The sequence below is a fragment of the Brevibacterium sp. FAM 24630 genome, assembly GCF_049804075.1.
GTDB lineage: Bacteria > Actinomycetota > Actinomycetes > Actinomycetales > Brevibacteriaceae > Brevibacterium.
Genome location: NZ_JBNBZD010000019.1, coordinates 1 through 57,295 on the forward strand (window position 1 = coordinate 1; position 57,295 = coordinate 57,295).

The 57,295-nt window shown below is 65.2% G+C and carries 50 protein-coding genes, 1 tRNA gene and 2 pseudogenes; 22 read left to right on the forward strand and 31 right to left on the reverse strand.

The genetic code is table 11. The annotated features are described in order from the left end of the window. Positions 1-204 precede the first annotated feature (204 nt). Positions 205-918 carry a hypothetical protein gene (locus tag ACPUD7_RS13425; RefSeq protein WP_167854398.1) on the forward strand — a complete coding sequence of 238 codons (714 nt, stop codon included), beginning with the start codon at positions 205-207 and terminating at the stop codon, positions 916-918. Between the two features lie 96 nt (positions 919-1,014). Here the strand turns inward: ACPUD7_RS13425 and ACPUD7_RS13430 are convergent, their stop codons facing one another. Continuing rightward, positions 1,015-1,806 (reverse strand): sulfite exporter TauE/SafE family protein, encoded by a 792-nt coding sequence (locus ACPUD7_RS13430; RefSeq protein WP_135539016.1) that lies wholly within the window; start codon positions 1,804-1,806, stop codon positions 1,015-1,017. Positions 1,807-1,890: 84 nt separating this feature from the next. On the opposite strand from ACPUD7_RS13430, the gene ACPUD7_RS13435 reads away from it, so the two are divergent. From ACPUD7_RS13435 to ACPUD7_RS13455, 5 genes are all read left to right on the forward strand, one after another. Then, positions 1,891-2,646, forward strand: a complete 756-nt coding sequence (locus ACPUD7_RS13435) for an AraC family transcriptional regulator (RefSeq protein WP_135539018.1) — start codon at positions 1,891-1,893, stop codon at positions 2,644-2,646. Between the two features lie 116 nt (positions 2,647-2,762). Further along, the gene (locus tag ACPUD7_RS13440) at positions 2,763-4,028 is read left to right on the forward strand and encodes an MFS transporter (protein ID WP_135808482.1); all 1,266 of its coding nucleotides are present in this window, start codon (positions 2,763-2,765) and stop codon (positions 4,026-4,028) included. A gap of 115 nt (positions 4,029-4,143) precedes the next feature. Beyond that, positions 4,144-5,550, forward strand: a complete 1,407-nt coding sequence (locus tag ACPUD7_RS13445) for an MFS transporter (RefSeq protein WP_135539022.1) — start codon at positions 4,144-4,146, stop codon at positions 5,548-5,550. After that, complete coding sequence (locus ACPUD7_RS13450; protein WP_135539024.1) at positions 5,547-6,206, forward strand: GntR family transcriptional regulator; 660 nt, start codon at positions 5,547-5,549, stop codon at positions 6,204-6,206. Before ACPUD7_RS13445 ends, ACPUD7_RS13450 begins: the two co-directional genes overlap by 4 nt. Positions 6,207-6,505: 299 nt before the next feature. Next, positions 6,506-6,811 (forward strand): helix-turn-helix domain-containing protein, encoded by a 306-nt coding sequence (locus ACPUD7_RS13455; RefSeq protein ID WP_135539025.1) that lies wholly within the window; start codon positions 6,506-6,508, stop codon positions 6,809-6,811. A gap of 42 nt (positions 6,812-6,853) precedes the next feature. Here ACPUD7_RS13455 and ACPUD7_RS13460 read toward each other — a convergent pair whose 3' ends face one another. Beyond that, positions 6,854-7,816: a helix-turn-helix transcriptional regulator gene (locus tag ACPUD7_RS13460; RefSeq protein ID WP_135808656.1), complete on the reverse strand. Its 963-nt coding sequence runs from the start codon at positions 7,814-7,816 to the stop codon at positions 6,854-6,856. A gap of 152 nt (positions 7,817-7,968) precedes the next feature. Between ACPUD7_RS13460 and ACPUD7_RS13465 the strand changes: the two genes are divergently transcribed. Continuing rightward, positions 7,969-8,334, forward strand: a complete 366-nt coding sequence (locus ACPUD7_RS13465; protein WP_135539027.1) for a VOC family protein — start codon at positions 7,969-7,971, stop codon at positions 8,332-8,334. Between the two features lie 54 nt (positions 8,335-8,388). Beyond that, a complete protein-coding gene (locus ACPUD7_RS13470; RefSeq protein WP_135539029.1) occupies positions 8,389-9,399 on the forward strand; it encodes an aldo/keto reductase family protein in 1,011 nt (336 codons plus the stop codon). Positions 9,400-9,476: 77 nt separating this feature from the next. On the opposite strand, the gene ACPUD7_RS13475 is transcribed toward ACPUD7_RS13470, so the two are convergent. Continuing rightward, on the reverse strand, positions 9,477-9,953 hold the full coding sequence (locus ACPUD7_RS13475) for a hypothetical protein (RefSeq protein ID WP_135539031.1): 477 nt from the start codon (positions 9,951-9,953) through the stop codon (positions 9,477-9,479). A 590-nt stretch (positions 9,954-10,543) separates the two neighbouring features. On the opposite strand from ACPUD7_RS13475, the gene ACPUD7_RS13480 reads away from it, so the two are divergent. Then, positions 10,544-12,094 carry an MDR family MFS transporter gene (locus ACPUD7_RS13480; protein WP_425120195.1) on the forward strand — a complete coding sequence of 517 codons (1,551 nt, stop codon included), beginning with the start codon at positions 10,544-10,546 and terminating at the stop codon, positions 12,092-12,094. Positions 12,095-12,096: 2 nt separating this feature from the next. Here the strand turns inward: ACPUD7_RS13480 and ACPUD7_RS13485 are convergent, their stop codons facing one another. From ACPUD7_RS13485 to ACPUD7_RS13500, 4 genes are all read right to left on the reverse strand, one after another. Further along, entirely contained in the window at positions 12,097-12,708 is a 612-nt protein-coding gene (locus ACPUD7_RS13485; RefSeq protein ID WP_135539035.1) for a TetR/AcrR family transcriptional regulator, read from the reverse strand. Between the two features lie 112 nt (positions 12,709-12,820). Next, the gene (locus tag ACPUD7_RS13490; protein ID WP_425120196.1) at positions 12,821-14,050 is read right to left on the reverse strand and encodes an MFS transporter; all 1,230 of its coding nucleotides are present in this window, start codon (positions 14,048-14,050) and stop codon (positions 12,821-12,823) included. Positions 14,051-14,132: 82 nt separating this feature from the next. Further along, positions 14,133-14,576 carry an NUDIX hydrolase gene (locus tag ACPUD7_RS13495; protein ID WP_425120197.1) on the reverse strand — a complete coding sequence of 148 codons (444 nt, stop codon included), beginning with the start codon at positions 14,574-14,576 and terminating at the stop codon, positions 14,133-14,135. After that, positions 14,573-15,193: a DNA-3-methyladenine glycosylase I gene (locus tag ACPUD7_RS13500; protein WP_425120198.1), complete on the reverse strand. Its 621-nt coding sequence runs from the start codon at positions 15,191-15,193 to the stop codon at positions 14,573-14,575. The genes ACPUD7_RS13495 and ACPUD7_RS13500 overlap by 4 nt, the downstream gene beginning before the upstream one ends. 83 nt (positions 15,194-15,276) lie before the next feature. Between ACPUD7_RS13500 and ACPUD7_RS13505 the strand changes: the two genes are divergently transcribed. Then, on the forward strand, positions 15,277-16,233 hold the full coding sequence (locus ACPUD7_RS13505; RefSeq protein WP_425120199.1) for an aspartate dehydrogenase domain-containing protein: 957 nt from the start codon (positions 15,277-15,279) through the stop codon (positions 16,231-16,233). A 168-nt stretch (positions 16,234-16,401) separates the two neighbouring features. Here ACPUD7_RS13505 and betT read toward each other — a convergent pair whose 3' ends face one another. The 4 genes from betT to aztD all read right to left on the reverse strand — a co-directional run bounded on the left by betT (position 16,402) and on the right by aztD (position 23,228). Next, positions 16,402-18,483, reverse strand: a complete 2,082-nt coding sequence (betT, locus tag ACPUD7_RS13510; RefSeq protein WP_425120200.1) for a choline BCCT transporter BetT — start codon at positions 18,481-18,483, stop codon at positions 16,402-16,404. 238 nt (positions 18,484-18,721) lie between these two features. Continuing rightward, positions 18,722-20,101, reverse strand: a complete 1,380-nt coding sequence (locus ACPUD7_RS13515) for a short-chain fatty acid transporter (RefSeq protein WP_425120201.1) — start codon at positions 20,099-20,101, stop codon at positions 18,722-18,724. A 208-nt stretch (positions 20,102-20,309) separates the two neighbouring features. After that, positions 20,310-21,692 (reverse strand): NAD-dependent succinate-semialdehyde dehydrogenase, encoded by a 1,383-nt coding sequence (locus tag ACPUD7_RS13520; protein WP_135539049.1) that lies wholly within the window; start codon positions 21,690-21,692, stop codon positions 20,310-20,312. A gap of 246 nt (positions 21,693-21,938) precedes the next feature. Continuing rightward, on the reverse strand, positions 21,939-23,228 hold the full coding sequence (gene aztD / locus ACPUD7_RS13525) for a zinc metallochaperone AztD (protein WP_425120202.1): 1,290 nt from the start codon (positions 23,226-23,228) through the stop codon (positions 21,939-21,941). A 37-nt stretch (positions 23,229-23,265) separates the two neighbouring features. On the opposite strand from aztD, the gene ACPUD7_RS13530 reads away from it, so the two are divergent. Next, the gene (locus ACPUD7_RS13530; protein ID WP_425120203.1) at positions 23,266-23,727 is read left to right on the forward strand and encodes a nuclear transport factor 2 family protein; all 462 of its coding nucleotides are present in this window, start codon (positions 23,266-23,268) and stop codon (positions 23,725-23,727) included. Positions 23,728-23,836: 109 nt separating this feature from the next. Here the strand turns inward: ACPUD7_RS13530 and ACPUD7_RS13535 are convergent, their stop codons facing one another. Then, entirely contained in the window at positions 23,837-24,751 is a 915-nt protein-coding gene (locus tag ACPUD7_RS13535) for a 3-hydroxyacyl-CoA dehydrogenase NAD-binding domain-containing protein (protein ID WP_425120204.1), read from the reverse strand. Between the two features lie 121 nt (positions 24,752-24,872). Here ACPUD7_RS13535 and ACPUD7_RS13540 point away from each other — a divergent pair, with 121 nt between their 5' ends. Continuing rightward, on the forward strand, positions 24,873-25,736 hold the full coding sequence (locus tag ACPUD7_RS13540; RefSeq protein WP_425120205.1) for a hypothetical protein: 864 nt from the start codon (positions 24,873-24,875) through the stop codon (positions 25,734-25,736). Positions 25,737-25,945: 209 nt separating this feature from the next. Here ACPUD7_RS13540 and ACPUD7_RS13545 read toward each other — a convergent pair whose 3' ends face one another. From ACPUD7_RS13545 to ACPUD7_RS13570, 6 genes are all read right to left on the reverse strand, one after another. Next, positions 25,946-26,920, reverse strand: coding sequence for a hypothetical protein (locus ACPUD7_RS13545; protein WP_425120206.1), 975 nt, complete (start codon positions 26,918-26,920; stop codon positions 25,946-25,948). Between the two features lie 192 nt (positions 26,921-27,112). Then, a complete protein-coding gene (locus ACPUD7_RS13550) occupies positions 27,113-28,744 on the reverse strand; it encodes a long-chain-fatty-acid--CoA ligase (RefSeq protein WP_425120207.1) in 1,632 nt (543 codons plus the stop codon). Positions 28,745-28,966: 222 nt separating this feature from the next. Continuing rightward, positions 28,967-29,728 carry an enoyl-CoA hydratase-related protein gene (locus ACPUD7_RS13555; RefSeq protein WP_425120208.1) on the reverse strand — a complete coding sequence of 254 codons (762 nt, stop codon included), beginning with the start codon at positions 29,726-29,728 and terminating at the stop codon, positions 28,967-28,969. A 182-nt stretch (positions 29,729-29,910) separates the two neighbouring features. Then, positions 29,911-30,483, reverse strand: a complete 573-nt coding sequence (locus ACPUD7_RS13560) for a GNAT family N-acetyltransferase (protein ID WP_135539061.1) — start codon at positions 30,481-30,483, stop codon at positions 29,911-29,913. 75 nt (positions 30,484-30,558) lie between these two features. Next, positions 30,559-31,782 carry a trans-sulfuration enzyme family protein gene (locus ACPUD7_RS13565; protein WP_135539063.1) on the reverse strand — a complete coding sequence of 408 codons (1,224 nt, stop codon included), beginning with the start codon at positions 31,780-31,782 and terminating at the stop codon, positions 30,559-30,561. A 94-nt stretch (positions 31,783-31,876) separates the two neighbouring features. After that, entirely contained in the window at positions 31,877-32,794 is a 918-nt protein-coding gene (locus ACPUD7_RS13570) for a LysR substrate-binding domain-containing protein (protein ID WP_135539065.1), read from the reverse strand. An 86-nt stretch (positions 32,795-32,880) separates the two neighbouring features. Here ACPUD7_RS13570 and ACPUD7_RS13575 point away from each other — a divergent pair, with 86 nt between their 5' ends. Both ACPUD7_RS13575 and ACPUD7_RS13580 read left to right on the forward strand, forming a co-directional pair. Continuing rightward, positions 32,881-33,990 carry a YeiH family protein gene (locus tag ACPUD7_RS13575; protein ID WP_135539067.1) on the forward strand — a complete coding sequence of 370 codons (1,110 nt, stop codon included), beginning with the start codon at positions 32,881-32,883 and terminating at the stop codon, positions 33,988-33,990. Positions 33,991-34,187: 197 nt separating this feature from the next. Further along, the gene (locus ACPUD7_RS13580; protein ID WP_425120210.1) at positions 34,188-35,630 is read left to right on the forward strand and encodes an SLC13 family permease; all 1,443 of its coding nucleotides are present in this window, start codon (positions 34,188-34,190) and stop codon (positions 35,628-35,630) included. A 269-nt stretch (positions 35,631-35,899) separates the two neighbouring features. On the opposite strand, the gene ACPUD7_RS13585 is transcribed toward ACPUD7_RS13580, so the two are convergent. Then, positions 35,900-36,487, reverse strand: coding sequence for a GNAT family N-acetyltransferase (locus tag ACPUD7_RS13585; protein ID WP_425120211.1), 588 nt, complete (start codon positions 36,485-36,487; stop codon positions 35,900-35,902). 166 nt (positions 36,488-36,653) lie between these two features. On the opposite strand from ACPUD7_RS13585, the gene ACPUD7_RS13590 reads away from it, so the two are divergent. Beyond that, the gene (locus tag ACPUD7_RS13590) at positions 36,654-36,980 is read left to right on the forward strand and encodes a GNAT family N-acetyltransferase (RefSeq protein ID WP_425120212.1); all 327 of its coding nucleotides are present in this window, start codon (positions 36,654-36,656) and stop codon (positions 36,978-36,980) included. 151 nt (positions 36,981-37,131) lie between these two features. On the opposite strand, the gene ACPUD7_RS13595 is transcribed toward ACPUD7_RS13590, so the two are convergent. Further along, a complete protein-coding gene (locus ACPUD7_RS13595) occupies positions 37,132-38,163 on the reverse strand; it encodes a zinc-dependent alcohol dehydrogenase (protein WP_425120213.1) in 1,032 nt (343 codons plus the stop codon). Positions 38,164-38,195: 32 nt separating this feature from the next. Next, a complete protein-coding gene (gene shiA / locus ACPUD7_RS13600; protein WP_425120214.1) occupies positions 38,196-39,572 on the reverse strand; it encodes a shikimate transporter in 1,377 nt (458 codons plus the stop codon). Positions 39,573-39,759: 187 nt separating this feature from the next. On the opposite strand from shiA, the gene ACPUD7_RS13605 reads away from it, so the two are divergent. Beyond that, positions 39,760-40,557, forward strand: a complete 798-nt coding sequence (locus ACPUD7_RS13605) for an IclR family transcriptional regulator domain-containing protein (RefSeq protein WP_240689701.1) — start codon at positions 39,760-39,762, stop codon at positions 40,555-40,557. Positions 40,558-40,748: 191 nt separating this feature from the next. On the opposite strand, the gene ACPUD7_RS13610 is transcribed toward ACPUD7_RS13605, so the two are convergent. From ACPUD7_RS13610 to galU, 3 genes are all read right to left on the reverse strand, one after another. Continuing rightward, a complete protein-coding gene (locus ACPUD7_RS13610) occupies positions 40,749-42,770 on the reverse strand; it encodes a hypothetical protein (RefSeq protein WP_135539081.1) in 2,022 nt (673 codons plus the stop codon). 109 nt (positions 42,771-42,879) lie between these two features. After that, positions 42,880-43,485, reverse strand: coding sequence for a GNAT family N-acetyltransferase (locus tag ACPUD7_RS13615; RefSeq protein WP_135539083.1), 606 nt, complete (start codon positions 43,483-43,485; stop codon positions 42,880-42,882). 162 nt (positions 43,486-43,647) lie between these two features. After that, a complete protein-coding gene (gene galU, locus ACPUD7_RS13620; protein WP_135539085.1) occupies positions 43,648-44,550 on the reverse strand; it encodes a UTP--glucose-1-phosphate uridylyltransferase GalU in 903 nt (300 codons plus the stop codon). 45 nt (positions 44,551-44,595) lie between these two features. Between galU and ACPUD7_RS13625 the strand changes: the two genes are divergently transcribed. Both ACPUD7_RS13625 and ACPUD7_RS13630 read left to right on the forward strand, forming a co-directional pair. After that, the gene (locus tag ACPUD7_RS13625) at positions 44,596-45,267 is read left to right on the forward strand and encodes a 5-formyltetrahydrofolate cyclo-ligase (RefSeq protein WP_425120215.1); all 672 of its coding nucleotides are present in this window, start codon (positions 44,596-44,598) and stop codon (positions 45,265-45,267) included. Positions 45,268-45,484: 217 nt separating this feature from the next. Beyond that, a pseudogene (locus tag ACPUD7_RS13630) lies at positions 45,485-45,625 on the forward strand (FmdB family zinc ribbon protein); the annotation flags it as partial. A gap of 14 nt (positions 45,626-45,639) precedes the next feature. Here the strand turns inward: ACPUD7_RS13630 and ACPUD7_RS13635 are convergent. After that, positions 45,640-45,795 carry a hypothetical protein gene (locus ACPUD7_RS13635; RefSeq protein WP_425120227.1) on the reverse strand — a complete coding sequence of 52 codons (156 nt, stop codon included), beginning with the start codon at positions 45,793-45,795 and terminating at the stop codon, positions 45,640-45,642. 163 nt (positions 45,796-45,958) lie between these two features. Between ACPUD7_RS13635 and ACPUD7_RS13640 the strand changes: the two genes are divergently transcribed. Both ACPUD7_RS13640 and mscL read left to right on the forward strand, forming a co-directional pair. Beyond that, positions 45,959-46,588, forward strand: coding sequence for an SAF domain-containing protein (locus ACPUD7_RS13640; RefSeq protein WP_135539088.1), 630 nt, complete (start codon positions 45,959-45,961; stop codon positions 46,586-46,588). A gap of 242 nt (positions 46,589-46,830) precedes the next feature. Continuing rightward, positions 46,831-47,295, forward strand: coding sequence for a large conductance mechanosensitive channel protein MscL (gene mscL / locus ACPUD7_RS13645; RefSeq protein ID WP_135539090.1), 465 nt, complete (start codon positions 46,831-46,833; stop codon positions 47,293-47,295). A 184-nt stretch (positions 47,296-47,479) separates the two neighbouring features. On the opposite strand, the gene ACPUD7_RS13650 is transcribed toward mscL, so the two are convergent. Both ACPUD7_RS13650 and ACPUD7_RS13655 read right to left on the reverse strand, forming a co-directional pair. Continuing rightward, positions 47,480-47,677: a hypothetical protein gene (locus ACPUD7_RS13650; protein WP_135539092.1), complete on the reverse strand. Its 198-nt coding sequence runs from the start codon at positions 47,675-47,677 to the stop codon at positions 47,480-47,482. Continuing rightward, positions 47,670-52,445 (reverse strand): DUF4011 domain-containing protein, encoded by a 4,776-nt coding sequence (locus tag ACPUD7_RS13655; RefSeq protein WP_205683333.1) that lies wholly within the window; start codon positions 52,443-52,445, stop codon positions 47,670-47,672. Before ACPUD7_RS13655 ends, ACPUD7_RS13650 begins: the two co-directional genes overlap by 8 nt. A 107-nt stretch (positions 52,446-52,552) precedes the next feature. Here ACPUD7_RS13655 and ACPUD7_RS13660 point away from each other — a divergent pair. After that, positions 52,553-52,625, forward strand: a tRNA-Arg gene (locus ACPUD7_RS13660). Positions 52,626-52,833: 208 nt separating this feature from the next. Here ACPUD7_RS13660 and ACPUD7_RS13665 read toward each other — a convergent pair. The 3 genes and pseudogenes from ACPUD7_RS13665 to ACPUD7_RS13675 all read right to left on the reverse strand — a co-directional run. Further along, a pseudogene (locus ACPUD7_RS13665) lies at positions 52,834-52,938 on the reverse strand (hypothetical protein); the annotation flags it as partial. A gap of 310 nt (positions 52,939-53,248) precedes the next feature. Continuing rightward, the gene (locus ACPUD7_RS13670; protein ID WP_135539093.1) at positions 53,249-54,595 is read right to left on the reverse strand and encodes a sodium/glutamate symporter; all 1,347 of its coding nucleotides are present in this window, start codon (positions 54,593-54,595) and stop codon (positions 53,249-53,251) included. Between the two features lie 16 nt (positions 54,596-54,611). Then, positions 54,612-55,748, reverse strand: coding sequence for an FAD-dependent oxidoreductase (locus ACPUD7_RS13675; protein WP_167854394.1), 1,137 nt, complete (start codon positions 55,746-55,748; stop codon positions 54,612-54,614). A gap of 195 nt (positions 55,749-55,943) precedes the next feature. On the opposite strand from ACPUD7_RS13675, the gene ACPUD7_RS13680 reads away from it, so the two are divergent. Then, positions 55,944-56,828 (forward strand): MurR/RpiR family transcriptional regulator, encoded by an 885-nt coding sequence (locus ACPUD7_RS13680; protein WP_425120216.1) that lies wholly within the window; start codon positions 55,944-55,946, stop codon positions 56,826-56,828. An 88-nt stretch (positions 56,829-56,916) separates the two neighbouring features. Here the strand turns inward: ACPUD7_RS13680 and ACPUD7_RS13685 are convergent, their stop codons facing one another. Continuing rightward, the gene (locus tag ACPUD7_RS13685; RefSeq protein ID WP_425120217.1) at positions 56,917-57,180 is read right to left on the reverse strand and encodes a hypothetical protein; all 264 of its coding nucleotides are present in this window, start codon (positions 57,178-57,180) and stop codon (positions 56,917-56,919) included. Positions 57,181-57,295 lie beyond the last annotated feature (115 nt).

A 57,295-nucleotide genomic window follows, 5' to 3' on the forward strand; every position in this document is an offset into this window, starting at 1 on the left:
TGGGCTATGAGATCCCTGCCCGGGCGATGGAGTCGTTCTTCGATCGCACCGAGACGGAATCATCGGCAGCCGACCGGGCTGCTTGAGGAAATAGTGTTCTCCTGTCGAAACAACTTGACACAGTCCACACCGCCCCTGACTCCACCGGCGGGTGGGTGCATGATGGAAGGGGACGGTGAGCAGCCTCGGCGAGGAGGATTGTCGATGCGACACGATGAGGAGCGACCGCGCACCAGCGGATTTCTGGCCGACGGGACGGTGCCGGGGCACTGGACGCAGGTGCTCGGGTCGATGCGGGCGAATCCGTTCACCCATCTTTCCCCTGATGAAGTGCGCACCGAGGCGGCCGGCCAGCTCATCGTCGCGCCCTCCCCCGAGGTGGCCTGGGCGTGCTTCGGGGAGTTGCTCGCCTCAGTCGATCCAGGGGCTCGTCCCGGGCCACGCATCACAATCACCGCTCCCGACGACCTCGTTGCCTCCGACGTCCCCGCGGGGATGTGGGTCTACCTGCCGCACCGACAAGACGGGTGGACGGACCTCGAGGACGCTTCGGCGAAGTTGCGGGCGACCCTGGTCAAGGAGAACTCGACGCGAGAAGCAGGCAGCAAGCTGGTTCTCATGGAATACGGGATCAACCTGTGGATGTGGGCCGAGCCGCCGTCAAGCGGAGGCGACCCCGTCTGCCACGCGGGCGAGCTCATCAGCTGGGAGAGCGCGTGGGCCCTGGGCGCCGGCGGTGCCGCCGATGCCGGCAGCGCCGGTGGCTCGACGTCTGCCTCCGGCGATGACGCGGTTGCCACCTCGGCACACGCTGCCGATTCACTGCATGCAGCCGACTCAGTGCCCGGAGCTTCGGCGCGCCCGCCGATCTACTTCGGCCTGCCACCCATCCTGCGCAAGCGCCGCTGGGAGAGCTGAGCACCTTCTTCGAAACCACTGTCTTGCGCCGAGACAACGGTGCACGCACAGTGGTCTCGGCGCTCAGGCGTTGTCTCGACACTGAGCTGCCACCCCTCACGCCACCGCGACGACGACTCCGGCGGCGATGAGCAGGATGAAGTAGCCCCAGGCGTGGAGGATCTCCGGGATCTTCGGGACGCGCCTGCGCAGGAAGACGATGATCGGCATGCCGCCGATGAGCAGCGCCAATGCCGCGTGGAGGTCGAGGGCTCCGACGATGCCGGGGGCGTCGATAGAAGCCGGGGCGAGGATCGTCACGAGCACGGCCGGGCTCATGATCACCAAGGTCAGTGGGTTGGCCAGGGTCGTGGCCACGGTCATCGTCGCCCCCGACCGGCGCATCATCGGCACGGTCATCACCGATCCGCCGACGCCGAGGAACGACGCCAGTCCGCCGATCGGCACACCCCAGATCGCTGCGATTCCGCGCCCGCCCTCGCCGGTCTCCTCCCTGAAGCGGGCGGCGGGGCGGAAGAAGCCCGGACGCAGCAGCAGGTCGACGGCGGTGACGGCGATGTAGATGACGAATCCCCACTGCAGCAGCACATCCGGGGCGAAGCCTGCGCTGAGCGCCCCGAGCCCTCCACCGAAGGCGAGCAGCCCGAGCAGCCACCACCGTCCCTTGAGGTGGGCGAGCGTTTCCCGCTTCGTCGAGACCGTGGCGACGATGGCGTTGACGAGCATGACCAGCGCCGAGGTGGCCGCCGCAACCCGTGCCGTGTCTGATCCGAGATCGGCATCGACGAGCGTGATGATCGGGACGGTGACGAAGCCGCCGCCGAAGCCGAAGAGCACGGTCGTCAGCCCGACGAGGCAGCCGATGAGAATGAGTCCGATGAATTCCACTCACCTATCTCAGCGCACCGCACCCAAGGCAGGCAATCGATAGTCTGCCGCTGATCTGTGAGAATTCGCCACTACACTCGAGTCGTGCCCAACCTCGCCATCGACGACGTCGACTCCCATCCGTGGGACGTGCTGTCCGTCGGCACGCAGTACCCGCCGGACACGGTCCTGCCCTATCACCGCCACCGGCGTGCGCAGCTGCTCTACGGGTCGACCGGGGTTATGCTCGTCGAGACTCAGGACGGTTCGTGGACGGTCCCGACGCATCAGGCCGTGCTCATCCCCGCCGAGGTGGACCACCTTGTCCGCTTCCTCGACGTCACGACGTGGAGCCTCTACATCGAACCGGCCAGCGTGCCGTGGTGGCCGGAGACGTGCACGGTCATCACGGTCACACCCTTACTGCGTGAGCTTTTGAAAACCGCGGATTCGTTCGAGATCGCCGAGGATATGACCGCCTACCAGCATCATGTGTTCGCGCTCATCCTTCTCGAACTCCAGCGAGCCTCGGCGGTTCCGTTCGAAGTGCCGCTCCCCCGTGAGACCCGTCTGCGGCAGGTCTGCATCGACTACCTCGACGGACCCGAGCTCGGGCTGAGCAATCGCGACTGGGCCGGGCAGCTGCAGATGAGCGAACGCAGCCTCGACCGTGTCTTCCGTGCGCAGACTGGGATGAGTCCGGCGGCATGGCGGACCCGCGCACGCATGCTTGTCGGGCTGCGGCTGCTCCGGTCGGAAACGATCACGCAGGTCTCCGAGCGACTCGGCTATTCTTCACCGGCAGCGTTCTCCACGGCCTTCTCCCGCGAGATCGGCCGCGCCCCGTCCTCGTTCCAGTGAGAACTTCTGCGCCTAGGCAGTCCGCGAGCACATCAGCCGCCGCACCTGCCACGGCCGCCGTCTCAAACTGAGGCCGCCCATCGGCCTGGGACCAGCCGCGGCTAAGGTTGGCAGGGATGTCAGACGCACCCGATTCCCCATCGCCGCGGGGTCGACTTCCCCACCCGCTCGCGGCCCTGATCCTGGCCATGGCTGCGATCCTCCTTGTCGGGCTGAGTCTGCGGATCCCGACCATCTCACTGTCTCCACTCGTGCCCGCCATGATGGACGACACCGGACACGGAGAGACCTTCGTTTCCCTGCTGACCAGCGTGCCTCTGGCCCTGACGCTGCTGGCAGCGCCGATCGCTCCGGTGTTGGCGAATCGCCTCGGGCGCAGCCGCACTGTCAGCCTCTCCCTCCTGGCGATCGTGGCCGGAACGGTCATCCGCTCCATCCCCGGAGAGGCCCCGCTGCTCATCGGAACCGGGATGCTCGGCTTTTCGATCGCGATCGTCACAGTGCTCGCCCCTTCGATCATCTCCGCCGAACGCACCACCCTCCGTTCCCGCCTCACCGGGGTCTATTCGATGTCATTGAGCCTGGGCCCGGCACTGGCCCTGGCACTGACCGTCCCTGTCGGAGAGTTCCTCGATCTCGAATGGCGCGGCACACTGCTCATCTGGATCGTGGTCTCCGCCGGTGCGCTCGTGTTGTGGTGGTTCTACTCGCGCACCTACGCCGAAGGCACCGAAGGCACAACTGATGAATCGGTTGACCCCGCAAACGAACCGCGGGGCAGTAATCCACGTGGCGGGCACGATCCGCGCGGCGGACACGGGGCGAAGGCCGTCCTCGGCGATGTCGATGTGTGGATGCTCGCGCTGTTCCTCGGTGTCACCTCTCTGATGTTCTACACCACCTCGGCGTGGCTGCCTACGGTGTTCGTCGGCGACGGGATGTCGGCTCAGGTCGCCGGAGGGTTCGTCTCCCTCATCAATGTCATCGCCATCCCCTTCGGGCTCATCGCACCTGCTCTCCTCGGCAGAGGAGCCTCTCGCATCCTCGCTCCGTTCGCTCCGCTGCTGGCCGTCGGCGGCGTCGTGCTCCTGCTCATCGCAGGCTCTCAGACCGCTCTGATCGTCACGATCCTCCTCGGTGTGGCCCAAGGTCTGTGCCTCGGGGTCTCCTACGACCAGATCATCGGATACGGCCGATCACCGGCTCACACCGCGTCCGTCTCGGCCGTGACCTCGGCAGTCGGCGTGGCACTGGCAGCACTCGGGCCCTTCGCCTTCGGCCTCGGCCTTGAAGTCGCAGGGTCGGCGGCGGTTCCGCTGCTCGGTCTCGCACTTGTCGCTGCTGCCCAGTCGGTCATCGGACTGCGCACCTCGCGGCTCTGAGCTGTCCCTGAGCCACCGTCTCAAACTCCGCACCCACATCTTGTATCCAAGATGGATCCAAGATAGTTTTGGCGGGTAACTCGACAGCACTACTGCGCAGGGAGGCGAGGCATCGATGACGAGTCGCGCTCGCGAACAGGCCAAACTCATCACCGCCCAGCTGCTCTCCGGAGCCGGCATCGCCTCGGGATATGCCGTCGGCGGTCTGCTCGCCGAGGAGATCACCGGCCAGACCTCGATGGCCGGACTCGCACAGATGAGCGTCATCCTCGGTGCCGGTCTCATCGCCTATCCCCTCGCGGTGCTCGCCGGCAGGTCCGGCCGTCGCAAGGCACTGACCCTGGGCTTCGGCATCGGCACGCTCGGCGCGGTAGTCGTGCTCATCGGTGTCGCCCTCCAGCTCCTCCCGGTGTTCATGCTCGGGATGATGATGTGCGGGTCCTCGACCGCCTCGGGGCTGCAGGCCCGTTACGCCGCCGTCGATCTCGCCGATCCTGCAGCCGCGGGCCGTGCGATGTCCCTGGTCGTGTGGGCGACGACAGTCGGGTCCGTACTCGGCCCGAATTTCACCGATCCCGGCGCCCACCTCGGCGAGGCCCTGGGCATGAACGGTCTGGCCGGGCCCTACATCATCTCGATGGCCGCGTTCGCTCTCGCAACCCTGTTCGCCTCGACCCTGTCGCGGTCGATCGCCGCAGGCACGGAGCAGCCGCCCGCGAACGCCGACCTCGACGCCGATCCGGCCATCGAACACGATGCCTCATCCGACGCAAACGCAGCGGCCACCTCGGCGAACGCTGTCGACGGATCCCCCGCCGAGGTGGTCCCCGCCCGATCCGCTCGATCGGAACAGACGGCACCGCCGGCCCAGTTGAGACTCGGCCAGGCGCTGCGGTTCGCGCTCGCACGCCCGGTGCCGCTGTTCGCGATGATCACGATCATCACCGGGCAGATGATGATGACCAACGTCATGGTCATGACCCCGGTGCACATGGATCACCAGGAGTTCAGCCTCGGCGCGATCGGCATCGTCGTGAGTATCCACATCGCCGGCATGTACGCCCTCTCCCCCATCTTCGGATGGATGGCCGACCGGTGGGGTGCGGGCGTGGTCATCGCCGGCGGCACGGTCATCTTCGCCGCCACGATCGCCCTCGGCGTCATGGACGCCCTCGCCCCGGTGTCGTCGATGGTCCTGCTGAGCACTGCGCTGTCGCTGCTCGGAATCGGGTGGTCGATGTTCCTCATCGGCGGTTCGGCGCTGCTGACCGCCTCGGTGCCGGCCCATGCGAAGGTGCCGCTGCAGGGGGCATCGGACTCGGCGATGAACCTCGGCGGGGCGCTCATGGCGGCCATGGCCGGCACCGTGCTCGAGGCCGGTGGATTCCTCTGGATCAATCTCATGGCGACGTTCGTCCTGCTCATCACCCTCGCCTTCGCGATCCGCGCGGTCCCGCTCATGACCTGGCCCGGCCGCCGAGCATCGACCCGCGCCGAGGCGCCCGCCGAGGTGTCCGAATGAGCACGAAGACGGAGTCGAAGAGCGCGGCCGAGCGCGCCTATTCATTCATTCGCGGGCAGATCCTCGATGGCGACCATCCCCCGGGAACGATGCTCGGCGAGGCAGCACTGGCGGCCGAGATCGAAGTCAGTCGCACCCCGGTGCGCGTGGCTCTGGCCAGACTGCAGGACGAGGGATGGATCCACATCTACCCCAAGCGTGGGGCAATCGTGCAAGGCGTCGACGAACGGACGATCGTCGAACTCGCCGATGCTCGCTATGTGCTTGAGACGACCGCAGTCGAGCGCGCTTCTGAACCTCTGAGACAGAGTCTGACCGACACACTCACTGAGCTCATCAGCCAGCAGCGGGCAGCCTTCGCCGAAGCGGACATCGCCCGGTTCATCGAGCTCACCCTGGAGTTCCACCGTGGCTTCGTCGAGGCCGGTGACAATCAGGTGATGCTCGAAATGTATTCGATGCTCTCCGATCGGCACAGGTTCATTCTGTTCATGAACGGCAGGCACCTCCTCAATCGCTGCGATGAGATCATCGCCGAACACGAAGCGCTGGTGAATCATCTCCGGGCAGGCGCTTCCGAGGAATTCGCGGCCACACTGCAGGGGCATATCGAGGAGAACGCCGGCCCGCAATCGGCCGGGTTCGGAGTACGCTGAGAGCCTTCTGCCGGTGACGGCACAATTCGAAACGAGCTGCGCCGGTTTGACCACGCCTGTGGCACCGACGCTGTCCAAGCCGAACGTTCAATAGACGGCCGACCAACTTCGCGGCTCCAGTAAGGCACCACCTCGGCGTTCATCCGTCCCACGCCATCAATCGTAGAACCTATAGTTTCTGCACTTTGTATATGTGGGAGGTGAATGTCCAACTGGACTCCGGTTGGCTCTCGTAACTGCCTCGATACACAGGAGCTGCTTGACCAACACCTGATGAGATTGAGAGGAAAGTGAAAACTATGGTTGAAACACTGAGCGATTTCCTCGACCACAATGCAATCAACCGTGAGAACGTTGACAACCACAGGCAGAGGATGCTCGCGGAAGTCCGCGCCTACCGTCTGAAGGAACTCCGATCAACCGCCGGACTCACTCAGCACGAGCTCGCGGACAGAATCGGCGTTTCACAACGTCAAGTCTCCAAGATTGAACACGGAGACCTAGAGAACACCAAGATCGGCACGGTTCGACGATACCTGGAGGCAGTTGGAGGAAATCTGACGCTCGACGTCGTCTTCGGAGAAACTCGAATCCAAATCGCCTGATCCGTTCTACTGGTTTTCACCGCTTGTCACACCGGCGATACCTCAGTGTCGTGCCGCCATGTCTCCGGCCAGCTTCTTGACCAGCTCCCGTGCCGAAGGAGGATCGATGACTTCGATGTGATCGGTGAACTGCATGAGCTGTCTGACCCCGTCGAGCTGGTCATAGGCGACAGTGATACGCATTTTCAGATCATTGGTCGGTAACGGTTCGACTGACCGCAGTCGACTGCCGAGGATCCTGTGAGCCAAGTCCTCTCTGTCAGCATCGAGATACGCAGTCACGATGACGTCATTCCTGCTCTCGAGCCGATCGACCAGATCACCCGCGACGTCCTGCAACGTCGCTTCCGGCCTGGTCCTCCGGTCGGCGTCAAGTTCAGTCCACCCCCTCAACCGAGACATGGCGAACATGCGTGGACGGCTATCGACATCGCCAACGAGGTACCACCGCCCACCGCGCAGGTAGAGCCCATACGGGTCGACCTCATAGATTCGCGATTCGGCTCTCCCGCTTGATCGGTACTCGACGCGAAGCCGTCGAGTCGACCGGAGAGTCTCGACGAGGTCAGCGAAGTCGACTGCTGCTTCGTCGGCGAACCAGCCCGAACTGTCGATCTCGACGACCTCGCTGAGAGGAACCCAATGCTGATCAGCCCGCCCCAATGGCTTCGAGCGACGTGTGTCCAGCCGCTGAAAGGCGCGAAGCATCCCTTCTTCGAGACCGAGTTGACGTGCGCTCCTGCTATCCAGACCGACCAGCGCCAATGCTTCAGCTTCCGTCTCCGAAAGCCGATTGACATCGATCTGAGTCCCCACTTGCAGGGAGATTCCGCCGTAGCGGCCAGGCTCGGCAGCGACTGGCACATCGGCCTCGATCAATGCTTCTATGTCACGCAGAATCGTTCGCGCCGAGACACCGAACTGTTCGGCGAGGCGGGCCGCCGTCGTCTGCCCCGCGGACTGGAGCGCCACGATGATCGACAACAATCGCTGCGGACGTTTCACTGCAGACTCCCTCCGACCACTTTCTTCCGAACCGCATCGCCAAACACGACATGGACTGTCACCTATTGCTGTCAGTGTAGAACCACGGCCCCGCAAAGAGTGGTTGCCGAGTACAAGAAGCCCCAAGACTGAGCAAAGAAAAGGAGTTGCCCGTGCCCACACCCAACCTGTTCCTCACTTACGTCACCGACACCGCCTCCGCAACGGATTTCTACAGCCGCCTCTTCGAGATGGAGCCCGCCATGATCACACCCCGGTACGTCTCGTTCGAAATCGCACCTGGCGTTCTGTTCTCCCTCTGGAGCGGCGCCAGCGATGCGGTGACGGCAACACCGGTACGCACCTCAGAAGTCGGGCTCATGGTGCCCGGATCCGCCGAGGCAGTCGATGCCGTCTTCGCCGACTGGTCCGCAAAGGGCGTCGATGTCGTCTCAGAACCTCACGACGCGGTCTTCGGCCGAACTTTTGTCGTCGCCGATCCGGATGGGAATTACATCCGCGTCTCACCGGTGGACTGAACCTCGGGCCCAGTGTGCACCTCACCCCTTGACCTGCGGACGTAGGCTGGGGACATGGAGCACAGATATCTGGGAAACAGCGGCCTTAAGATCTCCGAAATCACCTACGGAAACTGGCTCACGCACGGTTCACAGGTCGAGAACGACACGGCGACGAAATGCGTCCATGCCGCACTCGACGTCGGCATCTCGACCTTCGACACCGCCGATGTCTACGCAAACACCGTGGCCGAACAGGTCCTCGGCGATGCCCTGAAAGGTCAGCGACGCGAATCGCTCGAGATCTTCACAAAAGTCTACTTCCCCACCGGCCCGAAGGGTCACAACGACACCGGCCTGTCCCGCAAGCACATAATGGAGTCCATCAACGGGTCGCTGTCTCGACTCGGCACCGACTACGTCGACCTCTATCAGGCGCACCGGTATGACTACGAGACCCCACTGGAAGAGACGATGCAGGCCTTCGCCGACATCGTCCGCGCCGGCAAGGCCCTTTACATCGGGGTCAGCGAGTGGAATGCCGATCAGCTGCGGGCGGCCCATCATATGGCCCGCGAGCTAGGAATCCAGCTGATCTCGAATCAGCCGCAGTACAACATGCTGTGGCGAGTCATCGAGTCGCGAGTGGTGCCGACGTCGAAGGAGCTCGGCATCTCTCAGATCGTCTGGTCCCCGATCGCCCAGGGTGTGCTGACCGGGAAGTACAAAGTCGGGCAGCCGCTGCCCGAAGGCTCCCGCGCCACCGACGAGGAAGGCGGCGGCGCTGACATAATCAAGAGCCGCTACCTCAACGACACCACCTTGTCTGCGGTCGCGAAGCTCGAACCCATCGCCGCTGATCTCGGACTGACGATGGCGCAGCTCGCCGTCGCCTGGGTGCTGGCCAACGACAACGTCGCCACCGCCCTGGTCGGCGCCTCTCGCCCCGAGCAGATCGCCTCGAATGCCGAAGCAGCCGGTGTCACACTCGACGCCGAAGTGCTCACCCGCATCGACGAAGTCCTCGGCGACCTGCCCGAGACGGCCCCGTCGAAGACCCGGTCACCCGAGACCCGCCTGGTCTGAGCTTTCCGCAACGAGCTGACGGTCCGGCGCTGGGCTGAGAGCAAAGCGTCGGACCACGTGCTGCGCGGCCCTGCTCTTCAGCTCGGCAGGAGGGTGCCGTAGTGGGCGGTATCGACGGGGCGCAGGATGATCGGGCCACAGGCCGCCGTGAGCAGTCCCGAAATCACCGGAAGAGCGAAGGCCAAGGGTTCGATTTCTGTGTTGGACACCGTGTACACCATCGGAATATTGCCGTGGAAGAACAGCGCCAAGACCCCTAATGCGACCACCGCCGAGGCGGCACCAAGTCCGAAGAGAAACAACAGCGACGATGCACGGCTGGAGAGGCGACGGACGAACAGACGCAGAATCGCATAAGCCGGGGCGCTTGTCACGAGACCCAACGCGGCTCCGGCAACAGCAAAGAACGGGGCCCACGCGAGATTTCCCGCCAGGTCACCTAGTCCGCTGGATACGCCCATCAGGACGAGACTCCAGATGGCCGCACTGACAGCCCCGATACCGGTGACAACGAGCACAAATCGTCCCAGAGTGCTCCACTTCCCGAGACTCATCTGCCTGACCGCTCCTCATTGACAACGTAACCTGACCTCAACCGTACTGCCTTTCGGCCAAGATCTGGGAGAGCTTCCAGGCGAAGCTCCCCTTCTGGTCCCGGATCACGGGCAATAGTGACTCAGTCGTGCCGTCTGCTGGACCCACCGCGCTTCCCCTGGCAGGTCTCTTCCGCCACTCCCTGACCGGCAGTTTGGTCGTGAGGGGAATTCTCTGGTCGATCCACGGCGCTGTCGACGCCTGAGACCGCGGTGGATCGACCAGAGAATGCCGGTCAGGTGCCGCTGCGAAGACACTTCCGTCGTGCGATGGCGCATAACCCGTTTTTCGATGGCGCCTTCGCCGAGGCGGCCCGCCCTTCGACGGCGCACTCGCCGAGGCGACCCCACCCCCTGAGGCACCCCCGCCGAGGTGCCACCCTCCGTCGTGCGATGGCGCACAACCCGATTTTCGATGGCGCCTTCGCCGAGGCGGTCGGCCTCCTTTCGAACCGAACGACAGATGAACTCGATGAATCTCACACTGCCCCGGGGCCGCCTCGGCGAGGGTGGTGCGCTAAACTGCATGAAGCGGTTATATAACCAAGGAATTGACTTCCGGGCGCGATGAGGGGCCGATTCAGCGCACCGCCTCAGGCGGGCTGGCGCTGAAGGACGAGAAGAGACGCAGACGACGAACAGGTGAGGGGATGCCATTGGCGGACGGAGACAGCAACCAGAAGGACCCGGCAGAAGGCACCCCGATCAACCGGAACCTCGTGCTTGCGGTTCTCGTCTCCGGTGCGTTCGTCATCATCCTCAATCAGACGCTGCTCAACACCGCTCTGCCGGCGTTCATGAACTACTTCCACATCACCTCCGGCGCCGCCCAGTGGGTGACGACGAGCTTCATGCTCGTCAACGGCATCATGATCCCGGTGACCGCGTTCCTCATCGAGAAGTTCACGACGAGGGGCCTGTTCTTCACCGCCATGGGCCTCTTCATCATCGGCACCCTCGTGTGTGCGATCGCTCCGGTCTATCCGGTGATGCTCATCGGCCGTGTCATCCAGGCCTCGGCCGGCGGCATCATCATGCCGCTGATGCAGACGATCCTCTTCGCCATCTTCCCTGTCGAAAAGCGCGGCACGGCCATGGGCACCTTCGGTCTCGTCATCGCCTTCGCCCCCGCGATCGGGCCGAGCCTCTCCGGCTGGATCGTCGACCACCTGCCGTGGCAGGTCCTGTTCTACATGATGCTGCCGATCGCGATCATCGACCTCATCATCGCCTATTTCCTGCTCAAGAACGTCACCGAGCGGACCTTCCCACGCCTCGACGTGCTCTCGATCATCCTCTCCACCCTCGGGTTCGGCGGACTGCTCTTCGGCTTCGGCACCGCCGGTGATGCGGGGTGGATCAGCGCCGAGGTGCTCATCCCGCTGGCCATCGGCGCGGTGACTCTGACGCTGTTCATCCTGCGCCAGTCCAAGCTCGAGCAGCCGATCCTCGAGTTCCGCATTCTCCGCTACCGGATGTTCACCCTCAATACGCTGCTGGGCATGTGCGTGTTCATCGTCATGGTCGGCGGCATGATGGTGCTGCCGCTGTACATGCAGAACATGAACACCTTCTCGGCCATGGAGTCGGGCCTAGCCCTGTTGCCGGGAGCTGCCGTGATGGGGTTGATGTCGCCGGTGACCGGCCGTATCTTCGATGCGATCGGCGCGAAGTGGCTGGCCGTCGCCGGTTTCACTCTGCTCACGGGCACGACGTTCATGTTCGCCCGCCTCGAACCGGACACGTCGTTCGTCTACCTCGCCGTCGTCAACACCGTTCGGATGTTCGGTGTGGCCATGGTGATGATGCCGGTGACCACGGCAGCACTCAATCAGCTGCCCTCACACCTCATCCCGCACGGCACCGCGCTGAACAACACCATGCGTCAGATCGCGGCGTCCGTCGGCACCGCGGCCCTGGTGACGATCATGGTCTCGGCGGCCCGGAACCCGGAGGCCTACGGCGCGGCCGGACTGGTCCACGGCGCGAATGTCGCCTTCTTCGTCGCCGCCTGCGTCGGCGTCCTGGGCATTCTCGGATCGTTCTTCATCAGGAACTCCCACGGGCTCGAACCGGGGCAGAAGAAGACGACGAAGAAATAGCCTCAGACCGTCCCTCCACCATCTGCCACGAGGTGCGCGGCCACGGCGCGGGCCTGCTTGAGCGCATCCTCCGGCTCCACTGCGCCACTGAGGACAAGCGTGGCGTAGCCGTGGACGAGAGACCACGCGGCCACCCCGAAATCAGCGTCCGGACCCGACCGGGTCTCGGCCACGCTGACCGAGAGTGCGGCTCCGGCTCGCTGACGCGCAGCAGCGAGATCCGCATCATCTTCGCGCAGCAGTCGAGGCTGGAACATCACGGTGAAGTGGGACGGGCAGGCCAGCGCAAACTCCACATAGGCGACACCGCGGGCGACGAGCCCGTGTTCGTCGCCGCCGGCATCTGCCGCGCCGTCGCGGCGATCACCGACGGAGTGGGCCCCGCCTCCGTCTCCGAACCCGCTCATCGCCTCCGCGAGCAGGTCGAACCCTTCGGCCGCGAGCGCCGTGAGCAGCCCGGCCTTGTCGCCGAAGTGATAGGTCGGCGCGGCATTCGAGACACCCGCCCGCTTCGCCAGAGCCCGCATGCTGAGTTTGGCGACGCCGTCCTCGGCGATCGCCGAGGCGGTCTGTGCCAGCAGCGTCCGCCTCAGATCCCCATGATGATAAGTCACACTTCGATCGTACCCGAGCAAACTTTCCATTGAAAAGATCTTTTTCGGCGCTGTGCTCCGTCACCGGCCGCGAGGTCGGGCGAACCCGACGCCGGCAGAAGCGGAGGACGCGTCACCATCCTGAGTGCCGTTCCTGCACGGTCCGCGCAATCCATGAAAGAGCCCCGGCGAGCAGCAGGGCCAGAGCACACAACAGGAACGTCGACGACGATCCGAGATAGGTGAAGCCGACCCCGCCGACCACTCCGGCGATGGCGAGACCGATGTCGAAGTTCATGTTCCACGCGACGCTGGCACGACTCGGTGTACTCACCGAGGAGAAGGCCATGACGAGGCTCGCCGACTGCATGGTGCCCAATCCCAGACCGATGATGAGCATCGCGATGAACAGTGTCCCGCCATAGAGGATCACGGCGCAGACCAGACCGATCGCGGCCAAGACGAGGCCGAGGATGTTGAGCGCGAAGGGCGGGAAGCTGTCGGCCACGTTGCCGGCGACGAAGCGTCCGATCACCGCCGAGACCTGCATGCCCGCGATGAATACGGCCGCTGCAGACACCTCGTCGCCCGGGCCGAAGCCGACGATGATGCCGAAGACGATCATCCCGACAAGGAACGGCGAGAGCATGAGGACGAGGCCGAGTGCACCGCCGGCCCGGCGTCCGGCCCAGCGCAGGTTCCGCTTCTCGTTGCGCCCGGATCGGACCTCGACGGCGCCACCGCCATTGTCCGCGGCGTCGGCTTCGCCCCGCCCCCGCCGAGGGGCCCGCCCGGGAACGAACTTCAGCACCGTCGGGACGGCCAGGAGCAGACAGACGCAGACGATGATGCGGAACACCGAGATCGGGATCGTCTCCACCAGCCACAGTCCCAGCGGAGCACCGACGGCGGCGGCCAGGGAGGTGATTCCACCGAAGAAGCCGAGCGCCTTGCCGATCCGTCCCGGCGTCGTCGTGGCCGGCACCGCAGCATTGGCGAGGACGACGAAGAGACCGAACCCGATGCCTCCGCAGAGACCGGCGAGGACCAGCGCCGGCAGTGCCGGGCTGACGAACAGCCCGAGGAGCTGGCCGAGGAACTGCAGGACGATTGCGAACAGCAGCGAACCCTTGAAGCCGAACACGCGACCGGCCCACGGTGCGAAGGGCTGGACGGCGATGACGCCGATCATCATCGTCGTGAGCACGGAACCGCCGGTGACCGTCGACAGACCGCTGGCTGCTGCGATCGTCACCGTCGTCGAATAGGTGAAGAAGAAGGCCGAGAAGCCGAACATCGCCGTCCACACCAAGCCCAGCAATGCCGGCGTGTAGGTCCGCTGGTGATGATGTTCAGGGCTCATAGTCCGAGGTTACGACATCTGAGCCTCCCCTGCTGTGCGCACAGACATGTCGACCGGCGAGCCTGCTATCAGCAGAGACGTCTCAGCCGGCGAGCCTGCCGGCGGCCAACAGCGCGGGGATCACCTCGTTGCGGGTCAGGGGCGCGAACTGGCGGTCCGCGGTGTCGGCCGGCAGCGGTGAGATGGGAAACCATCCGGCGTCGGCGATCTCGGCCAGGTGCGCGATGTTCTCGACATCGAGTCCGTCCGGCAGACCGTCGTAGCAGAACACATCGCCGATGACCCGATGATCGGCCTCGTTCGCGGCAGCGGCGGTGAATGTGCCCAAGGGCTGCAGCCGAGCTGAGCGCAGATCGAGTCCGAGCTCCTCGGCGATCTCTCTGACGATGGTGTCCTCGGCGGACTCCCCCGTCTCGGGCTTCCCACCGGGCAGCATGAACGCTGTGGTGCCCGCCTTGCGGACCATGAGCAGTTCCTCCCGCTCCGGGTGGAGGAGGACGAGCGCGGAGACGCGGATATCGTTCATTCCGACCACACCCCGGAGGTGCCTCGGCGGTGGGAGTCGAGCAGGTGGGTGTCGACCATGCCCACGGCCTCCATAAGGGCGTACATCGTGGTGGGGCCGACGAATCGGAACCCCTTCTTCTTCAGTGCCTTCGACAGTGCCGCGGATTCCGGCCCGGTGGTCGGGACTTCAGCGACGGTGCGCGGGCGCGGCGTCTGTGCCGGTCTGAACGACCAGAGGAACGCGTCGAGTCCGCCGTCTTCGCGCAGTTCGATGACGCGCGCGGCATTGTTGATGCAGGCTTCGATCTTCCCGCGGTGACGGATGATGCCGGCATCGCCGAGCAGCGCATCGATCTTCGCCTCACCGAAGGCCGCCACGGTCTCGGGGTCGAAACCGGCGAAGACCTCGCGGAAGCGTTCCCGCTTCTTGAGAATCGTCAGCCACGACAGTCCGGCCTGGAATCCTTCGAGGCTCATCCGCTCGAACAGTCCCGCTTCGTCGTGGATGGGCAGCCCCCACTCGGTGTCGTAGTAGCTCAGGAGCAGCGGATCGCCGTACGCCCACGGGGAGCGGGCCAGCCCGTCCTCACCGACGACCGCTCCCCCGCTGGCGGCTGACTGTGGTTCTTCGTCCATGAGGCAACCGTATCGCGACCGACTGACGCGGCTGCCCGGAGGACCGGATCGCGAATGTCAGACCGCTCGACTAGGGTGCGGCCATGACCTCTGTGCTGTTCCTCGGATTCGGCGCCATCGGCCGCCACATCGCCCAACTCCTCACCCCCGAGATCACCGCCGGCACGCTGACTGTGACCGCCCTGGTCTCGGACATGGCCAAGCACGCCGATCGCCCCCATCACGGCGCCGAGGTGGTCGACCTCGCCACGCTCACCGCCGACCTCGGCGAACCGAGCCCGCCACCGACAGCATCGCCCATCCCGTCACCGTCGCCGTCGCCGTCACCGAGGATGTTCGACGACTTCGACATCATCGTCGAATGCGCCGGGGTCCCTGCCGCCGCCCGGTTCGGTCCCGCTGTCATCGCCGCGGGCAAGCCGCTCGTGCTCACGAGCGTCGGTGCCCTCGCCGAGGCCGCAACCCGCGCGGCGCTGCTCGCCGGGCCCGGTCGCCTGCACGTGACGAATGGAGCCATCGGCGGACTCGATGTGCTCGAAGCCGCGGCACAGGCCGGTGGACTCGACACGGTCGAGATCACCACGTCAAAGGAGGCGACAGGGCTCATCCGACCGTGGATGTCCGAGACCGAGGCCGACCGGCTCCGCGCTCTTCGCCCTCAAGACGGTCCCGTGAGCGTCTTCGCTGGCAACCCCGCCGAGGCGATCGTGAAGTTCCCTGCCAACGTCAACATCGCGGTCGCCTTGGCATGGGCCATCCGCGGCCTGCCGGGAGCCTCTGCGCACACCGGAGGCGGCCTGCCCACCGGTGCCGACTCCGGGATCGAGGTCTCTCTGCTCGCGGACTCTCTCCAGCGGGTGCGGGTCGAACTCCTCGCCGTCGCCGGCCAGACCCAATCGGCGCACCAGGTTCGGGCGGCAGGATCGGCCGGCGAGTTCGCCTTCGACATCCGTTCGACCCCGAGCCCGGAGAACCCGGCCACCAGTGGTCTCACCGCCCTGTCGGTCACCCGCACCCTGCGCCGCGCGATCCGCGCATAAGCGCTCATCCACCGCTCGGCCGCCTCGGCGAAGGTCAGCCGCTGACCCGCTCGGCCGCCTCGGTGAGGCAATGACAACGCCCGGGACCATCGACCCATAGGTCGGTGTTCCCGGGCGTTGATCTCCGCGTGAGGACATCAGACTTCACTGAGGACCTCAGCGCCGGTGTCAGTCCTCGCCGGTGGCGATGTTCTCCTGCAGCTGGAGGAATTCGACGTGACGTTCGTACTGGTCGATCACGTCATCGATGATCTGCTCCTTCGAGAAGCCCATGATGTCGTAGCCCTGACCGGTGCCGCCGTCGAGGTAGACCTCCATGCGGTAATAGTCCTCGCCGGAACCGCGGGGGACCATACCGCCGAAGGAGGGCACGCTGACCTTGTGCGGCCAGACCTGGTAGCGGAAGGGGTACTCCCCTTCCCCGTCGACCTCGAACTGGATGAGTTCGCCGTCTTCGACGAAGATGCCTTCGTTGTCGACGCGGCCGCAGCGGGAACTGATGCCTCGGCCTTCCATCTCTTCGGCCACCTCGGTGAGGGTCGGGGTGAGCACCTTCCGTTCGAACTCACGGGCACGAGCCTCGTTCGGGAAGGACAGGACACGGCCCAGCTGACGCTGCCAGGTCTCGTGGCCGGGACCGCGGGAGCGGCGGGCCAGAGAAGCGGGCAGGCTCGTGTCGATGCTGTCGACCCGGTGTGCTTCGACCCGCAGCGCCTTGTACAGACCGATCATCACGAGGATGACGACGAAGGCGAAGGGCAGGCCCATGATCACCGTCGCATTCTGCAACGCTCCGATCCCGCCGACGAGCAGCATCGACACCGTCAGGGCGCCGGTGGACAGTGCCCAGAAGATGCGCAGACCGGCACGACCGTCCTCCTGCGGGTTGCGCAGATTGGACGACAGATTCGCCATCACCAGGGCAGCGGAGTCCGCAGTGGTGACGTAGAACAGCAGGGCCGTGATCGTCGCCAGACCGGCGATGAAGGTGAAGGCCGGGTAGCGGGAGAGCAGATCGTAGAAGCCGCCCTCGGGGTTGAGAATGACCGACTCGCCGAACTTCTTGTCACCGCTGCGGATGACGTCCAGCGCCGAGTTTCCGTAGATCGAGATCCACATGAAGATGTAGATGAACGGAATCGTCAGGGTGCCGAGCACGAACTGGCGGATGGTTCGTCCGCGCGAGATGCGAGCGAGGAAGAGGCCGACGAACGAGGCGAAGGCGATCCACCAGGCCCAGAAGAACAGGGTCCAGTCGGTCATCCACGTGCCGGTGTCCTCAAAGGCGAAGGTCTGTCCGGCCATGTTCGGGAACAGGCGGATGAAGTCGGTGACGTTGAGGACGAGCGCATTGAGCAGGTACTGGGTGTTGCCGGCCACGAGCACCCACAGGCTCAGCCCGATCGCGAGGACGACGTTGAGGATGGACAGGAACTTGATGCCCTTGTCCACACCCGACACGGCAGAGAGAGTTGCGACGCCGACGCCGACGACGACGATGCCGACCTGAGTGGCGGTGCCGATCGGAATCCCGAAGACCGTGTTGAGACCGACGTTGACCATGACGACGCCGATGCCCAACGAGGTGGCCACACCGAAGATCGTGCCCAGCAGGGCAGCGAGGTCGACGGTCTCACCCAGCGCGCCTTGGACCCGTTTGCCGAAGATCGGGGCCAGCGCCGAACGGATCGCCAGAGGCATGTTCATCCGGTAGGCGAAGTAGGCCAGTGCCATACCCATGAGCGCGTAGAGGCCCCAACCGCTCAGTCCGTAGTGGAACAGCGCCCACACGGTGGATTCGCGGGCGGCGTCGACCGTTTCGGCTTCGGTGCTCGGCGGAGTCAGATACATCGTGACCGGTTCGGCCACGGCGAAGAACATGAGGTCGGTGCTGATGCCGGCGGCGAAGAGCATCGACGCCCAGGCCACAAGACCGAACTCGGGCTTCGAGTGCTCGGGACCGAGCTTCGTATTGCCGTAGCGGGAGGCAGCGAGGTAGATGACGAAGACGAGCACGGCGAGAACGAGGAGGACGTAGAACCATCCGAACCAGTCGGAGGTCCAGCCGACGACGGCTCCGAGAACCGCCTCGGCATTCGCGGGGGCGATGAGCGCCCAGAGGGTGATCGCCAGGGTGCCGAGGGCTGCGGCGATGAATACCCGCTTATTCACCGGCGGCAGCGAGGGCTTCGCACCGCCCTTCGTCTCTCCCTTCGAGTCACCCGGCGGGGTGTCGAGTGATGCTGACATGTATGAGCTCCTTATCCGGACGCGGTCGCGTCGTGTCATCGGACCCGGTCGAACAGCATGCTCAACCGAGCGTGATCAACGATTGTTGCGTAATGGAAAGTTCCGTCCTTGCCTGCTCCCTATGACTGGAGATGGCCAACATCGGAGGTTACCACAGAGACACATACGGTCACTTCCCAGGGTGGTCACAGCCGACTTACAGGTCGGCGGATCACACTCCGCCGCGGGCCGGTGCGAGTCAGAGGGAGACGAGGAGGAGTGCGGCGGCCATCACCACCCCGGCGCCGAGGAACGTGATGACGGTGTAGCCGAGGATGTCGCGCATCTTCAGCCCGGCGATCGCGAGCACCGGCAGCGCCCAGAACGGCTGCAGCATGTTCGTCCACTGGTCGCCGTAGGACACGGCCATGATCGCGATCGAGGGGTCGACACCGAGCTGGTTGGCCGCATCGAGCATGATCGGCCCCTGCACGGCGAACTGTCCGCCGCCCGAGGGGACGAAGAAGTTGACGAGTCCGGCCGAGAGCAGGGCAAGGACACCGAAGGTGGTGGTGTTCGAGATCGAGACGAAGGCAGCGGAGAACACGGCGATGAGGCCCGTGGTCGACATGATGCCGAGGATGCCGGCGTAGAGCGGGAACTGCAGCAGGATCTCGCCGACGTTCGAGGCGGCTCCCTTCGTCAGGTGGATGAGTTCAAAGGGGTTCTTCACCAGGAGCAGGATGAGCGCGAGGAAGGACCAGTTGACGATGTCGAGGGTCAGTCCCCCACCCTGAGCGAAGTGGATGGCGAGGTAGACGACGAGAGCGATCCCGACGACGAGGGTGAGGATCCTCGAAGCATCGATGCGGTCGGCCGGGGTGACGACCTCATCGTCGGCCTCGGACTGCTTCTCCGACGTCACCGAGGCGGGCAGTTCGTAGACCGGAGCACCGGCCTTCGGTGCGATGAGGAAGAAGAGGAAACCGCAGACGACGATGACCCCGAGGATGGCGAGCAGATTCCAACCGGCGAAGATCGTCTCGGACACGGGGATCGTCTTTCCGCCGAGGGAGTCGGAGAGGAAGGAGTCCGAGGTGGCCGCAGTCAGCGGACCCGAACCCGAATAGCCCATGTGCCAGACGACGAAGCCGGAGTAGCCGGCGGCGACGAGCAGCGGGAAGTGGACCTTGATGCCGCGCTCACGCGACTGCACCGCGATCTCGCGGGCCAGCAGGGCGCCGACGACGAGACCGAGGCCCCAAGTGATGAGGCTGGCGAGGGCAGCGACCACGAAGACGAAGATGTAGGAGAAGGTGGCGTTGCCGGGCACCCGCGCCAGCCATGCCAGCAGCTTCCGGACGGGACCGGTGTTGGCGAGGATGTGACCGAGCAGGAGGATCAGACACATCTGCGTCATGAACTCGAGCAGACCGGCCAGGCCCTCACCCCAGCCGGTGACGACTTCCACCGGGCCGGCGTCGGTGAAGATGAGCGCGAGGACCGCGACGATGAGGCTGAGAACGATGGCGAAGGTCAGTGCCGACGGTATCCATTGTTCGAGGAATCGGTTGATCGGCCGCATGATCCCCTTCGAAGCTGCGGCATTGACCTGAGTTGACGGCTTCGGTGCCGACATGGGGAGACCTCCCGCTGAGAGTTAGCTGTGTGCAGTCTCAGCATACAATCAGGGCGCTGTCCCACGGAACGGAACAGCGCCCTGACGGAAATCAGCACTCAATCGTGACCGGATTCGTCGGTCACCGACGACTGTCTCTCCGTCGGTGACCGGCTCCTGGCCAGTGGCTGTCAGCCAGCCAATGACCCTCGGCGGGCCGAGGCAGCGATCAGTGCTGCTTGTACACGAGCTGCTTGTTGACGAACTCGTCCATGGCCAGCGGCCCCAGCTCACGGCCGACACCGGAGCGCTTCACGCCGCCGAAGGGCAGGAATTCGCGTGAGCCTTCGGGGGCATTGAGGAAGACCATGCCCGAATCGATCTGAGCGCCGACGCGCTCGGCCCGCTCGACATCGCCGGAGAACACCGCAGCACCGAGGCCGAACGGGGTGTCGTTGGCCAGTTCCACAGCCTCTTCCTCACTGCCGACCCGGTAGACGATGACGGCGGGACCGAAGAGCTCCTCGTAGTACCCGCGCATCCCCTTCTTCACATCGGTGAGGACGACGGGTTCGACATAGGCGCCGCCGCCGTCGTAGCGCTTGCCGCCGGCAAGAAGGGTCGCACCCTGGCTGACGGTGTCCTGAACCTGCTCGACGAAGCGGTCGGCCGCGGCCACCGAGGACAGCGGGGACAGGCGGGAGCCCTCCTCACCGGGGGTGGCGGGGGTGGACTTCTTGGCCTCCTCGGTGATGGAGGCGACGAAGTCGTCGTAGAGGTCGTCCATGACGATCATCCGCTTCGGCGAGTTGCAGGCCTGCCCGGTGTTGCCCATGCGGGTGCGGAAGAAGGTCTTCGCCGACGCCTGGACGTCGGCGGAGTCGAGGAGGATGTAGGGATCGGACCCACCGAGTTCGAGGACGACCTTCTTGAGGTTCTTGCCCGCCTCGGCGGCGACGGCGGCACCGGCGCGTTCGGATCCGGTCAGGGACACGCCGTGGTTGCGCGGATCAGGCAGGATGATCTCGGCGACCTGCTCGTTGCTCGCATAGATGTTGATGTAAGCACCTTCGGGCAGACCCGCCTCGATGAAGATCTCCTCCATGATCTGAGCCGAACGCGGGCACTGCGGAGCGTGCTTGAGCAGGATCGTGTTGCCCAGAGCCAGGTTGGGGGCGGCGAACCGGGCGACCTGGTAGTAGGGGAAGTTCCACGGCATGATGCCCAGCAGCGAGCCCACGGGCTTGCGGCGGATCATCGCGGTGGCGTTCTCGGGCCCACGCAGAGGCTCATCGGCCATGAACGCCTCGGCGTTGTCGGCGAAGTACTTGTAGATCATCGAGCTCAGCTGGACTTCGCCCTTGCCCTCGGGAAGGGCCTTGCCCATCTCGAGTCGGATGACCTCGGCGAGCTCCTCGGCGCGTTCGGCGTAGATCTCCGAGACCCTGGTGAGGATGGCCGCACGCTCGGAGACCGGGGTCCGCCCCCAGTCGGTGAAGGCCGTGGCCGAACGATCGAGTGCGGCGAGGATCTCGGAATCGGAGTTGGTGGCGAACTCTTCGGCGACTTCGCCGGTCGCCGGGTTGGTCACGCGGTACATGGTGCTGGTCATGACTGTCCTCGTTTCACTTCGATGTGGGGGTCTGTGTCACCTCCCACGCTATGGCCGAATGCCGGCGGCGGCAACGCAGATCTCACCTCCTGGGAGGATTCCCAGGCAAGTCTCCGCGGCCGCCGCCGGTCTCATCCTCAGTCCTGACCTCCGTGGGTCCGGTCTCCTCGGCTCGAAGTGACTCGGCGCGGGCCGACCCCGGCCGAGGGTGACTCAGCCCGAGGACGGCTCAGCCCGAGGTCGGACTCAGCCAGCGACGCCGGTGAGTTCGTTCGTCGCATGGGGCAGCTTCTCGCTGGCCATCACCTCTCCGTCGTCGAGATCGACGATGTGGATCACCTGCTCGGCCGGATCGCTGACGTAGGCGACCTCGTCCTGGACGAAGAGAGTCGGGCGGGCCTTCTGCCATTCGACCGGTTCCTCCCATGCGTCGATGACCGGGTACTCCTCCGTCACCGAGGCGGTCGCCGGGTCGATGATCTTGAGCGTGCCGTCCGTGGTCAGAACGACACCCTCTCCCTCGGGTCCGCGGTCGAGGGAGCGGAAGCTGTAGGAGGCACCGAGGTCGACGAGCGAGAGAGTGTTCTCCTTCGTGTCCGTCACGCTCACCCGCTCCGGACGTTCGAGTTCGGCATCCTCGTCGACCTTGTAGTCGCCGAGGACGTACCTGGAGTCCTCGTCGCCGGCCTGGTTGCCGATGCGGCCGAAGTCGTCGGGGGCGTCGAGCTTCTCGAACTTCCCATCTTTGAACAGCAGGATTCCGTCTTCGCAGCCGAGGGCGATGACTTCGTCCTTCGCCGAGGCTTCGCCGTGGACGCCCGGGCACTCTTCGCTGCGAGCGATCTCCTTACCGGACTTGTCGATGACCTTCGCACCTGCGCGCTCATCCTCGGTGCCGATCGTGTGCAGAGTCTTCCCGCCGGAGAGCCTCACCGCGACTCCGTGATGGGGTTCTTCGGCTTCGAGGACTTCCGGAGTCGGTTCATCCTCGGCGAAGTCGTCCGTGTCGAAGGTCTGAATCTTGCCGTCGCCGTCGCCGAAGAGCACGGTCGACCCGTCGTGGCTGACGACGTGGCCGGGCAGCTCGGTGTCGAAGACGGTGTCGGTGAGGACGGGGTCGGCGGCGTAGCTGTGGGTGTGGTCGCCGTGCGGCTGAGTCCACACGCCGGCGTCGAAGAGGCGGAAGCCTTCGGCCACGGAGACCATGAGGTGGCGGTCATCGCCGACCGGGTTGAGCCGGTTGAACCCTTCGAGCTTCGTATCGGCGATGACGTCGAGGGTCGTCGCGTCGAGGGTCATGATCCCGCCGTCGTAGGTGGTCACGAGGCGAGGCTGGGCCGCGGCGACTTCCTGGGCGTGACCGTCGTCGGACTTCGCTGCGTCTTTGCCGTCGCCGCTCGATTCGCCGCCGGAGGACTTCTCGTCCTGACCGACGGCGTCGTAGTCGGTTGTGTCATCGCCGGGCTGGCATCCGCCCATCAGCAGCGCCGAGGCGACCACCGCCGTTCCGAGCATCATCTGGGATCGTTTCATCATCCGCAATCTCTTTCTAGTGAGAATCAGTATCAATAGCATGTCGATAGTAACCCGATGGCGGGCGGATGCGCGAAATGGGAACACTCCGACGACGCTCGTCGGCCTCGGGCACGGCTATGTCCTGGGTCACTGCTACGGTAAGACCATGGCCAGTGTGACTGAACTCGTGAAGCGCTATTACACCACCGTCGACGCCGGAGACGCGGACGCCACCTCGGCGCTGTTCTCCGCCGACGCGAGCTATGACCGCCCCGGCTACCCGACGCTGGTCGGGCAGCAGATCGCGGATTTCTACCACGGTGAGCGGGTCATCGAATCCGGCTCTCACTCACTGCAGGAGATCCTCGTCGAGGGCGATCGCGCGTCCAGCCGCGGCGTCTTCAACGGTCACCTCAAGGACGGTTCGGAGACCTCGGTGGGCTTCGCCGATTTCTTCCTCTTCGACACCGACGGCCTCATCGCCGAACGCACCACGTACTTCTACCAGCCGGCCGTCTGAAAAGGCGCCCCGCCGCCTGCGACTTCACAGGACAGACGTTGCCGTCGGGCCCGTCGTTCGGCGCCGAGCCCGTTCGCGGCTGTGACCGTGGCGGAGCAGACGGTCAGACTCACTGGCCGCGCGCGTCGAGGACCGCGCGCTGAATGCGATCGCGGACCGCAGCGGCCTGCGGTGTCGGGGTCGGCCCGTATGCCTGCTCCACCTGCTCGAAGACCTCGCCCATGGCCGCCGGATCGATGTCGACGGGCAGGTCCTCGATCGCGGCGAAGGCCGGACCGATGTGGTCCATGAACCCGCGGATGCCGGATGCTCCCCCGCCGAAGTGCATGCCCTCGAACTGACCGACGGCGGCCCAGCGCAGACCCAGCGAATTCTTCATCACCGTGTCGAGGTCGGGAGCGGAGATCACGCCGTTCTGGACAAGAGAGATCGCTTCCCTCATCAGCGCGTTCTGCAGACGGTTGCCGACGAAGCCGCGGATCTCCCGGCTCAGCACCACCGGCTCGCGCCCACAGCTGCGGTAGAACTCGACCGTCGCCTCGATCGTGTCCGCGGACGTCGCCGGTGCGGGCACCACCTCGACGAGCGGCATGAGATGCGGCGGATTGAACGGGTGGCCGACGATGACCCGGGCGGCCGCGTCTGCCTCGAGGTGTTCGGCGATGAAGGATGCGGGGATCGTCGACGATGACGTCGCGAGCACGGCTGCGGCGGGGGCCGACTCGGCGATCTGGGCGAACAGCTTCGGCTTGGCCTCGGGGTTCTCCGGACCGGATTCCTGCACGAACATCACGCCTGCCACGGCGTCCTCGACGGTGCCGGCGACCTCGACGGTGCCGACCTGCGAGGCCAGCTCATTGAGTGCGGAAGCCGCTGAGGTGACCTCGGCTTGGAGGTCGGCGACCACCTCGGCGAGGTCATCACGCGGGTCGAAGACCCGGACCGTGAACCCGCTGCGGGCGAAGAGGTAGGCGAAGGATCGGCCGATGGTTCCGGCACCGATGACAGCGACTGACGAACTCATGCATCCAGGCTATACCCGCCCGCCGCGCCGCACCTGCTCACCCGAGATGCCGCCGTCGCTGTGCCCGAAACGTTGCCTGAAGCGCTCACCTGCGGGTGGGCTTCGGTGGCACAATGTCACCATGACAGCGAACGCAGAACTGAGAACAGTGGACTCGGAGATCATCGCTTTGGCCGAGGACGAATACGCCGCCGCAGCCGAGACCGCGCGCATCGAGGTGCGCGAGATCCACACCGCCGACGAGGCGGCCAAGGCGTCGCTGCTGCTCGACGAGGTGTGGAACGTCGACGAGACCGGCACGAACGTGTTCGAGCCCAGCCTCATCATCGCCTTCGCCCACGCCGGAAACTACGTCTCTGCCGCCTACAGCGCCGACGACCCCGAGGAGATGATCGGCGTGACCATCGGCTTCTTCGGCCAGCCGCTGGGCACCGTCATGCATTCGCATATCGCCGGTGTCCGCCATCAGGTCATCGGGCGGGGCGCAGGTTCAGCGATGAAGCTCCACCAGCGCCTGTGGTGCCTCAACCTCGGCATCACGGAGATGACCTGGACCTTCGACCCGCTCGTGGCCCGCAACGCCTACTTCAACTTCCAGCGTCTGGGCGTGAGCATGGTCGAATACCTCGAGGACTTCTACGGGCAGATGCGCGATGGAGTGAACTCGGGTCAGGCCAGCGACCGGATGATGGTCTCGTGGCCGCTCGACCGACCGGCGCGGGTGGCGACGGCTGATTCCGGTTCGGCTTTCCCCTGCCTGCGGGCTGACGAGGACGGGGAGCCCCTGCTCAGCGAGGTGCCGAAGGAGACCGAGTTCGTCTCGCTCGACTTCCCCTCGGATATCGAGGATCTGCGCGGACAGGACGCGGACCTGGCCAGCCGGTGGCGCCTCGCACTGCGGACCGCGCTGACCGCGCTCGTCGCCGACGGCTGGGTCGTCGACACCTGCCTCAAGGGCGGAACATACCTGCTCCACCACCCCTGAGACACCCACGGCGCCCGCCCCTCCCCCAGCTGCTGGCTGGTTGCCACTCGCCGCCGCGGGCTGGCCGCTCACCGAAAAACGGGCTGGCTGCCGAAAAACGCCTGCACGCAGGCGAGTGTCGGTCGCCAACCCGTTTTTCGACGCCTGCCCCGTAGCACGGGGCGACTGGGCGGGGCTGCCGACGGCGCGGGCCGTCGCTGCTGCCGCGGCTAATGTCGCCGCTGCTGTTGTTGCATGCCGTCGAGGCAGCGTTTGATTTCGGCGAAGACCTTCGGACGGAACAGGTCGCCGAATGTCAGATTGAAGACTCGGTAGCCGGCATTGAGCAGATTCATGTTTCGCTGATGGTTTGCCTTCGCTGCCGCATCAGGACCATCGGGATGCAGGTAATACTTGCCCACTCCATGCACCTCGACGACGACCGGAAGAGTCTCGTGCTGGAAATCGTTGCGAGCGATGAAAGCTCCGGCCGCAGTTCGGACGTCGACCTGTGGGACCATTCCCGTGATGCCGTGCTCGTGGAACCGCACCGCACACAGCGCTTCAGATGCCGCCTCGAAGAGTTCGCTCGAAATCTCCAGCGCCAGCCGCGCTCGTCGCACTCCGCGCGAACCGTTCATCAGCAGCCGCCGGATCTCCTCTCGGGTCACGCCATGATCCCTCAGCGCCTGTGAGATCAGGGGAACAGACACCTCGAGAGAATGGTCGAGAGCGATATCCGCGAGGGTGCGCCTCAGACTGGTGACCGGATAGCTGTTTCGCAGCGCGACCTCATCAGCGGGCACCGCGCGGGAGTAGACATACAGGCCGGGATAGCTGCGGGTAGGTGCTCGCCTCGACACCTCCACCCGCTCGGCACCGATGATGGTCGGGTCGAGACCGTGGATGAGCCCTGCCGAGATATGCGAGAAGACGTCGCCTCGAAGCAGTGAGTCGCGCCGACAGGCGATCTGAAGTCGGAGTCTCTCCGCGTCATCCCGGATATCCCCGTGGAACCTTGGGAAAGTGATCCCCTGCTCGGTGGAGAACTGCTCGAGCACTGCATGATGGGGCTTCTCACACGCGCTCAGAACCACGAACCACCCTCGACGAGCACGGTAGAGGCAGCAATCGACAGCCTCAGCGAGATGCGACCGAGGCATGTCGAGGTCATCGAGCTGCTTCCTCGTCAGCACTTTGTACATGAGATAAGTATTGCGTCAAACTCCATCTAACGCAATCAAACATCATCATTACACACATACTCGCACAGCCTCACACACCCACCACCCAGCTCCACCACCAGCCCTCGGTCGGCGAAAAACTGGCTGACCGCCGAAAAACGCGGGCGCACAACTGTTTTTCGGCCATGCACCCGCGTTTCGACGAGCGGAGTCTTAGTTCTCTTCCCAGTTCTTGCGCAGCAGCTTCTTGTCGAGCTTGCCCACCGAGGTGCGCGGCATCTCCTCGACGACGTTGACCTCGTCAGGCATCTGCCACTTGGCGAAACGCGAACTCAGCGTTTCGATGATCGAGTCCCGGGTCACCTCGGCGCCGGGGTTGGGAACGACGTACGCGATCGGACGCTCGTCCCATTTCTCATCGGGAACACCGATGACGGCGGCCTCACTGACGTTCGGGTTGTCGAGGATCGCGTTCTCCATGTCGATCGACGAGATCCACTCGCCTCCGGACTTGATGACGTCCTTGAGGCGGTCGGTGATCTTGAGGTAGCCGAACTCGTCGATGGTGCCGACGTCGCCAGAGCGCCACCATCCGTCGAGGAAGCGGTCGGCGTTGTCGGGCAGCTGGTAGTACGACTCGGTGATCCACGGACCGCGCATAACGATCTCTCCCATGGATTTCCCGTCTCGCGGCAGCTCGTTGCCTTCGGGGTCGACGGTCTTCATCTCGACGCCGATGATCGGCAGACCCTGCGAGCGTTTGAGGTCCCAGCGGGCCTCTTCGTCGAGTTCCATGCCGGGCTTGAGCGCCCAGTTCGTCGTCACCAGCGGGGTGGTCTCGGTCGCACCGTAGCCGTGGATGACATCGGCGCCGGTGATCTCCTTGAACCCGCGCATCATCGACAGCGGCGGCTCGGAGGATCCGGAGACGAGGCGGACACCGCTGAGATCAGGGGCCTGCGGCAGCTTCTTCATCATCTGGAGCATCGGACCGAAGATCGCCGGAGCGCCATTGGCCAGGGTCACCTTCTCGTCGATGAAGGCCTGACCGATGGCACCGAATTCCTCGGCGGCGAACTTGCCCGGCAGCACGAGTTTGGCACCGGCGGCCACCGCGTTCTGGGGGAAGCCCCAGGACAGGACGTGGAACATCGGGGTGATCGGCATGACGCAGTCGTCGAAGGTCGCGTTCAGCGCGGCCAGACCGCCCATGGTGTGCAGGTAGATCGACCGGTGGGAGTAGTACACGCCCTTGGGTCGGCCCGTGGTCCCGGTCGTGTATCCGGCGTAGGCCGCGGTCTTCTCGTCGATGACCGGCCAGTCGTAGGTCTCGGGCTTGTCGCCGATGAGATCTTCATAGAAGACGACGTTGTCCAGGCTCGTCTCGATCTCGCTCGCAGGCTTGTCGGTCATCACGACCCACCCCTTGACGTCGAGTTTCGGGGCCAGGGACTCGGCGACCGTCAGGAGCGTTTCGTCGACGAAGATCCAGTCGGACTTCGAATGGCTGACGACGTAGGCGAGGTCTTCGGGCGCCAGGCGCAGGTTGAGCTGCAGCATGGTTGCGGCCACGCCGGGCACGGAGAAGTAGAGCTCGAGGTGGCGGCGGGAGTTCCAGTCGAGGACACCGACCATGGACCCGGCACCGACGCCGAGTTCGCCGAGGCCGTGCGCGAGCTGCGCCATGCGCTTGAACTCGTCGGCGTAGTTCGACCGCCCCCATGATCCGTCCGAGCGGCGGTAGACGACCTCGGAGTTGCCGAAGACGGTGGCCGCATGGCGGATGAGGTTGGTGGTGTTGAGCTGGTAGCTGTCGCCCTGGGTGGACGCGATTCCTGTCAGCATGAGACTCCTTCGTTCGCGCTCTGGTCCTGCCGTGGCCCGAGGGCCGCAGCAGAGGAATGAGGTGATCACCGCTTTCAGCGGCGGGTGATCCTACCGTCGACCGCCGGGTGCCCGGTGGGCGGTCATCACCGTCAGACTATCCGTGTCGGGACAGTCGGCAACGGTTCGGACAGGAACGTTATCAAGCGGTGATGGCCCCGTCCGCCCGCCGAGGCGCGGCTGTCATTCGCCGGTGAACTTCGGCGCCCGTTTGCCGACGAATGCGGCGACGCCTTCGCTGAAGTCCCTGCTCGCGCGCAGTCCCGCCTGGCCGTCGATCTCACGGTCGAAGGCGTCGTCGAGGGATGTCAGACTCGACTCGTTGATCGCCTGCTTCGAAGCGGCCAGCGCCTGTGGTGCGCCTTGAGCGAACTGGGCCGCGAGTTCCTTGGCCCGGTTGAGCTGCTCGCCGGAGGAGACGACCTCGCTGGCCAGCCCCCAGGCGTAGGCGTCGGCGGCGTGGAGCTTCTCCGCCGTCAGTGCCATCCGCAGCGCGCGGTGACGACCCGCCGAGGCGGCCACGAGAGCCGTGGCTCCGCCGTCGGGCATGAGACCGATCTTTGTGAACGGGAGCATGAGGTAGGAGTCCTCGCTCATCACCACGTAGTCGCATGCCAATGCCAGGGAGCAGCCGATGCCGGCCGCGGGCCCCGAGACCGCTGCGAGCGTGGGGATCGGTGCATCGATGATCGAACGGATGATGTCGTTCGCTCCGGCGAGGTCGATGCTGGCATCCGTCGCGGCCTCACCGCGCAGGTCGGCACCGGAGCTGAAGGCCCGGTCGCTGCCGGTGAGGACGAGGGCCCGAGAGTTCGCGGCCGCCTCGGCGACGGCTGCGCCGATGGCTTGGAACGTCTCCTGGTTGAGTGCGTTGAGGCTCTCCGGGCGGTTGATGGTCACGGTCGTGACATCGCCGCTGACCTCGGTGAGAACACTGGTGGACAATGCGTCTCCTTCGTACGTATCCGGTGGTGGATCGTGTGCTTCGTGCAGCTGTCGGGGATGGCGGGGCTTGTACAGTCACACGTCCGCGAGGGGCGCATGAGCGTCATCCGCCACTTTAACGTACGTTAAGTTGATCTGCGTCACATGTCCGCGACGAATCTCCGGCGCCATGTCGGCGCGCCTCAGTTGAGCGTCGCGTCCAGCTGGGCGGGAGTGAGTTCGCGATCGGCGAAGACGAGGCGGACGGCCGCCGGGTCCGGGTTGCCTGCGTCCGGCGCCCGGTGGACCAGCTCGAGCCCGAGCTTGCGAGCCACCACCTCCGAAGCGGTGTTGTGTTCGAGCAGATACGCCACGATCGGCAGCTCGGCGTCGATGTTCGTGGCCGCCGCGATCGCATCGCGCGAGACCGCAGTGGCCAGCCCCTGCCCCTGCGCTTCGGGCCGGAACCGGTATCCGAGGTTCCAGAACGCTCCGGTCGCGCGGCGGGAGGCGCCGGGTCCGGGCACACCGCGCAGCGAGCATCCGCAATGGCCGAGGATCTGCCCGCCGGACGTCCGCCTGACCATCCACGGTCCGATCCCGTCGAGCTCCCACTGCGAGTCGAGTCGGACGAGGATCGCCTCGGCTTCCTCCCGCTCCGTCATCCGCCCGCTGGGCAGGTGCCCCCACACCCGCGGGTCGGCGTCGATGGCGAAGAACTGCTCGAGATCGTCCGCGCTCGGCCGGTCGAGCACATAGTCGGGTGCTTGTCCCATCAGGACCGACTTCCCATTACGACCGACTTCCCATCAGCTCGGGCTTCCCATCAGGTCTAACTGTCTGTCAGCCCTTCAGCCCAACGCGGCTTCGAGGTCGGCCCACAGGTCTTCGAGGTTCTCGATGCCCACGCTCAGCCGGATGAGCCCCTCGGGCACGGTGACGGGTTCGGAAGGGTGCCGCCGACGGCGTTCGATGAGGGACTCCACCCCGCCCAGGGATGTCGCCGGGGTCCACAGTCGGACCGCCTCGGCGATGGCGGTGGCCTTCTCTGCGGTGTCGACGGTGAAGGCGATGATCGCACCGAACCCGCTCATCTGCTCACTCGCGCGGGCATGTCCGGGATCGTCGAGCAGCCCCGGATAGCGGGTCTCGACGACGCCCGCGTGGGCGGTGAGGCGTTCGGCGATGGCCTGAGCGTTGGCCTGGGCGCGGTCGAGACGCACGGCCAAGGTGCGCAGTCCGCGCAGAGCCAGCCAGACTTCGAAGGGCCCGGCGATCGCCCCGCGCATCGAGCGTTCGGTGTGCAGCCGCTCCCGCAGTTCGACACTGCTGGTCAGGGCCGCGCCGAGGACGACATCGGAGTGCCCGGCGAGGTACTTCGTCACCGAATGGACGACGATATCGGCGCCCAGGTCGAGCGGAGTCTGCAGCAGCGGTGTGGCGAAGGTGTTGTCGACGGTGACGAGGAACCCGCGATCACGCGCGGCCGTCGTCAGCGCCGGCACGTCGGCGACTTCGAGCATCGGGTTCGTCGGCGATTCGATCCACAGCATTCCGAGCCCGGACTCGGACCCGACGCGGCCCTCCCCCGCCGAGGCGGCCGCCGCGTCCGCTGCCGCCGTTCGCGTCGACGCTTCGTCGAGGGCGGCGATGACCGCCTCGGTGTCGGCGATGTCGACGGTGACGAGGTCGAAGCCCTGACGGTGAGCGATCTGCTCGGCCGAGGCGAGCGCTCCCTGATAGCTGTGCGTCGGGATGACGAGGGTGCCGCCGGCCGGAACCAGGCTGATGACCGCGGAGATCGCGGCAAGCCCGGAGCCGAAGACGAGCCCGGGCAGAGCGGAGTGTTCGAGCGAACCGAGCGCCTCTTCGAACGGTGACCAAGCCGGGGTGTCGAAGCGAGCGTAGGCATAGGGTGAGGCGTCGATGTCCCCGGTGCTGACGAAGGTCGAGGACAGGTCGATCGGCGGGTTCACCGAAGCACCGTCGGTGCGCGGGGGCCGCCCGGTTTCGACGACGAGGGTGTCCGGGGCGAACTTCGGGCTGGCAGCGGTTTCGGGTTCTCGGGATGTCATGTGCCCAATATATGCCCACCGCATGACCAGAAACGCAGGTGGTGCCGCGACCGTGCTTCACCGCGCCGCCTCGCCGCGGCCTGCGCGATTCCACTCAGCCGAGGCTGCTGACCATGTGCTCGAGGAGGAGCCGCGCCCCGGCGGTCTGACGCCTGGTCGGTGACCACACGGCGTGGAGTTCGCGGGAGAGGTCGACGTTGTCTTCGACCGGCAGCGGCAGCAGTCGCCCGGCCCGGAAGTCATCGCGCAGCGCCAGCTCGGACAGCACCGCCGGTGCGATCGCGGTGGCAGCGGCGATGCGCAGCGCCGAGTTCGAGCCGTACTCCCCGGCCATCCTCACCCCGCCCACGGAGTCCAATGCCGAGTCGATGACCTCCCTCGTCCCCGAGCCGACCTCACGGACGAGCAGGGGAACCTCCGCGAGCGCCTCGGCGGTGATCGGCTTCGTCCAGGCTCCGGCGAACTGCGGGGCACAGGCGATCATGAGGCGGTCACGGCCGACGACCGCGGCGTTGAGCCCCGTCGGCCGGGACACGGATTCGATGAGACCGAGGTCGCAGGTCTGCTGGCGCACCCGATCGATGACGGTCGCCGAGTTCTCCACGGACAGTCCGATGTCGATCTGCGGGTGCGCGGCGCGGAATGTCGTGAGGTGGTGGGGCATGAGGTATTCGGCCACCGTCAGTGAGGCGCTGACCTTGACGGTGCCGGCGCGGGCGTCCTGGATGGCTCGCGCTCCGGCGTAGAGGGTGTCATAGGCTTCGATGACCTTCGAGGCCCATTCGGCGACAGCCCGGCCCTCGACGGTGAGTTCGGTCCCGCGCGGCGAACGCCGCAGCAGCGGCACCTTGAGATCGCGTTCGAGATTGCGCAGGCTGCGCGAAGCGTTCGGCTGCGCGAGGTCGAGCTGGGCGGCGGCCTGACCGATCGACCGCGCATTGCCGCTGAGCGCGACCAGCAGGCCGAGGGCCTGGAGTTCGGGCCAGTCCTTCATCTCCGCGAGATCATGCATACCCCCATCATGCCATATCGATTTCATATGGGTTGCTTCGAAATCACCGTCTACCGGGCCCGGAACAACGTTGACACACTGAAGTCATGAATCGAATTGCATCCCTCTTGCCCGGTCTCGCCGTCGCCGCTGCGGCCACGGCAGTCGCGTGGCCGATCTCCATGCTCCTGCCCGTACTCTCCCCGCTGCTCGTCGCCATCGTGCTCGGCATCCTGCTGGGCAACCTCGTGCCCAACCTGCCCGAGACATTCATGCCCGGGCTCAACTTCGCCGCGAAGCCGCTGCTGCGTCTGGGCATCGTCGCCCTCGGCGCACAGGTCGTGCTCGGTGACATCCTCGATCTCGGCTGGCTCGTCCTCGTCCTCGCCGCTGTCATCGTCGCCGCAGGAATCCTCTCCGCCCTGGCACTGGCGAAGCCACTCAAGGTCGACCGCCCCCTGGCAGTGCTCATCGGCAGCGGCTTCGGCATCTGCGGCGCCGCGGCCGTCGCCGGCATCGAGTCGACGCTGAAGTCGAAGAAGGAGGATGTGGCCGCCGCCATCGGCCTCGTCGTCCTCTTCGGCACCCTGATGATCGCGATCGTGCCGTCCCTGTCGACGGCGATGGGCCTGTCCCCGGAGACCGCCGGCATGTGGGGCGGAGCCGCCACCCATGAAGTCGCCCAGGTCGTCGCGATCGGCGGCATCATCGGGCCCGCCGCGCTCGAGATCGCCGTTCTCGTCAAGCTCGCCCGCGTCATCATGCTCGCCCCCACCGTCGCAGTGTTCAGCTACGCCGTGCGCCGCAGCGAGGCGAAGGCGATGACCACCGGCACCGAGGCGGCCCCCGGATCGGGTGCGACCACCACGGCAGGTGCCCGCTCGGGATCGACCGACAGCGGTGCGGGTTCGGGCTCGACGACGACCACCGCGGAGAAGGCTCCGGCGCCGACCAAGCGTCCGCCGATCGTGCCGCTCTTCGTTGTCGGCTTCCTCGTCATGGCGGCCCTGCGCACCTTCGGCCTGCTGCCCGAATTCGCGGTCACCGGTCTCAACTGGGTGCAGACGGTGTGTCTGGCCATGGCAATGTTCGCCCTCGGCCGTGGAGTCCAGTGGCGTTCGCTGAAGAACCTCGGCGCCCGCCCGCTGGCTCTGGCCGCACTGGTGACGATCGTCGTCGCCCTCCTCGCCCTCGGCGGAGCCGTCCTGCTCACCTGAGTCGGGCGCCCCGTCTCACACAGCGCATCCCCATCTCGGGCCGCCGGCACCCGCCGGCGGCCCGCTGTTTGTGCCGTTATTCGGGATTTTTCGAGCGGTCGGACACACGGATCCTTTACCGGTCGGTAACGCTGGTAGTGTCTCTCAGCAAATCGCCCAGCGATGCTCAGTGTCGCTTCAGCCTTTGCGAGGACTTCATGCTCATACAGATCATCGCTCTGCTCATCTTCGTCGCGCTCTTCGCCATCGGCGCGGTCCGCGGCGTGCAGATCGGCGTGCTCATGCTCGTCGGCGCGGCCGGAACCGGACTGCTGCTCACCGACATGGTCGTCGAGGACATCATCGCCGAGTTCCCGCTCGACATCATGGTCCTCCTCGCCGGAGTGACCTATTTCTTCGCCATCGCCCAGGAGAACGGCACCGTCGATCGGATCATCGATTGGGCACTGGATCGCGTCGGCTCCTCAGCGGTGCTCCTGCCGGCGGTCTTCTTCGTCATCACCGGCTGCATTGCCGCGATGGGTGCCCCGCTGGCGGGCCTGGTGATGATGCCCGTGGGCATGCAGGTCGCCCGCAAATACGGCGTCGACTACGCGCTCATGGGCCTGGCGATCTGCTTCGCCATCGGTGCCGGCGGCTTCGCCCCGACCAGCCTCTACGGCATCGTCACCTACAGCACCGCGCGCGGGGCCGGCATCGACCTCTCCCCCTATGTGCTCTTCGGCATCGCCGTCGTCACCTACCTCATCATGCTCGTCGTCGCCTACTTCATGTACGGACGGTCGCTGTTCGGCCGGAACTCCGCGGCAGCCGTCGCGAGCCGGGCGGGAGCCGGGTCGACCGAAGCCGGCGCTGACGGCTCCGATGGCACCGATTCTGCCGGGACCGGTTCTGCCGGGACGGATGCGAGCTCACGGATCTCTCGCGGCTCCGCCTCGGCGACGAAGGTGGCCTTCGGTGAGGGCGACGAGGACGAGGCGCTCTTCGACTCCTCGAGCTCGGAGCACACCGACGACTCCGCACCGTTCACGTTCGTCCAGATCCTCACCGTCATCTTCATGATCGGCCTCGTCGGCACCGTCGTGGTGCTCGCAGCGATCGGCAAGGATCCGGACATCGGTCTGCTGTGCTTCATGTTCGGAGCGATCCTCTCCCTCGTCGACCCAAAGACCGGCAAGGCCGCGCTGCCGAAGATCGACTGGTCGACCGTGCTGCTCGTCGGCGGCATCATCACCTTCGTCGGCGTGCTGCAGAATATGGGTGCCGTCGACCTCCTCGGTCAGGGCGCCGAAGCGATCGGTTCGCCGCTCATCGCCGCTTTCGTCCTCTGCGTCGTCGGCGGACTCGTGTCCGCGTTCGCGTCGACCACGGGCATCCTCGCCGCCCTGGTGCCGCTGGCCCTGCCGCTCATCGCCGCAGGCGGGGTGCCCGGGTGGGCGCTCATCGCGGCGTTGGGTGTGTGCTCGGCCGTCGTCGACGTCTCGCCGTTCTCGACGCTGGGCGCCACGGTCGTCGCGACCGCCCCCGTCGAGGACAAGCCGCGCCTGACGCGCATCCTCGTGAAGTTCGGCATGTCGATGGTGATCATCGGGCCGGTCGCGCTCGTCGGCGGCCTGGTTGTGCCCGCGATGATCTTCTGAGACCGAGCGCCTTTCCGCTCACTGTGAAGCGCGCGGGTCCTCCCCGACAAACAGGCTGAGCGCCGAGAAACGGGCTGGTGCCACGACCTGCCGCCGAAAAACGGGCTGAGCGCCGAGGAACGGGAGTCTGCGTGCGTGCCTCGGCACTCCACCCGTTTTTCGGCGATGGAGGCTGGCTGGCACCCTGGCAGCTCGCGCGGCCGTGCTGCCATGCAGCTCCGCCGCCCACGGACGACTGCTCAGACTCGCGGGGCAGACTCGCAGCGAGCTCAGCTCAACCGTTTGCGCAGCAGCACGAACTCGAGGTCGTCGACCTTCGGCACCCCGAAGCGTTCGTCGCCGTACGGGAAGGGCTCGACTTCTCCCGTGCGTTCATAGCCGCGCCGCTCGTAGTAGGCGATGAGCTCTTCGCGCCTGTTGATCACGCTCATCGACATCGCGTGTGCGTTCCACCGTTCGACCACCCACGCCTCGGCGAGGTCGATCAGCGCCGACCCCACTCCCTTGCCCTGCCCGAGCGGGGACACCGCGAGCACCCCGAGATAGGCCTCCCCATCCGCGGGTTCGCGCACGTACACGCTGGCCACTGCCCGTCCTCGGGTGTCGCGAACGAGCAGAATCACAGAGTCCGCCTCGGCGAGCATGGCTTCAGCCATCGGAGCGTCGAGGCGTTGTCCGTCAAGCAGGTCCGCCTCGGTCGTCCACCCCTGCTTCGACCCCTCACCGCGGTAGGCCGAGGAGACGAGTTCGACATAGTCGGCGATGTCGGCGGCGGTGAGTTCGGCGACTTCGAACCCGGCCTCGCCCAGGTTCAGACGGTGCGCATCGACCGTGGTCGCCGAGGGGTGTGAGGACATGCGGGTGACTCCTAAGTGAGATGACGGACAGCGGCAGTCGGCGCTCGACCGCTGCCGGATACTGCACCAGGCTAGTGCCTGCCGCGCTGACAGAACTATAGTGTCAGCTGTCAGGACAATGACATTCGCGCAGTGCCACCGGCACGGACATTCGGGAGGAATGACCATGGACATCGAAATCTCCGGAGAGACCTTCACCATCGCCGAGAATGCTGCGGCCCACCGTTTCACTATCGCCCATGCCGGCAAGGTCATCGGCGCAGCCGATTACGTCGACCGTGAGGCCGGCCCTGACGACACCGCCGACGGCATCGTGCGCACCTTCACCCACACGAATGTGTCCCCCGAATGGGGTGGACGCGGCCTGGCCGGCCAGCTCGTGCGCTATGCGCTCGAGACCAGCGCCGAGGCGGGGCTGAAGTTCCGCACCACGTGCTCCTACGTACAGAATTTCCTGCAGAAGAACACAGAGTTCGACAAGTACGTCGCCTGAGTTTCAGTTCGCACTCCGTCGACCGGTGGTCGGTCGTCGACTGATCATCAGTCCTGCGTTCGCTCGTCAGCCGGGACTCGGCGCACCGAATGAGGGACACCCTGCCGAGGCACCTCTGCCCCGAAGCTCCTTGCCGACCCCGAGGAGGAGGTCACCGGCGCATATCGACCCACTGCTTGACGCCGCTGCGGCGTTCGGCACCTGGTGCGAAGAAGCTCGGCACCGCGGAGAGCGCGACCGGCGATCCTAGGATCCTCTCCGCGGGGACGGTGGGAAGCAGGGCGACGGCCGCGGCCATGTCGTTCGGGTGCTCATAGATGAAGGAGCCACTGATCCGCAGCTGCTTCTGGACGATGTCGAAGCTCGAAGCGCCGAGGTGGTGGTGGTCCTCCCCGACGAGCGTGACGTTCACGAAGGGCATGAGGTGGTCGACGACTGATGCCAGAGCCTCGGGCACCCCTGCCGCGTCGATGACCGCATCGGGGGCGGGGCTGGTGCCCGGCGCAAAGGGGCGGGCACCGAGCTCGACTGCGAGGGCTCGTCGTTCGGCCTGCGGTTCGCTGATATAGGGGCGATACCCCTGGCGGACGAGGATCATGGTCGCCAGCAGACCCTGCGACCCGGCCCCGAGGATGAGAGGCGTCTGCGAAGACGTCAGCCCCGCTCGCCGGATCGCCGCGGCGGCGACCGTCAGCGGTTCGGCGCACACAGCGCGTTCGATCGGCACGTCGTCAGGGATCCTGTGGCAGAAGTCGCTGGGATGGTCGACGACCTCGGCGAGGAACCCGGGTTGGGTGAGAACGCCCGCGCTGAGCCGGTGCGTGCACGCCGAGGTGGTGCCGAGCCGGCAGTAGCGGCAGCTGCCGCAGGTGATATTGGGTTCGAGCACCACCCGGTCTCCGACGGTCCACTCGCCGTCTCCGAGCCCCACTTCGGTGACGACGCCGATGCCTTCATGGCCGAGTCTCCACGGGAGTTCCGGCGGCGTGCGGCCGCCCGAGGCCAAAGCGTGGTCGGTGCCGCAGATGCCCACTGCGAGCATCTGTATCCGCAGATGCCGGTCGGCCACGCGGCCTCGCGGTCTCGGGCTGCTGAGGAGTTCGACCTGGCCGGCAGCGGTGATCTCGGCCGATCGCATCCGGCCATCCTGCGGGACGGGTCGTTGAGCAGCATGTTCGACCATGTGCGCAGTCCCGTCTTCGGCGCCTCTGCGCATCAGACCGTTTCGGGCTTGAGCGCGACCGTCGCGGCAGAGGAACTGCTGCGTTCGGCCCTGCGCTCGACCTGCCACTGTCGGACGAGGTAGAGCGCGATTCCGATCGAGACGAGGCAGCCACCGGCAAGGTAGGCGCCGACGAGGTACCAGGTGCCTCCGCCGAGGCCGACGAGGAATGTGGCGATGAACGGAGTGAAGCCGCCGGCGATCGCGCTGGCCAGCTGGTAGCCGACGCCGGCACCGCTGTAGCGGAATTCAGGGCTGAACATTTCGGCGAACAGCGGCTGTTGGACACTGACGACCGCGTCGTGGGCGATGTTGATCAGCAGGACCGCGAAGATGACGATTGCCACCAGGTTGCCGCTCTCGAGAGCGAAGAAGAAGGGGATCGCGCTGACGAGTCCGACGATTCCGCCGGTGAGGTAGACGCGAAGGCGACCGAACTTGTCGGAGAGATAGGCGAACGCCGGGATCGTCACGATTCCCAGGCCGCCGACGACGAGGGTGACGTTGAGCATGACGCTGCGGTCGAAGCCGAGCTCATCGGTCGAATACGACAGTGCGAAGGTCGTGACGATGTACATGGTCAGCAGCTCGATGAAGCGCAGCCCCACGATCTGGAAGATCTGCGCCGGGTAGCGCTTGAATGCTTCGAGGATCGGCAGTTTCGCCACCTTGTCCTCGTCGGCGTTCTTCACTCGTTCGAGGTATTCGTCTGATTCCTGGACCCCGGCACGGATCCAGAGTCCGACGAGGACGAGCACTGCGCTGAAGAAGAACGGAATCCGCCAGCCCCAGGCCAGGAATGCCTCCGGTGAGAAGTTGCTGCTCAGAAGTGCCACCAGTCCAGTGGCCAAGAGGAGTCCGACGGAATAGCCGATCTGCACACCGCTGGAGAAGAAGGCACGCAGCTTCGGCGGCGCACTCTCCACCGCCATCAGAGCGGCTCCGCCCCATTCTCCGCCGACGGCGATGCCTTGGACGCAGCGCAGAAGCACGAGCAGGGCCGGCGCCAACCAGCCGACGGTTCCGTAGGTGGGCAGGACGCCGATGAGCGCGGTTGCCACACCCATGATCGTCATCGTCCAGATGAGCATCGACTTGCGGCCGATCCGGTCGCCGAAGTGCCCGAAGATGATGCCTCCCAGCGGCCGGAAGACGAAACCGACACCGAAGGTCGCGAAAGCGGCGAGCGTGCCCGCATGGGAACTGTAGTCCGGGAAGAAGAGTTCGCCGAAGACCAGCGCGGCGACGATTCCGTAGAGGAGGAAGTCATACCATTCGACGACCGCCCCGATGAACGACCCCGCAGCCGCTCGTCTCGCCTGCTTGAGCTCGTCCAGTCCGGATGCTGTCCGGGCGTCTGCACTCGTCATGTCATTCCCCTTCGAATGGTGGGTCTTCCTCTGTCGGCACACCGTCTGGATGTCGCCTCTGTCCCAGTGCACAGTAGCACCTTGTTCGCTGTTCGTACACATGTGCACTATGCGCACATTACTGGCCGGACAGGATGCTTCTGCGGGCCGTACTGGTCGCCCTGGCCCCGGCAGATACCCTGGAGAAGTGAAATCAGAGTCGAATTCCAATCCGCAGCCCGCGTCCGGGGACCATTATGTGAAATCGGTGGAGAAGACGCTGGCCGTCCTCCTGGCGTTCAACACCGACAGTCCGCATCTTTCCGTCACTCAGGTGGCGAAGGCGACGAGTCTGACCCGAGCCGCGGCACGGCGCTTCCTCCTCACCCTCACCGACTTGGGGTATCTCAGTTCGGATGGACCGACCTTCTCCCTCACCCCGCGGGTGCTCGACATCGGTGCCGGGTTCCTCGCCGGCCTGGATCTGCCGAAGATCGCCCAGCCGCATCTCAATCAGCTCGCTCACGAACTCGACGAGTCGGCGACACTGAGCATTCTCGACGGCGATGACATCGTCTACATCGCCCGTGCCGCCGCCCCGCGCCTCCACGCCGTGACCGTCAACCTGGGCAACCGTCTGCCGGCCTGGGCCACGTCGATGGGTCGCATGCTCATCGCCGAGCTGCCCGAAACCTTCCAACAGGAGTTCCTCGAGCGAGTCGAAATCTCGCCATTCACTGACCACACCGTCTCGTCTGCGGCCGAGCTCGGCAAGGAACTGCACCGCATCCGAGCCCAGGGATGGTGCCTGGTGTCCCAGGAGCTCGATGACGGACTGCGAGGATTGGCAGTCCCGGTCCGTCGGGGTCAGAATACTCTGGCCGCGCTCAACGTCTCCCTGCACACCTCACATCTTCGCGGTCTCTCGATCGAAGACGACCTGGTACCGCACCTGCAGCGGATCGCGGTGTCAATCGCCGAGGACTTCGGCGGTCGGGCGGACTGATCCGGCGCCGACGACGCCCTGCACACGAAGGTGCCCCGCACTCATCGGTGCGGGGCACATCGGGTCCACGCCGAGCGGTCAAGGACCTCAGATCAGGGAAGTCGGCCCCGCCTCGGCAGTCGGCAGGATCATCGGTGGCCCCTCCCTCGGCGAGTTCAGGTGCGGCGGCGAGTTCAGGCCCCTCTGCGGACTCAGGCGCGGCGGCGGGCGAGGACGTCGTTGACCGCTGAGAGGTCGGCGGACTTCGTGGTCCGGATCGCCTTACGGCCGTGCTCGAGCGGAGAGTCCTCACGGGCCGAGTCACTGAGTTCCGGACGGTAGCCGAGTTCCGCGGCGAACTGTGCGGCGATCTCCTCACGGCTGCGCGCTTCAGTCTCGTACGAGCTCGCATCGGCTGCGGTGGCTTTCGGCACCGCATGCTCAGCTTCCGGAGCGTCGACATAGCTGGGCACCGGCAGAGGCGTCGGCGACCAGCCGTCGCGTGACTTCAACCGCTGCATGAACGGATCTTCGACCTTCGGGGCGGCAGCGTCGAGTGACGCGTGCACGTCTTCATCGGCAGCGGTGCCCGCCGAGGCATCAGTGCCTTCTGCCTCGAGGTCTGCACCGAGAATGTTCGACGAGTCCGCATCAACGGAGCCTTGGGCCGGCTCGCCCCCGCCTGCCTCTGCGGCGGATGTCTCAGCTGTCGTCGTGTGCTCCTCTTCGCCCTTCGGAGCTTCCTCCGTGGTGCTGTCATCGACGATCGGAATCGGTCCGGTGAGCAGGACCTGGCGTGTCGTGTGGCCTTCGCTGGCTTCCTTGCGGATGCGCACGAGTGGAATCTCGCCGGTGTCGGCTTCTTCGCGAGACTTCTTCGCCTCGGTGCTGCGGTTCGCCTTCGCTTCTGCGCTGCGGGCCATGGCAGCACGAGCCTGTGCGGCCTTCGTCGTTCCGCTCGCACCCTGCGCCGCAGCGGCGATCCGAGCGGCGGTTCCGCTCGAGACCGGTGCCGCGGGGGCGCTGCCGGCGGCGGTTCTGTCTGAGGGCGCCACCGCGGTGGCGCTGCGCTGTTCCTTCACGTTCACGGTCGGGGCCTTCGCCTCCGAAGTGGACCGCGCGGAGGTCGACCGCGCGGAGGTCGACCGCGCGGAGGCGGACCGATCCGAAGTGGCCTGCGCCGAGGTGGCCCGCGTAGGTGCGGTGCTCGACTTCGGTGCAACGGGCTTCAGTCCGCGGAGGCGCTTCTTCACCTCGAATTTGCGCAGGTTGAGGGTGCGCACGATGAGCAGGGAGACGACGGCGAGGCCGAGGAAGACGCCGGCCAAAGCGATGTGCACGACCGAGAAGAGAGCGAGGACTCCGGACACGAGGATGCCGAGCATCGAGGCCAAGAAGACCAGCGCGAAGCCCTTCACCATCGTGTTCAGCGACTTCAGGGACTCGCGCAGAGTCGTTGCTTGCTCAGTCATCGCATGTTCCTCGTCGGTTCCGCTGCTGGGATGGGAAATCTGTGGACCGTTCTCTGATCGGGTGGACTCGACCTCGCCGAGGCGACCGCCCCGATCCGTGTCCGCCGCGCCATCGCGTGGTGCGCCGCCTCGGGGGCCCTGGCCGGTGACCGGTCGCGATCCGGACGATGCCGTGGAACCCGTCGCCGAGGTGCGCGGCGAGTGAGCCTGTGGGGTGCGTCCCGCCCCGGTCTGCTGCCGGCCCGCCTGGGAGCTGTCGTTGAACACTGCGTGGACGGCGGGGTGGAGCAGGCGCACGTTGTCGGCTCCGACTCCGGCGCCACCACCGGATGCGGCCCCACCGTGTCCGGCGGGGCCACGATCGGCAGACAACGCCGAGTGGGTCTCGCCGACCGCGACAGGTAGGACGTTGAGCTGGGAGTGTTCGGCCGCCTCGGGGATGGTGTGGCTCTGTCCATGGCCGTCGATGACGGCGAAGGCAGGAGTCGAGGCCGAGAGGCTCAGGGTCGGTGCGTCCTCGCCCGGGGAGACCTCCGGGCTCGGGACCGACGGCGTTCTGCGGGGTTTGTCGTGGAAGACCTGGGTGCGTTCCGAGTGGTCGTGCCCCGGGTTCGGAGTCTCGGCTGCGACGACGGCCGCGTTGTCGGGAACCGTGTCGATTTCGGCGCGCGAAAGTTCCGTCGCGGACTTCCGAATCATTGCGGGCACAGCAACGGCGAAGACCACGACGATGGCGATGACGACGATGATGCTGGTGTCCACACTGCCACCCTAAGTTGCACGCATCGACGAAGACGTGAAGGCACTAGGTGTGTCGGTCAAACGGGCACGAAGTTCACGCAATTCTCAGGCTGGGGCGGCAGAGATTCGCTCACTGCGGTGCGGTTCCGCTCGTCCCGTGCCGGTAAGCGGCGAGCAGGCCCTGCGGGACCTCCTCGGCGAGGAGAGCGAAGGTGCGGTGGTCGCACCACTGCCCGTCGATGTGCATATAGCGTTCGCGCAGCCCTTCGTCGCGCAGACCGAGCTTGTCGACCACACGCAGGCTCGCGGTGTTCTCCGGGCGGATGTTGATCTCGATGCGGTGGAGGCCGAGGGTGAAGAAGCAGTGGTCGGCGGCCATCGCCACGGCGACCGGGGTGATGCCGCGGCCGGAGACTCGCGAATCGATCCAGTAGCCGATCTGGCCGGACAGGATCGAGCCCCAGCTCAGACCGGAGACGGTGATCTGTCCTCGGAATTCACCGCCGACTTCGATGGCGAAGGGCACGCTCTGCCCACGTTTGGCCTGTTTGTCCTGCATCCGGACCATGGTGCGGAATCCCGGCAGCTCCTGGCCCGGAGCGGGCAGGGTCGCATCCCATGGGCGCAGCCAGTCGCGGTTGAAGCGGCGGACTTCTCGCCAGGCGTCTTCGTCGCGACGTCGCAGGGGACGCAGCACGATATCGGACCGGCGGTCAGTCAGGATGACAGGCCACACGCTGCTGCCCTCGCTCTCGGGTTCGGTTGCGGTCGGCTGTGCGGCCCGGGACGGAAGGACCGTGAGCCGCGGTCCGCTCGAGACCCGCGGTCCGCCCGAGACCCGCGGTCCGACCGAGACCCGTGGTCCGACCGGGGTCCACAGCCCGCCCGGGGACCGTGGTCAGTCCAAGGTCGGGACGAACTCGCGCAGCCAACCCTTGAGGTCATCACCGAGGTCCTCACGATCACACGCGATCTGCACGACCGCCTTGAGGTAGTCGAGTTTGTCACCGGTGTCATAGCGGGCGCCCTTGAACACGACCCCGTAGACACCGTGCCCGTTCGCGTCACCGGCGAGTTCCTGGAGCGCGTCGGTGAGCTGGATTTCGTTGCCGCGTCCGGGCCCGGTCGTCTCGAGGACGTCGAAGATCTCCGGGGCGAGCACGTAGCGGCCGATGACGGCGAGGTTCGAGGGAGCATCCTCGGCGGCGGGCTTCTCCACCAGACCGGTGACCTTGACGACTTCGTCATCGGACGTGGTCTCGACGGCGGCACAGCCGTAGAGGTGGATCGCTTCGGGCGGGACCTCCATGAGTGCGACGACGCTGCCGCCGGTCTTCTCCGCGACTTCGATCATCTTCGGCAGGATCGGGCTGCGTTCGTCGATGAGGTCATCGCCGAGGAGGACGGCGAAGGGTTCGTTGCCGACGTGCTGGCGACCCTTGAGCACAGCATGGCCGAGGCCCTTCGGGTCACCCTGACGCACATAGTGGATATCGGCGAGCTCGGAGGGGTGACGCACAGCGGCGAGCTTCTCGTCGTCGCCCTTCTTCGCTAAGGCGGCTTCGAGTCCGTCGACCCGGTCGAAGTGGTCCTCGAGCGGTCGCTTGTTCCGGCCGGTGATCATCAGGACGTCCTGGAGGCCGGCATCGACGGCTTCTTCGACGACGTATTGGATCGCCGGTTTGTCGACGACGGGGAGCATTTCCTTCGGGGTGGCCTTTGTGGCGGGGAGGAACCGAGTTCCGAGACCGGCGACGGGGATCACGGCCTTGCGAACGGTGCACTGCGCTTCATCACTCATGAAGTCATCTTAACGAATCCGCCGCCCCCGGATAGTCTGAAAGGCGTGGATCCACAAACTTCGAAGGCGCAGCTGCGGTCCCGCATCCGCTCGGCTCGCGCGAACCGCTCCCGCACCGAGGCGGCCCCGGGCTCAGCATCGACCGATTCCCGCACCGAGACGGCCCCGACCTCCCCTCCGTCCGTTGCGGACTCAGCGTGGGAAGTCATCCGCGCGGTTCCGGTGCGCGCCCTGCTCGGTTATGCGGCACTGCAGGGTGAGCCTGACCTCGACCCCGCGCTCGATCGTTTCCTTGCCTCCGGCGGGACCGTCTACCTGCCGGTGGTGACGAAGGTCGGTCAACCGCTGCTGTTCGGTGAGATCACGGGATCGATGTCACGCCTCGAGCCGCAGGGGAAATGGGGGATCCGCGAACCCGCAGACGTTGCCGAGCTGCTCACTGCCGCACAGCTGCTGTCACCCGAGGTGGGCCTTGACCTCGTGTTCGTTCCGGCGCTGGGCTTCGGCCTCGATGGGGCACGGTTGGGCAATGGCGGAGGCTTCTATGACCGTACCTTCGGACCACAGGGGGTGGCACCGCTCGGGCGGGAGGCTCGTGTTTTCGGGGTGTGCTTCGCCGAAGAGCTCGACCTGTCCGGACTCGTCGCCGAGGAGTGGGACCTGCGCATCCCTTCAGCGGTCACGGAGGACGGCACCCGCACCTTCGCCTCGTCGTGACGGCCGCCTGCGACGCAGACGACCCCGCCACGTGACAGGCGACGACCGTTTCAAGTCGACCGGCGGAGACTCCCGCCACCTCGTGAACACTGACGGCTGGGGAAACACGACCCACTCAAGCGCGTTGATGTGTGGATAAGCCTGTGCACAAACCGCACCGGTGCGCATCCGAGCACCTGACGTGCACTATAATCTTCTCGTCGAAGAAAGGTCTCGAATGCCCGTTTACTCCTATGCCTGCAAGAGCTGTGGTCACGCCTTTGATATCCATCAGGACTTCAGCGATGACTCGCTCACCGTCTGCCCGGAATGCCAGGGTCGTCTGAAGAAGGTCTTCGGCGCTGTGGGCATCAGCTTCAAGGGCTCCGGCTTCTACGCCACCGACTCCCGTTCCTCGACGTCGAGCACCGCCGGCTCTTCGAGTTCGTCGAGTGCTGACTCATCGTCGAAGGACTCCTCCGGCTCTTCGTCGAGTTCGTCCTCGCCGGCTTCGTCGGGCTCGTCGTCCGACTCGTCGTCCGCGAGCACCCCGGCCGCAGGCTGAGCACTCCCACCTTTCCCATCGCGGAGGTGACTGCCGCTCCGGCACTTGTCGCGACTCGAACACCGCTCGCGTGTGGATGACGGACTTCCATCCACAGGGTCAGGATTCGTCCTTGCCGACGCCCGCTGATCCGTCGATGCTCAGGCCATGAGCTTTCTACAGCGCATCCGCGAGACCTCGACAAGCTGGGCGCGATCGGCTCGCGTCCGACCACAGCGGATCTTCGCCGCGGTGTGCCTTGCCAGCGCATGCGCATTGATCGTCTGGATGTTCACTCCCGACGAGGCCGGTACGGCGGTCGTCGTGGCCCGGTCCGATCTGGCCCCCGGTGCGGAACTGACTGCACAGGATCTCACCCTCACGGACTTTCCTCCCGACCTTGTCCCCGACAAAGCTTTCACCGCTGTCGAGGAGGCGAAGGGCCGCCACACTTCGGCGGGCCTGTCGAAGGGTTCGCCGCTGACAGAGTCGATGGTCCTCGACCAACAGGCGCTGCCGAAGGGAAGCCGGGATCTGCTCATGCCGATCCGTCTCGCCGATGATGCCTCCGCGGCCCTGCTGCAGCCCGGGCAGCGGATACGACTCTTCTCATCCCTTCCCGACGGCGGATCGGAAGTCGTCGTCGAGAAGGTGACGATCGCACGGCTCGTTGATAAACCCGACGGAATAGCCGCCGAATCAGGGCAGCTTGTATCGGTGATCCTCAACGCAGAGGACGCCGGACGTGTTGCCGAATTCGCCGGGCTGCCGATCAGTTTCGCAATTCTGCCCCGCTGAACATCCCTCCCAGCCACACCGGCTGCGCCCCGTCGCCTCACTCATACCGGATGGCTGAGCGGCAGGTTGCCGACTGAACACGGCGTGCCGAAGAGTTCCTATCTGTGGAATGGGTCAACAATGGGGCGGTGAGACTCGCGCCGCATTTCTGCTGACAACGTGTTAACGATGTGTACTATTGGAACGTAATCGGCCAATACTCAACCGCATTTCAGCGAACACACGCCGAAAGGGTTTCTCTAATGTTTAAGGGCTTCAGAGACTTCATTCTCCAGGGGAATGTCGTCGAACTCGCGACAGCGGTCATCATCGGCGGCGCCTTCACCGCGATCGTCACCGCCTTCTCCGACAAGATCATCAACCCCCTCATCGCCGCCGTCGGCGGTGCCGAGGGCCCGGCGCTGTCTTTCCAGCTCAAGCCGGACGTTCCGGAGACGACCATCGATCTGGGTGCGGTCGTCACTGCCGCGATCAACTTCCTCATCGTTGCCGCCATCGTCTACTTCATCATCATCGTTCCGATGAACAAGCTCAACGAGCTGCGTAAGCGCGGAGTTCCCGAGGAAGAAGTTCCTCCGACCACCGAGGATCTGCTCGGCGACATCCGCGAGATCCTGCGCAACCAGACCGCTTCCGCTGCCGGACCTGCTGAGGGCCCCGCCAGTGACGGCGGACCGTTCGATCCGAACCAGCCCCCGCGTCACTGATCCGTCGGCGCACGAGAAGGGCCCGTCCACCACTTGCTGGTGGACGGGCCCTTCTTCATTCCCGAAACAGCTCGCGTCTTCCTGAGAACCTCGGGCTGAGATCTCGAGCTGATGTCCTCGCGCTGTGGTGCCCGCCCCGCGATCCGTGAACTGAGCTCCGTGAACTGAGATCATCACCGAGCAGCTATGACCAGTGGGGTGGCTTCTGCGAGCGATAGTAGTCCTTGCTGAAGCCGCCTTCTCCGGTGTCGGCCTCGTTGCGCAGCGTGGCCCGGTAGCGGCGTTTCGCCGCTTCGACCCGTTCTCTGCGCTCTGCTTCGTCCGCCGGAGGATCGTCGGACACCGCTTCGCTCGGCGCAGCCTCGTCGGGCTGCTCAGGCATCGTCGTTCTTCGACTCCGACTGTGCGCTGTCCTCGGATCCCGGCTTCGCATCTCCGGCGGACTCCGCCGCGTCATCACCGGCCGAGTCTGACGTCGCTTCGGCATCGGCACCGTCGGCCGCCTCGGCGACTTGGTCGTTGCTCGCGGTCTGGACGAGTCCGGCGGACCGGAGCTCATCGGCGCGGATCTTGCCGGTGTCGAAGGTCGGCAGGATGTCATCCTCCACGGGGCCGGTCGAACCCGAACGCGGGATGAGCACCTCGGAGCCGGTGACCTTCTTCGCCTGCGCGTGACGTTCACGGTACCGATCGACCGCTGCCTGCAGCCGGGAGTCTCCACGGGTGGAGCTGCCCTTCTGCGCGAGCGCGGTGCGCAGCAGATCCTTGATCTCCCCGTCCCCGCGCACGACCGCATCGGACTGGATCCAGTCGATCATCTCATCGAGACCCTCCGCCGAGTACTTATGCATCGGCAGTCCCGGCACGAGCTTCGGTCGGCTGCCGGTACGCCCCACGACCACCGAGGCGGCCCGGGCGGCGTTGAGCACGGCCTGCGGGCTCATCGTCTCAACCGTGGTGCGCCAGACATCGAAGATCTTCTCCGTCTCGGTCTGCGGATCGACGAACGCATCGGTCGACCACACACGCATGAACTTCCATCCGCGTCGGCTCAGCTGTTCGGGCAGCACCCGGTCACGCTGGCGCAGGCTGCGCATCGACGCATATTCGGGACCGTCGCCGGCGACGGCGATGATCATCCCGTGTTCGTCCTCCGCCGAGTTCGCCACGGCCAGGTCGATGCCGTTGTAGTGTTCATGGGCGACGACGCCGAGCTGGAGCAGACGATCGGCGATATCGCCCATCAGCGGATCGTAGATCTCGCCGTGCGGTCCGGGCTGGCTGACGCCGCCGGTGGCGATCTCTTCGAGCAGCTGCGGCAGCATGGCCGCTCCCCCGCTGAGTCTGCTGCGCTCGAAGTCGTCGGCTTCGATGCTCGAGACCAGGGTCAGTCGTTTGCGCGCACGAGTCATCGTGGCCGCGAGGATACGCCTGCCGTCGGGGCCCGAGAGCGCGCCGAAGTCGTGGATGACCCGACCGTGGACGGTGCGCCCGTAGCCGAGGGTGAAGATCACCGCGTCGCGGGACATTCCCTGCACCCGTTCGGCGTCGGTGACGACGAAGGGCTCCTTCGTCGAGTCGCTGAAGAACGCCGCCACATAGGGCAGGTCCTTCATCGCCCGCGAGATCGCCGTGGCCACCCTCTGCGCGTGATGTTGGGTGAGCGCGACGACGGCCAAAGACTCACGCGACCGGTTCCGCGCGTGCTTGAGCACGAGTTCGACGACGCGTTTGACCTCGGCATCGGGACTTTCGACCCGCCCGGTGCCGATGTCCGTGGGACCGCGACCGTCGGCGACATAGGAGAATTCGAGCCCGCTGCCCTCCCCCGTGTGCGCGGTCGGAAGCGTCGAGATCGTCGAATCGTAGAAGTGCCGGTTGGCTAGGTCGATGAGCCCGACCGGGGACAGTCGGTAGGAGTTCGACAGCCGCATCCGCGGCAGGAACTCGCCGAGGTGGTCCTGCACAGAGCGCGGATGGTTCCCATCGTCCATCCCGAAGCGGTCGACGGCGATCGAGAACGGGCGCGGGCCGAGCAGTCGGGAGTCACCGAGGGAGATGACCTGGCGGGCACGCGTGATGCCGGGGACGACGTCGACGACCGAGAGTCGCCCGGCGTCGGCGATGACCACGGCGTCGAAGAGCGGCAGTGCGGAGAACAGCTCAGGCACCGTGTAGGGACTGCCCATCCACACCGGGGCCAGGGTCGTGAGCAGCTCGGGCGCCTGGGTCGAGATCCGATTCACCGAGGTGTGCTTCGACAGCAGCTCCTGCTTGATGACTCCGGCGGCGATCGGGTCGGCTTCGATGCCGCGCTTCCAGGCCTGGGCATGGTTGTACCGCAGGCGGGAGGCACCGGCGGCAACGAAGGCGCGGTCGTTCTCCCGGAAGTCCTCGGCCACCTGGTGGAGAGCGTCACCGTCGTGTCGGCCGATCGCCGGGTCTTCGCCGGCCATGGTCTGGAGCACCGAGGCCCAGTAGGCGAGGTCGAATTCGGGGCCGACGAGGGAGTCATCGACCTTGCGCCTGCGCAGATCGGCCATGAGGTCGCTGAGGCCCTCGGCATCGAGTTCGCGCTGCAGGCGGGAGCGTTCGGGCAGTTCGGCGAGGTTCTCCGAGTCTCGGCCCATCGCCTCGGTGCGGGCCTGGAGCTCCTCGATGAGCATCGAGCCGAGATCGCCGCCGTCGGGTGTGGTTTCGAGGATCGGCGAGAGCTTGGCCATATCGGCTTCGACGCTCTGCAGGATCTCGTCGGCTTCGAGCACGCCGCGCGGAATCTGCGGGCGACCGTCGTGGCCGGCGAGGTCGGAGAGGATCACGCGTTGGGAGCGGACATCGATGAGGGCCGAGTGGAGGTCGGCCACCTCGGCCCCGGGACGGAGGAACTCGGCAGCGGACTTCTTCAGTCGGCGACGCTGCATCATGCCCATCTCGACGCCGACCTCGGTGCGGTATTCGGGCGTTCCGGTGGCCGCGATGAGGTCGTCGAGACGGTGGTCGTAGACGTCAGGGGCGAAGCTGTCGAGGGTCTTGCGCACGCGCAGCAGCACCCGGATCGCCCGAGCCCAGTCGTCGACGTTGCGACGCGGGTTGAGTTTCGCCTTCTGCAGGACAGGTTCGGTCGCCTCCACCAGGTCCGGGATCATTCGGCCGATGCGTTCGGCGACGGTGCGTGCGGCTTCGGCTTCGTCGACGGATTTGAGATCGGCACCGAACCAGACGGTGTCTTCGACGTCGAGGGTGAAAGCGCCGAGCGAGGCGAGTTCACCGAGCTTTCCGCGCAGCGCATTCCGGCGGTCTTCACTCGCCCCGAGGATGTCCTCGCCGAAGCGTACGGGTGTCTGCGGAGAATCATCGCCCGAGGTCAGCTCGGCGAGGTGCTGCATCGTTTCGTAGACGGAGACGTCCCAGGGGGCACGTCGGCGATGGAGAGACGAGACATGGTCGGCCAGCGTCGCCCGCTGTTCGTTGAGGTCGTTGAGCAGCTTCGACAGGTCGGGGCGTTCGGACTTCTCTGCCGAGCCGATGAGGCCGATGAGCTGTCTGCGGATGTCCTCCGAGCCTTTGCGGGTATCGACGGCGAAGTCGGAGAGGCCCACCTCGTCGAGGCGGGAGGAGAAACTGTCCAGCGCGTCGGAGGTCTGGGCCAGGAAGAGAACGCTCTTGCCCGTGTGGGCCAGCGTCGTGGCGACTGCGACGGCGACCTGAGTGGCGCCGGTTCCGGGCGGGGTATCGACTACGACCGAGCGACCGGAGACGGCAGCGTCGACGACGGCCTGCTGGTCGCCGTCGACGTCGATGACGAGGAACTCCTCCTGCGGTTTCCGGTCAGGAAGCGGGGTGATCGGTTCCTTGAGTGCGGCAGGGACGACATCGTCGTCGGAGGTCGATTCGGCTTCGGCGGTGTCGCTGTCGGCGTCCGCGGCCTGGCTTTCTTCGACGGTATTGCCGTCGGAGTCCGTGCCGGTGATCGTCGTGGCCGCCTGAGGGTCCGTGGCATCCGATTCGGTCACTGCGTCCGCCGCGGACTCATCGTCGGTGGAGCCCGGGGCCCGACCGGCGGCGGGTTCTGTTGATGCGACGGCGGAGTCGGTGGACTCGTCGGAGCCGGTAGTCGCCGAGTCCTCGGGCGACGCGGCGCTCAGCGGCTCGTCGGTGATCGGCACGGTCGGCTGACCGTAATCGTCTTCGTCCCAACCTGGTTCGACCGGCTTCTCGTCCGTGTCACCGGGCTTCTCGCTGGAGTCGGTCAGGGTCTCAGCCGACTTGTCGTCGGCATCCGGCGTGGTCTCCGTTTCCGGTTTCGCCGGGGAATCCTCCGGTTCGACCGGATCGTTCGACGCCGCTTCGGCCTTCTTCTCCTCGGCCGGTGACAGCGTGTCCCCCGCTTCGGCTGCCTGTGGCACGTACGAGGGTCCGCCGAGGTTCGCCCGGACGTCTTCGTCACCGGCCAGAGCCCGCAGGACGGGGTGCTGCGTGGGCAGATAGTCGGTGGAGAACGGGGTCGCGATGTTCGCGAAGGTCGAGATGATCAGACGGTGGTTGACCCGCAGTCCTGGGACGCTCTGACCGAGCTCGCGGAGGCGGTCGAGCGCCGGCCCGGGGTCGAACCCCTGCGCTCCCCCGGTGGCATCGATCCAGTCGTCGACGGGCACCTCGAGGTCGTACTCCTCGTGGAGGTGCTGGACGAGGGCCGGGTTGATCGTGATCTCGTTGCCGAGCACGATCTCATAGTCCTCGACTCGTGAACCGCGGGGAACGAGAGTGATGTGGCGCATGACCACAGGAGCGTTGAACTTGTACTTCGCGTCCTTCTCCGTCCACGACGCGAGGCCGATGGCCAGATGGGCGGCGCGGATGCCGCGCTCATTGTCGAGCTGCTCGGCCTTCGAACGGATGGATTTCGCGCGGCGACGTGCGTCGGCGAGGATGTCGTGATCGCGGATCAGGCTCGATAGGCGGGTGGCTCGACCAGCCAGCAGCTGCGCAAGACCGGAGGGGTGGGCGCCCGAGAGGTCGATGCTGCCGTCGCGGGAGTCCCTGAAATGAAGCATGGTGTCGCGACCGCCGAGGTGGGCGGCCTGCTTCTTCCACTCGGCAAAGACCTCTCCGAGTTCTGGGAACTGTTCGTCTGCAACGGAATCCGACACAATCCGACCCTAACGAGAAACTGCTGTTTATCAGTGCTGGCACACCGTGGAACACTGAGGTTTCTTCTACGCTACACTGGGTGATCGTGGTTGAGCACGACCACCTGGCCCCCGTAGCTCAGGGGATAGAGCACCGCTCTCCTAAAGCGGGTGTCGGCAGTTCGAATCTGCCCGGGGGCGCACAAAAAGTCCTGGTCAGACCTCCATCGCAGTGTTTACTCCGATCATTCTTGCTCACTCGGTCCGCAAGAGCCTCCGCCCGCCGTTCTGCGAGCTTGTCGGCAACTGCATCCAAGTCTTCATCAAAGAGGTCCGAGTTCACATCGAGCGTGGTGCTGGGCTTGTCGTGACCAAGCATCCGCTGCAGTGCAAGTACGGATGCCCCTGCGGACACCGCGAGCGAAGCAGCAGTATGCCGTAGCTCGTGCGGAGTCAGCCCATCGACGCCGGCCCTCCTGGTGACGCTATCCCTTCTGGGGTTTCGGAATCTCATCCACTAAATCGCTCGGAGCTTGCGCAAGGCGGATCGATTCAGTCCTCCATCGCGCCCTTAACTGCGAAGTGCCCTTTTGAAGAGTCGTGTCGAGCTCATGGTGGCCGCCCTAGTGGCAGGGCCTCGGCGAGGGAGCAGTTGAGGCTGCAGCCGCGGGGGCGTTTCCCGAAGTAAGAGGGCACCGGACGAAGCAATCACCGACTCGCGGACACGATCGATCACGATGCTACCAACGGAACTACCCTGCTGCCGAGAGGCACTTTCAAACACTACACGCCGCCATGCCCGACGATCACGCGAATTTTCCAGGCTAATGGACCGACGGGATACGCGAGGCGCTCTTTCGTCGTGAAAGCGCGAATGCGAGCAGAATCGCGAGAATTGCGGTTCCACCCCAGATTCCCACTGCGGTCCAAGTCAGGCCGGCGATAATTAGTGTCGGAACGAACGTCACCGCAAGGATCTCATTCTGATTGGCCACCCCTTGGAGAGCGTACTGCTCGAGCGTGCGCGATTGCATATTAGGATCGACGATTCGTAGCAGTGCGATGCCTTGCGGAACCGCACCGAGGGCCCAGCCGAAGGTGAAGATTTGCTTCTCGAACCAGTTCTCTGTAAGCACTCGCGGTGCGATGACTAGTCCGATAAAGAGGACGAGGGCCAGGCCGCAGGCGAACAGGATTACCAGCGGAATGGCGTAGTCGGCGACGACAGCGGGGGAAATAGAGGCGATTCCGCAGAGTATGAGGACGTCCGTGGCCACTCCGGAGATCGAGTTCATCGATGACTCATCGACCAGCCGATTCGCCTTGAATCGCTTGAAGAGCACGTTAACCAGCAGTCCAATAAGGAAAGCCACTGAGAACACGGGAACTGAGATTCCGGGCATCAGTTCCTTGAGCCACAACTGGATGCCGTATGCGGCGGCACTGATTGCGGCGATGATCCCGACTTGAAAGGCGAGGGATTCAATGCTCGAGCCAGAGAATACATGCCTACCGATGATCGGCCGCTCCTGAGTATCGCTGAGCACTCCGGTACGCACCTCTTTAGGGATGCTCGAGAGACCAGCGTAGTGCTTAGCGTACCCGCGTTCGGCGCCGACCTTGGCCAGGATGATTCCGCCGGTGATGCCGATTAGCAGACCCACAGTCGCTGAGGTGATTGCGAGGTCGGTGATCTCAGGATATCCCGCCTCGGCGAAGACCTGGCCCATGGCCGCGGCCGTGCCGAAACCTCCGGCCCAGCCAGCGAACAGGACGACTCCGAACGAATCAGTTACGTCGAAAACCGGTTTGAGCAACAAGAGCACGAGGACGATTCCGAAGACGACCTGTACCGAATACATGAATACGGTGTAGCCAAAGAACTGGCCGATCGAACGGCCGACTAGCCCGGCGCGGAAATCAGTATTAATCGCGATGCATGCGAATACGATGACGACGAGCACGGACGAATAGTTGCCGAATTCCTCAGAGAACGGCAGGACGGCGAGTCCGGACGGGCCGAGCGCAAGACCCAAAGCGCCGCCGATGACAGAAGAAGGTACGAGTAGCGAACGGAGCGGTTTGATCCACGCGCGCAGTCCGGCGCCGACGGCCAGGAGGGCGCCGATGAGACCCGCGTCAGTGAGCAAAGCCCAGGCGTTGAAATCCATGGTGTGTCCTCGGTCCTCAGGCGTCGCCGACTTTGGCGAACCGGTCGATGCGATAGTTGTGGAGGGAGAAACGGGGCTCACGCTCGAGTGCAACATCAATCGATGCGCGAGCCCATGCTGGCGTGAGTTTAAAGCCGTGACCGGAATATCCGGTTGAGACGGTGACTCGTGGCGAGGCCTTATCGATGATCGGCCGTGAGTCGGACGTGTAGACGTCCATGTGGATAGAGCTGCGTATGGGGTAAGACGATAGGCCGTTGAGAAAGCCACAGATAGTCTCCGCACTTTCCTCAACCGTCGCTTGGTCGAGTCGGTCTGGCAACAGCGCGGCATTGTCGATCGGTTCTCGTCCGTGTCCCGACCCCGCTTTCATCGTCATGCCGTCCAGTGATGGGAGCCCGTAAACATGTTGACCGTTCTTGTCACGGATGAAACCTGGAAAGGTGCCGGTGGAGAAATCGTACTCGGGGTCAGTGAGAAACCATAAAAGTGGGATTGGGCGGATGTCGAGGAGCGATGACACAGCCGGGACAAGGTCCTTGGTCCAGACACCGGAGGTGACGATGACCTGTGAGGCCGACCATTCCTCGTCGCCAGCCACGATGCGTACCCTGTCGGGGCCTTCTTCGATGGCATCGACGGGGGTCCTATCGAAGAGTGCGGCTCCTGCCCGCCGCGCAGCATCTTGGAATAGCCAAACGGCTAGTTCGGGTCGCAGTACCCCGCCGAGTTCATCGATGATGGCGATATCGTCGGCAGTGTCTTTGAGCTGAGGTAGCCACGTCGAGATCTCGTCGCCGTTTAGCCGGGTGTGCGGAAGTGAGAACTCGTCAACGGAATCGAGCACGCCGCGCATCTCGTCCGAGCTTTCGGCCCCGATCGAGGCGACGCCGTTGCGCAGAAAAACGTTTGCGCCGCTCATGCGATCGAGTCGGCTCCACTCTTGTCGGGAATAGAGTAGGGCGTCGACGTATTCAGGCCCCTCGTGGTATGCCACGCGAAACAGACGACTGTCGCCAGCGTAGGCAGCAGTTGGGTGTAGAGCGGTGGCACGCTCGAATCCTGCGACACTATAGCCAGCCTCAGCGAGGTCCCGAGCGATGAGTGAACCCACTGCACCGAGCCCGACCACTGCAACATCGAAGTTCGTCATTGAACTATCTCCTTCAGTCTCCATCCGGGACATGACCGCCCGAACGAGCGATATTTGTTATGCAAAACACATTGCTTCAATTAGAGTAGATTTTTCTACATTGAGGTGTCAATGCGTAGCAAAATAAATCATTACGATGCGGCCACTCCCCGAAAGAGTGCCCCGCGCGGGGCACGGCAATGCCATACTGAAGGAGTGAAGCGATCAATTCCGACCGAGGCTGCTGACCGGCAACCTGCACTCACACGCGCGGAGGCACGGGTCCAGCTGTATGCCCGTCAGGACCCACTGGCCTTCGCTACCTCGACGGCCGTAGAGATTGCCGAGGCGAGTTCGACAAGCGATGCAACTGTCGCGAGGACGGCGAGGAAATTGGGATTCCATGGCGTGCGAGAGTGGAAGCGCGTGTGTGCAGATTCGGTCGATTCGACTCTCGGCCTCGACGCTCTACTCCGCGTTCGGCTTGACAATCTCAGTAAAGCGAAGTCTGTAAAGTCCTCCGGTGGTCTCGCGCGACAGGTGCTTGCCTCCTCTGCAGAGGCATTACTTGCTCTAGCCGAGATTCTCGAGTCCTCAGCGCTAGACCACGGCGTAGACGAGCTCGTGAACGCGCGACGGGTGCTCGTGTACGGTCTCGGCGCGGCTTATCACGTCGCGGAATACCTCAGCCTCGCGCTCGAGCGGGTCGGCGTCGACGCGAGAGCGGTCACCGGCAGCGGTCATACATTAGCTGATGCGATTCCCCGGCTTCGCAGCGATGACGTAAGTATCGTTCTCGCCCCGAGGCTACTATTTCCGGACATTGTCTGGTATGCAGAGGAGTCCGCTCAGCGTTGCGCGGCGACGATCCTAGTCACCACTGAACCTGCGCCCGAGCGCCTTCGGCAGTCGACAATTACTCTCAGGTTGCCATCGACGGCCCAAGTTGTCGCAGATGATACTATTCTCACTCTCGCTCTCGCTGATGTGTTCGTCGCTGCCATCGCCCGGCAGGAGCCGAACCGTTCGCTTGCGACCCGGCAGGCCGTTCAGATGTTTCGCGATCGGATCTACTCGGGTCAACGGTGCGATTCCCGGTAGTGCGAGCGTGTTCAAGCACGATGCCCGCGGATCGCCGCCGGGATATCGGCATCTCACCCGCCACGTCGCCCGGAGCCTACTCGAGACGTCATTCAGGACGCGATTGCACCCTAAATGCGATGCACCGTGTTAAGTACTCGTCAGATGCGAGAAGCGCGAGCAGTTCTTCGTAAGTAATGGTGCGAAGCTCAGTCTCGCCCTCGTTCATGAAGCGAATCCTCTCGGAAAGTGGGTTCGGGTCGTGTTCTAGGCAATAGATAGGCTGCCCACCACCTGAACCTTCCGCTTTAACGCCGCCCACTGTGCAGATGACACCGATCTTTTGAAAGGTGAAGGCTTTTGAGACGAACATTCCGCAGTGCTTGCAGAAGGCGGACGAACCCAGCGCCGTTCATGAAGCCACGGGCTTCAAACTCGTGCTCGTTGGCTTCGGAAGAAGAGCGCTGTATTTCAAACATGCGGCTTCT

Coding starts and splice junctions, on each gene's coding strand:
- ACPUD7_RS13425 (WP_167854398.1), top strand. CDS start 205: ATGCGACACGATGAGGAGCGACCGCGCACCAGCGGATTTCTGGCCGAC.
- ACPUD7_RS13440 (WP_135808482.1), top strand. CDS start 2,763: ATGTCAGACGCACCCGATTCCCCATCGCCGCGGGGTCGACTTCCCCAC.
- ACPUD7_RS13445 (WP_135539022.1), top strand. CDS start 4,144: ATGACGAGTCGCGCTCGCGAACAGGCCAAACTCATCACCGCCCAGCTG.
- ACPUD7_RS13450 (WP_135539024.1), top strand. CDS start 5,547: ATGAGCACGAAGACGGAGTCGAAGAGCGCGGCCGAGCGCGCCTATTCA.
- ACPUD7_RS13455 (WP_135539025.1), top strand. CDS start 6,506: ATGGTTGAAACACTGAGCGATTTCCTCGACCACAATGCAATCAACCGT.
- ACPUD7_RS13470 (WP_135539029.1), top strand. CDS start 8,389: ATGGAGCACAGATATCTGGGAAACAGCGGCCTTAAGATCTCCGAAATC.
- ACPUD7_RS13475 (WP_135539031.1), bottom strand. CDS start 9,953: ATGAGTCTCGGGAAGTGGAGCACTCTGGGACGATTTGTGCTCGTTGTC.
- ACPUD7_RS13490 (WP_425120196.1), bottom strand. CDS start 14,050: ATGAGCCCTGAACATCATCACCAGCGGACCTACACGCCGGCATTGCTG.
- ACPUD7_RS13495 (WP_425120197.1), bottom strand. CDS start 14,576: ATGAACGATATCCGCGTCTCCGCGCTCGTCCTCCTCCACCCGGAGCGG.
- ACPUD7_RS13500 (WP_425120198.1), bottom strand. CDS start 15,193: ATGGACGAAGAACCACAGTCAGCCGCCAGCGGGGGAGCGGTCGTCGGT.
- ACPUD7_RS13505 (WP_425120199.1), top strand. CDS start 15,277: ATGACCTCTGTGCTGTTCCTCGGATTCGGCGCCATCGGCCGCCACATC.
- betT (WP_425120200.1), bottom strand. CDS start 18,483: ATGTCAGCATCACTCGACACCCCGCCGGGTGACTCGAAGGGAGAGACG.
- ACPUD7_RS13515 (WP_425120201.1), bottom strand. CDS start 20,101: ATGTCGGCACCGAAGCCGTCAACTCAGGTCAATGCCGCAGCTTCGAAG.
- ACPUD7_RS13520 (WP_135539049.1), bottom strand. CDS start 21,692: ATGACCAGCACCATGTACCGCGTGACCAACCCGGCGACCGGCGAAGTC.
- aztD (WP_425120202.1), bottom strand. CDS start 23,228: ATGATGAAACGATCCCAGATGATGCTCGGAACGGCGGTGGTCGCCTCG.
- ACPUD7_RS13530 (WP_425120203.1), top strand. CDS start 23,266: ATGTCGATAGTAACCCGATGGCGGGCGGATGCGCGAAATGGGAACACT.
- ACPUD7_RS13535 (WP_425120204.1), bottom strand. CDS start 24,751: ATGAGTTCGTCAGTCGCTGTCATCGGTGCCGGAACCATCGGCCGATCC.
- ACPUD7_RS13540 (WP_425120205.1), top strand. CDS start 24,873: ATGACAGCGAACGCAGAACTGAGAACAGTGGACTCGGAGATCATCGCT.
- ACPUD7_RS13545 (WP_425120206.1), bottom strand. CDS start 26,920: ATGTACAAAGTGCTGACGAGGAAGCAGCTCGATGACCTCGACATGCCT.
- ACPUD7_RS13550 (WP_425120207.1), bottom strand. CDS start 28,744: ATGCTGACAGGAATCGCGTCCACCCAGGGCGACAGCTACCAGCTCAAC.
- ACPUD7_RS13560 (WP_135539061.1), bottom strand. CDS start 30,483: ATGGGACAAGCACCCGACTATGTGCTCGACCGGCCGAGCGCGGACGAT.
- ACPUD7_RS13565 (WP_135539063.1), bottom strand. CDS start 31,782: ATGACATCCCGAGAACCCGAAACCGCTGCCAGCCCGAAGTTCGCCCCG.
- ACPUD7_RS13570 (WP_135539065.1), bottom strand. CDS start 32,794: ATGCATGATCTCGCGGAGATGAAGGACTGGCCCGAACTCCAGGCCCTC.
- ACPUD7_RS13575 (WP_135539067.1), top strand. CDS start 32,881: ATGAATCGAATTGCATCCCTCTTGCCCGGTCTCGCCGTCGCCGCTGCG.
- ACPUD7_RS13580 (WP_425120210.1), top strand. CDS start 34,188: ATGCTCATACAGATCATCGCTCTGCTCATCTTCGTCGCGCTCTTCGCC.
- ACPUD7_RS13585 (WP_425120211.1), bottom strand. CDS start 36,487: ATGTCCTCACACCCCTCGGCGACCACGGTCGATGCGCACCGTCTGAAC.
- ACPUD7_RS13590 (WP_425120212.1), top strand. CDS start 36,654: ATGGACATCGAAATCTCCGGAGAGACCTTCACCATCGCCGAGAATGCT.
- ACPUD7_RS13595 (WP_425120213.1), bottom strand. CDS start 38,163: ATGGTCGAACATGCTGCTCAACGACCCGTCCCGCAGGATGGCCGGATG.
- shiA (WP_425120214.1), bottom strand. CDS start 39,572: ATGACGAGTGCAGACGCCCGGACAGCATCCGGACTGGACGAGCTCAAG.
- galU (WP_135539085.1), bottom strand. CDS start 44,550: ATGAGTGATGAAGCGCAGTGCACCGTTCGCAAGGCCGTGATCCCCGTC.
- ACPUD7_RS13640 (WP_135539088.1), top strand. CDS start 45,959: ATGAGCTTTCTACAGCGCATCCGCGAGACCTCGACAAGCTGGGCGCGA.
- mscL (WP_135539090.1), top strand. CDS start 46,831: ATGTTTAAGGGCTTCAGAGACTTCATTCTCCAGGGGAATGTCGTCGAA.
- ACPUD7_RS13650 (WP_135539092.1), bottom strand. CDS start 47,677: ATGCCTGAGCAGCCCGACGAGGCTGCGCCGAGCGAAGCGGTGTCCGAC.
- ACPUD7_RS13670 (WP_135539093.1), bottom strand. CDS start 54,595: ATGGATTTCAACGCCTGGGCTTTGCTCACTGACGCGGGTCTCATCGGC.
- ACPUD7_RS13675 (WP_167854394.1), bottom strand. CDS start 55,748: ATGACGAACTTCGATGTTGCAGTGGTCGGGCTCGGTGCAGTGGGTTCA.
- ACPUD7_RS13685 (WP_425120217.1), bottom strand. CDS start 57,180: ATGTTCGTCTCAAAAGCCTTCACCTTTCAAAAGATCGGTGTCATCTGC.